Origin of the sequence: Arthrobacter sp. lap29 (assembly GCF_032458965.1) — a bacterium.
GTDB classification, from domain to species: Bacteria; Actinomycetota; Actinomycetes; order Actinomycetales; family Micrococcaceae; genus Specibacter; species Specibacter psychrochitiniphilus.
In genome coordinates this window covers 113374-170842 of sequence record NZ_JAUCEK010000009.1, presented here as the reverse complement: position 1 = coordinate 170842, position 57469 = coordinate 113374, and the positions used below count along the sequence as shown (strand labels likewise).

Below are 57469 nucleotides of genomic sequence, written 5' to 3'. Positions count from 1 at the left end.
GTGCCAAAGGCGTCGAGCACAAAGCCGGCCAGCCGGGGTGAAAATACTGCGTCACCGCCAGCCACGCGCCGCACCGCATCAGAAATTTCGGCGCCGGAAATTGATTTCGTAACATAACCGCGCGCACCGGACCTGATGACGGAAACCACGTCTTCGGCCGAATCCGAGACGCTCAGCGCCAGGAACTTGGTGCCGGCCAGCAGCGACGTGCAGCCAGCAATGACTTCCCGCCCGCCCTGGCCCCGTCCACCCGGCAGGTGCACATCGAGCAGGACCACATCCGGCTGGTGGTGGGTCACTGCTGCAATCGCCTCCTCGACTGTGGCGGCCTCAGCCAAAATGAGGATGTCCCGGTCCAGATCGGCCTTCAATCCGGAGCGAAAAATGGCGTGATCATCCACAATCACGACCGTAATGGGTGTTGCCGGCATAGTCATTTGGCTTCCTCCGTGGCAGTTGCTTCATAGGGCAGGTGCAACCGTACTTCGGTGCCTTCCACCGAGCTAATGATCTCAGCCGTCCCACCGTTGCGTTGCATGCGCCCGACGACGGACTCCCGGACTCCCAGCCTGTCTGCGGCAACCGTCCGCACATCAAAGCCCGCCCCTCTGTCCTTCACAAACACATCAACGCCCTTTGCCGTTGCTTCCACATACACAGACACTGCCGTCCCGCCGTGCCGGACACCGTTCAAAACGGCTTCTCGAACCGCCTGCACCAGTGCGTTACCACGCTCCGTCAGCTCGGTGTCTCCCACGGCCACCACTTCCACTGCCTGCCCGTAAATATCCTCAGCCTCAGCACAGACCGACTTGATGCGCTCCACCAAGGCCCCGGACTTATGGGTGCTGTCCTGATAAATCCACTCTCGCAGTTCGCGCTCTTGGGCACGGGCCAGCCGTGTCACATCAGTCGGCGAGTGGGCACTTTTCTGGATCAGGGCCAACGTTTGCAGCACTGAGTCGTGCAGGTGGGCCGCAATTTCGGCCCGCGCGCTCTCCTTGATGTGCCCGGCCCTTTCGCTCTGGAATTCACGCCAGAACTTCAAGGCCCACGGAGCCAGGACGAGCCCCACTCCTGCAAGGACAGCCAAAGAGGCCACCACGGAGGACCACAGCAACGTCCATGAGCCGGACCCGGCAACAATGACGAGCAGCCCGGTAATAACAAGGGCCAGCCCCCCACCGAGACGCAGCATGGCAATGGGCGTGTTCATTTTAGTTGCGCTGAGCAATCCCACCCGGCGGGTGTCATCCAATTGCATCCACGCCAACACTGCGCCCAAAACAATGACCAGGAGCGGGATCAAAGTGCCCAGACGCAAATCCCAGCCTTGTTGCTGCCCGAAGATGATGAATGCCGCAATGACCAGTGCTCCCCCGATTGCCACCTCCCTAAACCCCAAGGGAACCGGTTTGCGGGCCGGGTTGCTGTTGCCAGAGTTATCCTTCTCAAACGCTTCGGGCGCGGGACGGAACAACGCCAGCCGTGGGTTACCGTCAGCGTCCAATAGCCTGCCGCCTTGCTCTGGGGCGTCGCCTTCCAAAGGAACCAGTAACCACAACCACCCATAGAAGACAATCCCGGCGCCAAAGAAGAAACTGGCACCGATCATGATGCCCCGCACCATCCGTACATTCCAGCCAAGGTGCACGGCCAGGCCGCCACAAACTCCGGCAACTACACGGGCCTGTGTGCGGTACATCTTTACGCTCATGCAGCAATCCAAGCACGGCCCGGGGACTGCCGCAGTGTTTCTCGGGGATACCTCAGGGTTCTTTCAGGGTGACACCTCATGTTGCCGCGACCCCGCAGAGGGCAGGATTGAAGCATGAATACTTCCCAGGACAGTCCGGAGCACTCCCCAGAGCAGCCATCTGGCCACGCTGCCCCTCCCCCGCTGCCTCACCCCGATTCGGCCAGATTCTTCCAATGGATCCGCGGCCTGGGCATCCGGCGCGGGCCCAACCGCTGGATGGGCGGTGTGTGCAGCGGGCTAGCCGACAAGTGGGGCATCGACCCCGTGATCGTGCGTGGCCTTGCCATTGTGCTGACCCTGTTCTTCGGCATCGGGCTGCTCGCCTACGGTGTGGCGTGGGCGTTGTTGCCCGAACCGGACGGCCGCATCCATGTTCAGGAGGTGGGCCGAGGCCACTGGTCGGCCGGAATGACAGGAGCCGCCGCAGCCACACTATTGGGGCTGGGAGGATCCGGAGGCGGCACGTTCCAAGACAGCAACAGCGGCTGGTTCTTCTGGCCGATCATTTGGATCGGCGGCATCGTGTGGGCCATCTACTGGTTTTCCTACCGTGGCAGGGACGAGCGGGGCAGCAATGCCAGCCAACCCTGGTACGGGCACACGTGGCAAAGCTCTGCGACGCCCCAAACCCAGCCCCAACCCACAGATGTTTATGCCCGCACGTTCACCCCGCGCGCCGACGAGTACGTGAAGCGCCAAGGCCAACAGACAACCAAGCCCCCTACCAAGAAGACGCCCCGGCTCGGCTTTGCCAGCAGCTTGCTGGTGCTGGGCCTTGCCGCGGTGGTGGTGGCTGCACTCCTGCTGTTGAACGCGAGCAACGTCATCGATTTGGGGACGCACCCCCGCGCCATCATCGTGGCTGCAGCAGCCATTGTGGCGGGCGTGGGCATTGTGGTGGCTGGGATTGCCGGCCGCACTGCGGGCGGACTCGGCACGTTCGCTGTCATTGCTTTGGTAGTGGCCGGGGCGTTGAGTTTGCCACAGCCAAACATCGCCTCATTCAGCAATGCCGACTGGTCTCCCGCCACCATCAGTGCCGCGCAAACTGGCCGCACTGTCCTGATGGGCAACGGCACCATTGACCTGACCGGGATTGTCTCGGCCGGGAAGGGAGCGGCCGGGAATAGAGCGGCCGGGAATGGAGCGGCCAAGCCCGGCGGTGACTCACCCCTGACGGAGAATGTCCGGATACCCCTGAGTTTGGTGGCATCCAACGTCACCATCCTGGTGCCGGAGAATATCCCCGTCAGTGTGAAGAGTGAACTGGCTGCAGCGGCTGTGACCGTGGACGGCAAAACAACTGGCAGTGGCTTGGTGAAAGACACCACGAGCAACATCAACCTGGACGCTACAGGCTACGGGCTCGCAATCACGTTGGAAGGCGTAGCCTCCAACATTGAGATCCACGTGGTTCCAACACCATGAATCACCCGGACAGAAACCAGCAGAACCTCACACAGGGTCCCTTGAGAGAAATCGCGGAGAACACCATGTCCCATCCCATAGAACCGCCCCAGAGCCCCGAGGGCACAGCCAACACCGTCTCACCGCCCCCTGCCGGGTACTTCTCCACGCCACTGCCCCTATCAGAACAGGCCCCCGCCCGTGCACACGCAAGCAGTACCGAACCGAAGAACAGCTCAAAAACCGCTGCCACAGCTGACTTGCCCACCGTCCCACAAGCCGGGCGGCACCCGGCCCGCGTGGGAACGATCGTGTTTGGCGCCGTCGTACTTGTCCTTGGGATTTTGCTGATTCTCAGCACCCAACTGCACCTGAATTTGGACCCGGGACTTACGGCCATGTGGCTGCTGCTGGGTGCCGGCGTGGCCATGGTGGCCGGCGGCGCAATCAATTTGTTCACCAGGATGAAGAAGCAGCGTGGCCTCCACTGATTGGGCCTGAAGTTGCCGGGATCACATGAGCGTCTAGAATGATCTACAGAGGAGCTCAATGGTGCGCTCAAAAACCCCATTGAATCCATCCCTCAAAGGACTTTATTACTCATGAAGATTGGAATTCTCACCAGCGGCGGAGACTGCCCTGGCCTGAATGCTGTGATCCGCGGAATCGTGCTCAAGGGCATCAAGAGCTACGGACATGAATTTGTTGGTTTCCGTGATGGCTGGCGCGGAGTGGTTGAAGGCGACGTCATGGACCTTCCCCGTCAGATGGTGCGCGGCATATCCAAGCAGGGCGGTACCATTTTGGGCACCTCCCGCACCAACCCTTTTGAAGGCAACGGTGGCCCCGAAGTCATCAAAGCCCACATGGAACGTCTCGGTGTTGACGCACTCATCGCCATTGGTGGCGAAGGTACGCTTGCTGCCGCCCGCCGGTTGACCGATGCTGGGCTCAAGATCGTCGGTGTACCTAAGACTGTTGATAATGACCTGGACGCCACGGACTACACCTTTGGTTTCGATACTGCCGTGCAGATTGCCACGGAGGCCATTGACCGCCTGCGCACCACGGGCGAATCCCACCACCGCTGCATGATCGCAGAGGTCATGGGCCGCCACGTTGGCTGGATCGCCCTTCATGCCGGCATGGCCACGGGAGCGCACGCTGTGCTGATCCCGGAGCAGAACACCAGCATGGACCAGATTGTTGAATGGGTGAAAGAAGCGCACGAACGTGGCCGTGCACCCTTGGTAGTGGTGGCGGAAGGGTTTGTTCCGGACCATCAGGACTCCGCCCACTCCGAGCGGGGCTTGGACACCTTTGGCCGTCCCCGCCTGGGCGGCATCAGTGAACAGCTCGCCCCCGAGATCGAAGCCCGCACGGGGATTGAAACTCGCGCCACTATCTTGGGCCACATTCAACGTGGCGGCGTTCCTTCTAGCTTTGACCGCGTTCTGGCTACCCGGTTGGGCATGGCTGCCGTGGACTCTGTTGTGGAAGCCCGCTGGGGCACCATGGTGGCGCTCAAGGGCACCGAGATTGAGCACGTACCCTTCGAGGCCGCGTTGGGGAACCTGAAGACGGTTCCGCAGCACCGCTATGACGAGGCGGCCATCCTCTTCGGCTGACCGATCCTAGTGTGGAACCAAAAATGTGCCGCAGCTGAACTGCGCCCCAAAGTAAGGAACTGAATTGTTCAGTACAACTTTCGGGGAGCAGTTCACTCCCCCAGAGAGTTGATAGTAGGCACATTGTGCACAGCTATCGCAGGGAGATCACGCTCCCTAAAACGCGAGTGGTAAACACCCTACTTTCCGGCTCAGTTGCGCATGGCTCCACCCTAAAACCGCGCGTCTTGTGAGTTGGGCCACACTCGAGTGTTAGCCAGCCCGCAGCATTCGCTCTACATTCACTCTCGCGGGGCGTTAACGTTGAACCATGACCTTCGATTTAAGTTCAGCGCCCATAGTTTTCCTTGCCTGGGAACGGGGCCTCGGGCTGCCTGTCGATTCGCTCTTGTCGGAGCGCAGGGACGGCAGGCTCACCCGCGCCGTCGACGGGCCCGAACTAACATTCCTGCGGCTCTGGGACCAGTCAGTCCTCAGGGGTCCTGCGCATTTGTTGGCCGCTGCGGCCGCCTACAGTGACGATGAGCTCAGCGATCACTCCACCATGCTGCGGCTGACCAGACATAGCGGCGGCCGGGGTCTGGGCACGCAGGCCCTCTATTACGCGGATGAGCTGGAGTTACACCAGCCTGCACACACCGTCCACGTTTCCACCGGGGAGCTTGAATCTGCGGCGCTTGAATCACTGTGCCCGCCAGATGACGTCAACGATGTGGCGCTCTCCAGCAGAGAGCACAAGTTCACGGTCATGGAGTCAGGAACGCCCGACGCCGGCCCTCTCGCCTGTAGCGCCTACACCGAGTATCAAGGGCTGCTGGCTCAGCTGGGCACACTGGTGGCCCCGGACTCCCGCCGCCAGGGACTGGGACACCTGGCCACTAGCATTGCCGCCCACGAAGCGCTCTCTGCTGGATTGATAGTGCAGTGGCGGGCAGATATCAACAACGCTGCGGCGCATTCCCTGGCCGTGGCCGTGGGTTTTAGTGTGGCTGGTCTACTGACCCGGATTTCTCTTGAGAGTGGTCAAACTCGGCATAAATAGCCGAAACTTCACGGGGTTTGGCGAAGAAGATGACCACGGCCGCACCTAGCAGTACAGCGGCCGCCGGCAGCAGAGTTGATTGGGCCATGGCGGCGGAGAACCCAGCTTGCAAAGATTCCGGCAACGGTCCTGATTCCCCCGCCATTCCCCCACCCGCACCGGCGGGCATTTCAACCGCCAGACGGGCCGAGATCAATGCTGCAATGGCCGCGCTTCCCAACACGGAGCCGATCTGCCGCGTGGTGTTGTACACCCCAGCCCCAGCCCCAGCCTCACGGGGCCCCAGGTTGCGAGTGGCCGTGGTGGATAACGGAGCCCAAATGCCGGAGCTGGCAATGCCCAACAACCCGCTTGGCAGCAGGAACAGCCAGATAGGCGTGTTCGGGGTCATCAGGGACGCCGTCCAGGCCAGCGAGATAGACATCAGAATGAAACCGGCGAAGGCCACATAGCGTGGGTTGACGGTGTCTATAAGCTTGCCCACAAACGGGGCCAAGATACCCGAGAGCAAAGCCATGGGCACCATCATGAGTGCGGACTGCGTTGGGCTCATGCCCCGGACCAGCTGGTAATAAAAGAACAACGGCAGACTCATGGCCGTCACACTGAAGCCCATGGAGGTGATGGCAATGTTAGCGAGAGAGAAATTACGTACCTTGAACAAGTGCAGCGGAACCAGTGACTCACCCTTATTGATGGCCTGCCAGCAGACAAAAGCAATCAGGAAGACGATCCCTGCGATGATAAGGCTCCAGACACTGAGCGGGCCCTTGATGGTGCCCCAGTTGTAAGTGGCTCCTTCCTGGATGCCAAAGACCAGCAGGAGCAGACCAACTGAGCTCAGCAGCACGCCCAGCATGTCAAAAGTGTGGTCATGGGTTTGCAGCTTAGGCACCAAGCGCCAGGCCATTGCGAACGCAATGATACCCACAGGGACGTTAACGAAGAAGATCCATTCCCAGCCAAACCCATCAACAAGAACGCCACCCAGGATGGGGCCCACCAGCATAGCGACTCCGGCTGTAGCACCCCACAGCCCCATGGCGGCACCGCGTTTGTCAGGGGGGAAGATGCGGGTGATGACAGCCATGGTCTGCGGGGTCATCATCGCTGCACCGAGGCCCTGGACCACACGGGCCAGGATCAATGTGCCAATGTCTCCGGAAAGTCCGCACCACAGTGAGGCGAGCGTAAAGACCGTCAGACCCACGAGGTAGAGGTTTTTGGGACCATATTTATCTCCCAATCGCCCTGTTACCAGGAGCGGTACCGCGTACGCCAGAAGGTAGGCGCTGGTGACCCAGATGACTGAGTTGATGTCAGTGTTCAAGCCCTCCATGATCCTGGGGTTGGCCACCGAGACGATGGTTGAATCCACCAGGATCATGAAGAATCCCAGAACGAGCGCCCATAACGCGGGCCACGGTTTTGCCACGGTTTCCATGGGTTGTTCCTTAAGTATCGAAATTTGTTTCAAAGCACTGGCGTCCGTTGGGGCCCAGCTGGCTAATTATTGATGCTTCGCGGCGCTGATGAATAAGGTCTTTACCCTGTGCCCGGCCACGAGAGGTCGGCCTGCTTCAACCGTGCGATGAACCCGTGCACCCAATCCAGTTCGGCCCGCACCATATGTTCTTGGTAGCGGATATCGATCCAATACGCCGGGTCAACCCCGCGGGACTTGGCCAACTCCCTATCCGCACCCAACATGGCCAATTTTTCATCCAGAACTGGCAGGCGCTGCTCCAGCAGGTCAATAACGAGATGAGCCGGCAGGTTATGTGCTTCTGACAGTGCCTGAGGAAACCGCGGATACTCCTCGGCGGGTTGCGCGAGGTCCTCGCACAACACCTCGCTCAGCCTGCGCCGCCCTGCCGGCAACAACGCGTATGTGGTGCGTTCGGGGCGTTTACCGTCCCGGGCGGTCCCCAAAGCTTCCACCATGTGCGCATCCGCCAGCCGGCCCACTGCGTGATACAGCGTTCCTGGTCGAATTTTCAGCAGACGCTCTTCATGCCTGTCAATCAACAACTGGTACATCTCATAGGGGTGCATGGGACGCTCTGCAAGTAACCCCAGAGCCGCCATGGCCAAAGGAGTCAAGTGTTTTAGCTCAGCCATGCCCACCCGCCTCTTCCGTTAGTGCCGCGGCCTTCCCCAGCATTGTTCCAGCTCAACTATTCCACATGGAATAGCAACGTGTCACTAGCGCCCGAAGGGATCTTGTGATGAAAGTTTTTGCGGCCGGGACTTCAGCTGGCACAGAAAGCCAGCGCCTCCCGGTCTAACGAGGAGCCCGGTTTAGCGAGGAGCCCTCAGGAATCCTGTTTGACGGCCCAACACCTGTCCGGCGTCAGTGGCAACAATGATTTCCTGATTGGCCGGGTACTGTTCGCCGTCGTCATTGACAATCAGGACGGCCTCCGGGTCCACGGAACGCTTGATCAGAGCCAGGGCGATGGGCCCCATCTCGTAGTGCTGCGCCGAGGAGGTCACGGTGCCAACCACACGCTCGTCCACTAAGACTTCGCTGCCCACCGCGGGCAGGGTGTGCAGCGAACCATCTAACTGCAAGAACACCAATCGGCGCGGAGGCCGCCCCAGGTTGTGCACGCGCGCAACCGTCTCCTGCCCCTTGTAACAGCCCTTATTCAGGTGCACTGCCGTCCGGATCAAGTCCAACTCGTGGGGAATGGTTTTCTCGTCAGTTTCCGCGCCCCTCCGGGGTCGCCACGCAGCCACACGGAGTGCATCTGCAGCCCACGCTCCTGCCAGCGGGCGCTGACCCACCGCCGCCACCAGTTCCGCGGCTGGGATCAGGTATTCAAACCAAGAACGTTCCAGGCCGGGATGCTCCGTCTCAGGCACAGCCGCATAGCTGTAGCCACCGGCAGATATATGGGGCCAAGGATCCTGCCACACCGTACGGTCAGACCATTCAGGAACCTCGGCTACCGAACCAACCACGGCCCAGTCTGGCGAAACATCGGCAATCTCCACCCGCAGCATGAATTTCATGGAGGTGAGCCACTGGGCCAGCGGAGCGGCTTCGGCAGTCTCCACAATCAGCCAGGTGGTTTCGCCATCGTCAAGCACCCGCGCGTCGTACTCGATGCGTCCTTGGACGGTCAGTATCAGCAACTCGGTGCTGACCCTGGGAGATAGGTTTTTCAGTTCCTGGGAGGAGAGGGTATTGAGCCAGCTGAGCCTGTCTGGACCGCTGACAGTCACCACTCCGCGGTGAGATAGATCCACGACGGCGCTGGGCGGCTTCCCCAGGTATCCGGCCAGAAGCCGTTGCTCACGGTTCGGATCTCCATAGTGGGCGGCAACGCCGGCATCAAGGCCGCCTGCTGCCACGGCGCCGGAACGGTTCAACAAAGGACTCAAATAGCTCATACCGGTTGCAACGCCTTCTCTTGGGAGCCTATTCCAGCGAGCACCCTGGGCGGAGGGCAGGTACCTAGGGTTGGGTGGAAACTTTATGGAGCACCGCGGAAGCGTGCACGTCCAACGACCTACCTTGTGCAGCCACGTCCCAGCGCCAGTAAAGGTCACCGTTGACAAGGCCAAAGATGCGGGTAGCGGCGGTGTAGGACTTGGCGCCAGCACCGCGCATGACTGCATCGGTGGAAAGCTGAATTTTCGGTCCCTTGATGGCGCCGTAATACAGCTCCGAGATGCCGCCGGGGTGAACAATGTTCACCATGATGTCGAATCCACCGTCAGCATTGCGCAAGGCTTCGACGTCGTCCGCCGTACGCAGAGCCGGGACAATGTCCGCCGGGACCATTCCCGGGCCACCGTCGGATTCGTTCAAGGCGCGGTCAAGTTGCCAGAAGCCAGTTTCCACGGAGAGGGGACGCAAAGTGGCGCCGTTCTCATCCGTTAGCCAAGACTGGGCCGTGTACTGCAAGTAGGGCAGCCCATTGGAACTGAAGGTCACCGTCTGGGTGAAGTGTTCCGAATCCTCTTCGCCGGCACCGAGCCGCCCGGCACCTTCCCAAGTGCCCAGCAGCCACGAAAGTGGCACCAGTTCCGGAGTGAGGTCCGTGGGGATTTCAATGGCCATGGCGAATTACTGCTGGCCCTTGAACAAGCGCCACACCACCAGTCCGGCAAACCAGGCCATGGCCACTCCGGCCACAACCAACAGGCAGATGAAGAAAATTTCCAAGGCAAGTACGCTCATAATGCCATCCTACAATGATCTGCGCAGCGTTCCTGACTCATTCGCAGGCACCGCGTCTAGAAGGCCGTTTAGCTGGTAGGGGTTCGCTCACTTATGACAGCAGGATTTTCTCCACGAAGTACACGACTGAGCCGATGGACACAATGGGCGCCAAGGCAGCGGCTACCTCACCAAAAATGCGCCCTGGGGTTAGTGCGGGTGCCTCACGGGGTGCCTGAGCTGGAGATTCCACTGGTGTTTCAGAGGGACTTTGGGCTGCTGCTTCGGCAGGCGCTTCAGTTGCTGTCTCGGCAGGCGTTTCGGCGGCACTTATGTGGACGCTGACTTCACCGATCAACTCATCGGCGGCTCGGGCGTCTCGCATGGCATCCCCGGCCAGCTGTGTGCCCAGAGTCCGCAGCCGCCTAAATGCAGCAATGATGGAGGCCACCACAATAGCCAGGACGGCGGCCGGCACAATCCGGACATCGGAGAACACTAGCGCCGCCAAAGGTCCCGCCAGCACCGCCAAGATTATGGCCAGCGGGGCCGCGACCCTATCCGGCCAGGGGAGCATCCCGGCAAGAAGCGCAACAGCGGCACTGATGGCAACAATGGCCGTCATCCCCGGCTCGCCCAGGAATCTAAAGGACGCCACCCAGCCACAGGCAAACCCGGCCATGGCCACACCGGCACCGGCACCTAAGGTGGACTCCAAACGGCGCTTTTGACCCGTGCCGCGGATCAGCTGCACCACCATGATGGCGCCGAAACCGAGCGCAATGTAGATGGCTGTCCACGAAAGGTAGTCCTTGCCCGCGCTCAGTCCAGCGGTCAAGGCCGCCAAAGCACCCGTCAAGGCGATCACGGTGCCCAACGTTTTCTTGGCCGGGATGGCCAGATAATGCGGCCATCCGTAACCAAACGTCACGGCCAGAGCCATGCTCACCCCCACAGCGTATTCAAGGCCCAGGGAGTGCCCGGCAACCAGCAGTGCCAAAGCGATGATTCCAATAAGTCCGGCTATAGATGACTTCACACATCAATCCTGCCCTATTCTGCCGGTACACTGTGGAACAAACCTGTGGCGGAGCGTTTTAGTTTTTTACGCTCATGCCAGGCAGGCTTTGCAACTGGTTCGAGGCCCAAAGATGCGCATTAAATGAGCACTTTGTTTAGGAAGAGATGTCGCAGATATTATTGCTGACCAACATCCACGGAACTTCCGTGGATGTTTTGCCTGCGCTTGAACTACTCAGCCACGAGATTCATATTCTGCCAGCCGTTCCCACAGCGCTCCTTGATGCCCGCCCCACCGAGCTCATCATGGTTGATGCCCGCACCGATCTGGCCGGGTCCCGGTCCCTGTGCCAATTACTCCGAGCCACTGGCATCAGCGTCCCTCTGCTGCTTATCCTTACCGAAGGCGGCATGGCTATTGTGAGCGCAACGTGGGCTGCTGACGACGTCATTCTTGACACGGCCAAGCCGGCGGAGGTGGAGGCTCGGATTCGTTTGGCTCTGACCCGAGCAACCATCGCCGAAGAAGAAACCCATCAGGAAATTCAGGCCGCCGGAATCGTCATCGATGAGGACAGCTACACAGCCCGGGTACATGGAAGCGTGCTGAATCTTACCTACAAGGAATTCGAGCTGCTCAAGTACCTGGCCCAGCATCCGGGGCGCGTCTTCACAAGGGCGCAGCTCCTGAACGAAGTCTGGGGCTACGACTATTACGGAGGTACCCGCACTGTGGATGTTCATGTGCGGCGGCTGCGGGCAAAATTGGGCAGTGAGAACGAGAACCTCATCAGCACCGTCCGCAACGTGGGTTACCGGCTCAGTGTTTCCCGCCAGTCTGAGAGCTCCATGACGGACGCCTGAAGCGCAGATACATTTCATCGCCAGAGTGCATGAACCCATTTTTAGAAGCCATCCCCTTTGCACAAGGAACCATTCCGCCATGACACAGCTTCCCACTGCCTTAATCCTCATGAGTGCAGATACCTTCGCCACACAATTTGATGTGTCTCGGCTTGACCGGCTTCGCTCGCTGGCCTCGCTCTGTGGAACTTTTTGGGCGGATTCATTGGACCACCCGGAGATTCAAGACCAACTCCCCGAAGTAGAGGTCCTCATCACCAGCTGGGGAGTTCCTTTGCTGGATGCACCAGCTTTGGAACGCCTCCCCGCCTTGAAAGCCGTCTTCCACTGCGCCGGGTCTGTACGCACCTTTGCCACACCCGCCCTGTGGGAACGTGGGATCACGGTGTGCAATGGCGCGGATTCCAATGCCATCCCCGTTGCAGAGTTCACCTTTGCAAGCATCATTCTCGCGGGAAAACGGGCGCAGGTGCTCTCTAACGACAGCCGCAATCACCGCGGCGAGCTTTCTTTCGCCGCGTCCCGCGGGAAATTGGGGAATCTTGGCCGCACCATTGGAATTGTGGGCTATTCCCGGATAGGCCGCCGTGTGGTGGACCTGCTGCGCCAGCTAGAGGACGTCACCATCTTGCTGGCTGATCCTTATGCTGACCCGGCTGAAGTCACTGCCGCTGGTGCCACGCTCCTGCCTTTAGAGGATCTACTTGGCCAAGTGGATGTGCTCTCCATCCATGCGCCATCACTGCCCAGCACCCATCACATGATTGGGGCGCGCGAGCTCGCTGCCTTGGCCGATCACACCACCATCATCAATACGGCGCGTGGGGACCTCATTGACACTGACGCGTTACTTGCCGAATGCCGCACAGGACGGTTGACGGCCATCTTGGATGTGACGGATCCGGAGCCACTGCCGGCCGATAACGAACTGTATGACCTGCCCAATGTGATCCTGACACCGCATGTGGCCGGCTCCTTGGGCGCAGAAACCCGCCGCATGGTGGATGAGGCATTGGCCGATCTTGGCCGGTACACCGAAGGAAAACCTCTAGTGGCCCAGATCCACGCCGCAGACATGGCGCACCACGCCTGAGTCGGCACTGGCCGGCTGGAACTAGTGGGCCCAAATTTTGGCCGCTAATCCCCAAAAAAGTAAGGCCCGTTTCCGCGAAATGGAAACGGGCCTTACTGGTTGAGTGGAGGACATACGGATCGAACGTATCGAGGACACCCCACTGGTGCATCCCCCCAGACGTGCAGGTAAAACAAGCAAGTGACGCACTGTGTGTGAGCCTTACTGCTCTCAAACTCTATGCCAGCTTCGCACCGCCTTGCAAACTCGCGGCCACGCCAAGCAGCATTTCGACACGTTACCTGGCAGCGATTCTCGCAATAGCACAGCCCGGCACACTAGGCTGTGAGCATGAGCCCCGCAAAGACTGACAGCTGGCCGGTAACAGTAGTTCCAGGTGCCCCCGGACCCGAACTTCTGCAAGAAATCCAGACAGTGATTGCTGCTGCCGAAGATGCCGACGGGAACCCGCCGTTCTCTGAGCAGACACTCGTGGAGCTGAAATCCGCCCACGCTAGCCCCCAAAGTGTCCTGACCTTGCTCACCTATGCCCCGGAGGACGCGTCCCCCACCGTTGGCGAAGACCTGGCTGGAGTTGCCGTGGTGGTGCTCAACGGCAACGAGGGCGTGCTGGAAATTGTGGTTCACCCCGCCTACCGAAATGATGGGGTTGGCGCCATTCTCGCCGATAAATTGGTGGAGGTACGCGGGCTGCACGGCATCAAGGCATGGTCCCACGGAGACCATGAAGCAGCTGCCGATCTAGCGGCCAGCTACGGCTTCCGGGCCATTCGCGAACTCTGGCGCATGCGCCTGGTCCGGCAGGCGCCCTCATCCGCTGAACCCCAGCCCACCCTGGAGTACCCTGCGCCCGACGGCGTGAGCCTGCGGACATTTGTCCCTGACCAGGATGAGGGCGCCTGGGTTGCAGCCAACGCGAGCGCCTTTGCCCACCACCCCGAGCAAGGCGCGCTGACGCTGGCTGATTTGCAGGCGCGCATGGCCGAGCCTTGGTTTGATCCTGCTGGTTTTTTTCTGGCCGTGAATGCTTCGCAGGAAATTTTGGGGTTTCATTGGACCAAGCTTCATCCGGCCCGGGCAGGTCAGGCCGCTATGGGAGAGGTCTATGTAGTGGGCGTCATCCCGGATGCGCAGGGGCTCGGCCTGGGCAAGATCCTGACCAAGCAGGGTATAGACCACCTGCAAAATGCCGGGCTCCGGGCCATTATGCTGTACGTAGATGCAGACAATGAGGCGGCAGTGTCGCTGTACCGCAAACTAGGTTTCACCAAGTGGGACTCCGACGTCATGTACGGCCCGCTCTCCCCCTAACCGGCGGGTGCCTGCAGCGAAGCTTGTACCGTTTAGACCAAAAGTACCGACCCCGAGGACTTATCGATGAAGCGCGAATTCAAGGGCTCTCTGAACACTGCGACAGCAAATGGCAGGGAGCGCTTTCTAGCTGGCGAAGTACCCTCGGCCAGAGCCACCCAGGACCGGATTGAAATTCCTGAATTTGAGCCCATACTGGCACCCGAGGGTGATGTCAGCCCCGACCGCTTCCTAGACCGGGAGTTGAGTTGGCTGGCTTTCAATTCCAGGGTCCTGGAACTGGCTGAAGACCCCGACGTGCATTTGCTGGAGCGCGTGAATTTCTTGTCCATTTTTGCCTCCAACCTGGATGAGTTCTTCATGGTTCGTGTGGCTGGGCTCAAACGGCGCATTGCAACGGGGCTAGCTGTACCATCACCTGCCGGGCTCAGTCCCATGGAAGTACTTGAACAGATCAGCGAAGCCGCCCATGAGTTGCAGGCACGCCACGCCCACGTATTTGCCAATCAGATCCGCCCAGCGTTGGCGTACGAACACATCCATCTGGTCCATTGGGATGAACTTGATGATCCGTCCAAAGTGCAACTGGCCAAGATGTTCGCCGAGAAGATCTTCCCCATCCTGACCCCCTTGGCCGTGGACCCGGCACACCCGTTCCCCTACATTTCCGGTTTGTCATTGAACTTGGCAGTGGTGGTGCGTAACCCTGTCAGCGACAAGGAACTGTTTGCACGCGTGAAGGTCCCTGACCTGTTGCCACGGCTCGTTTCCTTGGATGGCGTCCGCGCGGGGACAGTCCCCGGACGGGTGGCCCGCTTCATTCCTCTGGAAGAAGTCATTGCAGAGCACCTTGATCAGTTGTTCCCGGGCATGGAGATTGTGGAGCACCATACCTTCCGGGTCACCCGTAACGAAGACCTCGAAGTAGAAGAAGACGACGCCGAGAACCTTCTGCAGGCTCTCGAGAAGGAGCTGTTGCGGCGCAAGTTCGGCCCGCCCGTGCGCCTTGAGGTGGCCACCGATATCAACCCCAGCATCCTGGCGCTGTTGGTTCGCGAGCTTGATGTGGATGAAACGGAGGTGTACTCACTGCCCGCACCGCTTGACCTGCGCGGACTCTCCATGATCGGCAGCATTGACCGGCCAGATCTGCGTTACCCCAAGCATGTGGCCCACACGTCCCGTGATTTGAATGCCTCAGAGACCTCGAAGGCGGCCAACGTATTTGCTGCCATGCGCCGTCGTGACATCTTGTTGCACCACCCCTACGATTCGTTTTCCACCTCGGTCCAGGCCTTCCTGGAACAGGCAGCGACTGATCCCAAGGTGCGCGCCATCAAACAGACCCTGTACCGCACCTCCGGCGACTCCCCCATTGTTGATGCCCTGGTGGATGCCGCAGAGGCCGGCAAACAGGTTTTGGCGCTCGTGGAGATCAAGGCCCGTTTTGATGAACAAGCCAACATTTCTTGGGCCCGGAAACTGGAGCAGGCCGGTGTGCACGTTGTGTACGGCATTGTTGGGCTCAAGACCCACTGCAAGCTCTCCCTGGTGGTGCGCCAGGAACAGGATGGGCTGCGCCGCTACTGCCACATTGGCACGGGAAACTACCATCCACGTACGGCCAGGTACTACGAGGACCTGGGTCTGCTGACGGCTGATAATCAGGTGGGAGAAGACCTCTCCAAGCTCTTCAACCAACTCTCCGGATACGCACCCAAGACCTCCTTTGACAGGCTTCTGGTGGCCCCCCGTTCAGTGCGAAGCGGGCTCATTGACCTCATTGATGCCGAGATTGCCAATAAGAAGGCCGGCCTGCCGGCGCAGGTACGTATCAAGGTCAACTCCATGGTGGATGAAGCCATCATCGATTCCTTGTACCGGGCCTCGCAAGCCGGTGTGGAGGTAGGTGTGATTGTTCGCGGTATTTGTTCATTGCGCCCTGGCGTGCCCGGACTTAGCGAGAACATCACCGTGCGATCAGTGCTGGGCCGCTTCCTGGAACACTCCCGCGTGTTTACTTTTGCCAATGGGGGCGGCGAGAACAACATTGTGTACATTGGTTCTGCCGACATGATGCACCGGAACCTGGATCGCCGTGTTGAGGCTCTGGTGAGACTGTCCAACCGTGAAGACATTGCGGATGTAACCTCCCTTTTGAGCCGCTACCTCGATTCCGGAACAGCCAGCTGGCATCTGGATAATGACGGCGAATGGAAACGCCACCACCTTGATGACGAAGGAAACCCCTTGCTCGATGTTCAGTCATGGCTGCTCGCCAGCCGGTCACGTTCGCGATCTGCACTGCACCGTTAATGCGCAACGCTGAACATCTCGATGGCCCGATTACCGAGGACATAGCTGTCTCAATCTATGCAGCCGGCGCTCTGTGCTGGCGAGTCAAGAAAAAAAAGCTTGAAGTTCTTTTGATCCACAGGCAACGCTACGATGACTGGTCCTGGCCCAAAGGCAAACTAGATAAGGGCGAGACCCTGGCCGAGTGCGCTGTCCGGGAAGTGTATGAAGAAGTAGGCCTGCCCATCACCCTGGGCAGGCCCCTGCCATCGATCAGCTACACCGTGAAGCCCGGCCGCAAGGAAGTGCATTATTGGGCGGCAGCTGTTGATGACCTGCCTCCCACCCCCGATGGCAAGGAAGTGGACGCCGTCATTTGGTGCAGCCCCAACAAGGCCCGCGGGCTGCTCTCCAATCCCTCAGATTTACAACCCTTGGAGGCCTTGGTGGACGCGTACGAATCCTCCACCTTGAACACATGGCCGCTGCTGATTCTCCGCCATGCAAAGGCGAAGCCCCGTTCGGCCTGGACGCGGGCTGAGGGTGACCGTCCCTTGGCTGCCACTGGTAAACGGCAGGCTATGTTCCTGCAACGGCTGCTCATGGCCTGGCACCCCGGCCGCATTTACACGAGCGATTGGCTGCGCTGCATTTCCACGATCTCCCCCTACGCCCAGGCCACGAAGGCCAAGGTGAAGGTGGTGCCGTGGCTGACTGAGGCGGACCACTTGCGAAACCCGGCCAAGGTCACGGCAGTCATGGAAAAGACACTGACGCGGTCTTCGGCCACCGTTGTGTGCACACACCGCCCGGTGCTGCCCACCGTTCTGGCTGTGCTGGCAACGCATATGTCCCAGGAGTTGGGGGCTTCCTTGCCGCTTCTTGACCCGCACCTTGCTCCCGGGGAAGTCCTTGTAGCCCACATCTCGCTGGATGAGCCCGGCACCATCGTGGCTCTCGAGCAGCATAAACCCTACGAGGACTGATCCCGGCGTCATAGTCTTCCCCCGGACAATCTTTGTACCGTACACTCGGTACAAAGATTGTCGAGTCATGGGGGAATCATGAATCCGAATCCACTCGCACCTACGTTTATGGAGGGGCTGGTGTCATTCGGCCTGCCCCTTGCAGTGCTCTGCGTTGTTATTTACTCCGTCTTGCGCTTCGCCGTTTGGTCACCCCGCAACGGCCCATCCTTGGACCATGTGCGCAACCACGCCTATTGGACTGGCGTCATTGCGTGGGCCTTGAGCAGCCTGGGCAGCGCCGGCCGTACCGGACTGTACAACTTCGCCCAACCGAACGCCCACAACAGCCCCTGGTCCGTAATTCCCTGGCCGTCACTTCTGGGACCCGTACTGGCCATCATTGCCGTCCACGCCATCGGGCAGGCTACGTGGCCGGCGCCAAAGTCCGCCAAGCGGGTGGCCACTTTGGAATTCCGCCGCGTCCGCGACTACGTGCCGACGGCGCTCGGCTGGACCACGCTAGCCATCTTCCTCGCCACAGCCGCCGTGATTCCCTTCGTGGCCAGGGCCGGTGGATTCGAGGCCGTCAACGCCCCGGTCCCCGGTGCAGTCGGGGCGTGGACCACGGGAAGGATCGACGGCGGACCCCTCGCGTTGGCATTGTCCCTCACCCTGGCTGCGCTGGGCACCGGGACACTTCTTGTTATGCGCCTTGTTGCCTCACGGCGATCCCTGGCCAACTTGTCGGCCGAGCAAAACAAGACGTTGCGGATCATCGGTATGAACAGGTTGCTGCGGGTCGCGGCAACGGTTGCCTCAGGACTGGCTGCAGTGGCCGGCAACTACCTGATCCAACCGATTCCCGGCTCGGACATCGACTCGTTTGTGAACTGGCTGGGCCTTGTCAACATGGCTGTTCTGGTCATCATGTTCTTTTGGAAACCGCCCGCACTGGAACCAGCGCCGAATGATCCCGATTACCGGGGCCTCTTCGGGCTCAGCCGCACTGCTGAATCAGGTCTGGGCAAGGGACTGGCCGCATCAAGGTTCAGCGGAACCACGTACGTGCTGTTGGCCCCCACGGCTGTTGTCGGTGCGCTCTTGGGATATGCCTTACGTTTTTGGCTCGGCAGTATGGGCCCGTTCCTGACACCTTTTGCGCTGATGCCGTTGGCGTATCTCTGGCTGGAGGTGGTGATGCGGCGAAACTACACCACGGCGGCAACACCACGAACACCACTGCGCCACGCGATCCCCTGGCCCCTGTATGCCGCTTTTGCCATTAGCGCCGTCGGCTTGCTGCTGGCGGTTCTGCACGCACGCCACGTCAGCATCACCGGCGGGCGGAACACTTGGGATGGGCTCGACACACCGGCAGCCATGTACCTCATCCCGTGCGCCATGGCGCTGGCCATTTTGCTGTCCGGCGGCGCCGCACTGAAGTTTGCGCTCTCCCGCCCACCCCTGACAGACGCACCGCGGGTCCTGGATGAGGCCCTTCGCCGCCGGTCCCTGTTCAGGATTGCCAGAACCATCACCGGTGGCTGGTACGCCACTCTCGGCATGGTGCTGATCATGATGCCGCTGGCACCTATCCCTTCGGCAGCAAGTTTCGAGATGCGCACTTGGGGCACCCTGTGCCTAGTGGTTGGCGTGCTGCTTGCCATCTACCCCATCCGCAAACTCACTACTGCAGACTTCGGCCTGGACGCCGCCGAACTTGCCCCCCATGGCGCCAGTCCGGGCCAGCAGTAGCCTCATGGACGCCCGCATAGTTATTGATCTGGAGACGGCAACTCCGCCGTATGAACAAATCCAGAGGCAGATTTCCTCGCTCATTGCTGTAGGCCACTTGGCGCCCGGCACCCGGCTGCCCACTGTCCGCAGCCTCGCCGCAGACCTCGGCTTAGCTGCGGGAACCGTGGCCCGGGCGTATAAGGAACTCGAGGGCACGGGACTCGTCGCCACGAACCGGCGCCAGGGAACAGTGGTGGCGGAGCCTCGGCACGAGGAACCGGATGCGAGCGGCCAACACCGGAGCCCGCCACAGGAGCAACCGCCGCCAGGGGCGGTCGAAGTGATGGCCGCCGTAGACCATCTCATCAACGAAGGCACACGGGCCGGGCTGGAGGGGAAGATGCTCATCACACTGCTCCAGGGTCGCCTCAGCCAGCGATCCAAGTAGACTGGTGCGCGTGACTATTGAGACGCCCTACGAAGACATGCTCCGCGACGTGATGGCCAATGGCACCGTGAAGTCGGACCGCACAGGCACCGGCACCCGTAGTGTTTTTGGCCGCCAGCTGCGGTTCGACCTGAGTGAGAGTTTTCCGCTGATCACTACCAAGCGGGTGCATTTCAAGTCGGTCGCCATGGAGTTGCTGTGGTTCCTGCGCGGCGATTCCAACGTGCGCTGGCTGCAGGAAAACGGTGTGAAGATTTGGAATGAATGGGCGGACGATTCCGGTGAGCTGGGTCCCGTCTATGGCGTCCAGTGGCGCTCATGGCCCACACCAGACGGTGAACACATTGACCAAATTGCCACTGTCATGGAGTCGCTGCGTCAGAACCCAGACTCACGCCGGCACATTGTCTCGGCCTGGAACGTGGGCGAGCTCAAAAACATGGCGCTGCCGCCGTGCCACGCCTTCTTCCAGTTCTATGTTGCCCCCACGGAGGATGGCCGCGGCAAACTCTCCTGCCAGCTCTACCAGCGCTCGGCAGACACATTCTTGGGCGTTCCCTTCAACATTGCCTCGTATGCACTTTTGACCTTAATGGTGGCCCAACAGCTGGACATGGACCCGGGCGAATTCATCTGGTCTGGCGGCGACGTGCACGTGTACGACGACCATGTGGAGCAGGTGGCCCAGCAGCTTTCCCGTGAGCCGTTCCCGTACCCAAAACTGCGCCTCACCCGGAAACCTGATTCCATCTTTGACTACGACTTTGCAGACTTTGAACTGGTTGACTACCAGCACCACCCCGCGATTAAGGCACCGATAGCCGTATGAGAGAACTACCCGCCACCTACCGTTTCACCCAGCCCATTGTTGGCATGATCTGGGCCCAAACCAACACCGGTGTGATTGGTGCCGACGGCGGCATGCCGTGGCACTTGCCCGAGGATCTGGCTCACTTCAAGCGGGTCACGTTGGGCCACCCCGTGGTCATGGGCCGCAAAACGTGGGAGTCATTCCCGGATAAGTTCCGCCCTTTGCCGGATCGCACTAACATTGTGGTGACCCGCCGGCAGGGGTGGGCGGGAACACCTGAGGCGAGCGGCGCCGTCGTGCTTGACTCGGTAGAGGAGGCCCTGGTTGAGGCTCAGTTTTCCCCCGGCGGCAATGAGGTGTGGGTCATTGGTGGCGGCCAGATCTTTGAACAGACCTCCGAACATTGCAATGTGGCTGTGGTGACCGTCATCAACACCGGCGTCACCGGAGACACGCAGGCGCCCGTATTGGGCAGCGAGTGGGCGTTCCGCGGCGCAACCCCGGCGGAAGGCTGGCACACCTCGAAGAACGGCACTGAATACCGGATCACCCTGTGGGCTAAGGGTGAAACTGAGTTCGAAGCCCCGGAATAGCCTTCAGGAGGCCGCCACAGTGGTATTGCGCACGATCAAGTTCTGGTTTCGCAAAGAAACCCTCGATCAGCAGTTGCGAGACATCGCTGCCATGGATCAGTATGCGAAAGCTCTCGCCGCCGGCGAAAAAAGGATTTTAGCGCAAGGCGCTAATGGCGAGCTCTATAGCTATCTGCCGGAAGAATAAGGCGCTAGCAGGGCCGGCCGCATTCCTCTGACTTCAGTGCTTGGCCACGTACTCTGGACAGGAATGTGAGCCCTAGCATTTACTGCCTTGAGCTGGGCTATGATTGCAGGCTCAGCGCATGCCGGGGTGAAGCCTTCTAGCGGATCTGACTGGATTGGCGTGGTGTTGTTGTTGCTACTGCTGGGGGGCCTAGGCCTCTTCTTTGTTCTTGGCCTGCGGGAGCTGATCAAGGAAGCAAAAGCAGCGCGCCTTCGCAATCAGCGCGGTCTCCCCCGGCCCACTGAGTAATGCGCGGTTCCGGTACTGGTGAGATTTTTCAGTGGGCCTTAGAGATATCCCAATGTGTCAATCGTTGACGTTTTTGCCATTTCCATGATGGCCAGCGCAGCGCCACCCCGGGCACCTGTTGCTGCACCGGGAGGCAAAGCAGCCTGTACCACGGCGACGTGAGAACTTGTCAGCGGGAGTGTATGAGTTTTCAGGGCTGCTATGAGCGGAGCCATGAACGGTTCCCCCGCCTGCGCAAGCTCGCCGCCAATGATCATTAGCTCTGGATCGAGCAAATTGGCAATCCCCGCCAAGAACCGGCCCGCCACGGCGCCAACTTCGTCCAGGACTGCCAGACAGCTGGGATTAGACCTTGTGGTCTCCTCCAGCACGTGCGCCCAGTCCGCATTCTCTCCCAAGACAGGACTCAACAATGACAGCACATGGGCCGTTCCTGTGCGCAGCACCAAGCACCCACGGTTGCCGCAGGGGCAGGTTGCGCCGTTGATGTCTGTGGACATGTGTCCAATTTCCCCGGCCGCGCCAATACTTCCTCGAAAGAGCTGATCTTCCGCGAACAACGCCATGCCCACTCCGCTGGAAAAACTCAAGTACAAGACATTCGCACTGTGCTGGCCGGCACCCCACCGTTTTTCAGCGAAGCCTTCCAAGCGTGAATTGTTTTCCACAAAAATCTGGTAGGGCAGATGGTGGGCCAAAATACTGCGTACATCTAGCTTTGACCATGGCTGTCCCGGGAGGGAAACGCCAACCATATCGGTGCGTCTGTCAATTTGTCCCGGAACACCTACACCGACCCCCACGATCTTGGTGCCGTCAATACCTGCCTCATCCAATAACGTTTCCAGCGCAGAAGCAGCAGCCACAACCCGTGATTCGGCAGTGCTCTGCGCATCCACCGCGAAGATAGTTTCTGACACCGTATTTCCGGAGAGGTCAGAGGCGCTAATGGCTACCTGATCAAGAGTGAAATCAATGCCAAGACTAAACCCTGCCAACGGGTTGATAGCTACTAGTTCGTGCCCCCCGCGAGTCGCTTTTTGCTCAGGTTTGAGGTTCAGCACCACGTTTCTCTCCAACAACTCATTGGTGATGTTGGTGATGGTTGTTCGCGATGTGCGTATACGCCGAGCCAACTCGGCCCGGTGGAGCGGGCCGTCAATCAATAACAACTCCACCATTTGACGGGTGTTAGTGGCTCGAAGCCCTTTCAGAGAGCCCCCTTCAGTGACCATTATTGCTATCCGTTGAAAGAGTTTCAGGCATGTCAGCCCTTTCGCGCATCAGCTCCGCAAGCTGTCCAAGTTGTTGTGGATCTTCCAATGCGGATCCTACTGCAATAACCCGGGCTCCTGCGAGCAGGAAGCTACGGGCATTGTGGGCGTCCATACCGCCGGTGGAAACAATCTTAATGCCGGGGAAGGGCCCTCCCATGGCTTTTAGCCAGTCCACTCCCAACACACTAGCGGGAAAGGCTTTGACCCATTCCAGGCCCTGACTCATGGCCGCTTGGATCTCGCTGGGGGTAGCCACTCCGGGCAAGTGAGCCAAACCAGCATCGGCGCATGCCTGGATCACATCCACGTTCACGCCAGGACTGACGGTGAATGCCGCACCAGCGTCCTTAGCTTGTTCTACGTGGGTGCGGTTGAGTACCGTTCCTGCGCCCACCACCAGTCCGCGATCTTCAGCGGCCAAGGCCAGCGCTTTCAGCGCTTTGAGGTCTTCAGTAGTTTGGATGGGTATCTCCACCGAGGTCACGCCAACATTCCACGCCATAGTGGCTACTTCCAGGGTTCGCTGTGTTCCTAAGCCTCGCAAAATTGCCATGACGGGGGTGCTGGCGAACATCTGGTCAAAGAACTGATTACTCACTACTTACTGCCTTCTTTACTCGAGGGTTGAAAGTCAAGGGTACTGGCGAGCGCCCGCGCCGCGAATTGATGTCCTCTTTGCAACCGCTCGAGGGCCTGTCCATTTTCGAGTACGGCAGAAAGGTAACCCGCCGCAAACGCATCACCAGCACCCACTGCCTCGACCACCTGAACAAGCGGCGCCGGGACGAAGGTGGAGCCTTGGCTGTTAAACTCAGTAGCTCCTAGGGCTCCATCTTTGATAATCAGCGTCCCCGCATTTGGAATCAGTTCGCGCACATCGTCCGCGGATCCGAGTCCTGGCCACAGTACCTGTGCTTCATCCAATCCAACGAAGGTGTAATCAGCTTGCCGTGCATAGTTCAGTAGAACCGCCTGTGCGTCCTGGACACCCCAAAGCCCCGGCCGGTAATTGACATCGAAGGACACCGGTACGCGCTCTCGCTTGGCCCGGTCAAAGAGCATCTGGACCAAGGCCGCGCACGAGCTTGACAGCGCGGGGGTGATGCCGGTGAGGTGTAGGAGACGAAACGATCCCCACGGCAGAGATTCCACCGTGCCAGCGCCCATGAGTGCAGCAGCAGAATTCTTACGGTAATAGTGCACGGTGGTTGAGTTTATTCCGGGGTCTTTGAACATCACACCGGTGGGTGCCTGCGGATCCACGCTTACATAGGTGGTGTTAACGCCATGATTTTTCAGCGTCCGCACTATTCTCCGACCCAGCGGGTCATTGCCAACCCGGCTGACCCAGGCAGCGCTGTGCCCCCAATCTGCAAGCCACTGGGCAAGGTTCGATTCTGCCCCAGCGGTCTCCACTGAAAAGCCGGAGGCCATTTCCAGTGGCTCAGCCAAGGTCGGGGTAACCACAGCCATGGTTTCGCCCACAGCTACTACATCAATCATCTTTTCTTTTCTTGATCGTTCTGGAGGGAGATTTTCAGGGGGCCACGGTAAGGCCGTGCTGAGGGCCCGGAGACAGCAACGTTGACACCGAACAGCTTCCCGGCATCAGGGCTCTCTTGCTCCCAGCCTTCATCAAGCCAGCCGCTACAACTGGTGATAACCAACAGATTCCCTACAAGCGCTACCGCTGTTGGGCGGGCTGCCGGGACCTGGACTACGTCCAAAAGCTCACCCTTGGGCGAATACCTGTGCACCGCCCACCCATCCCACAGCGCCACCCAAATGCAGCCATCGTTATCCACCACCAGCCCGTCTGGGTCTCCTGTTTCTGGAGCGAACGAAACAAGGGTAGTACTACCTTGGATCCCCGTGCGCGGGTCAATGTCGAAGTGGCGTAGGGTCCGTGCACTGGTGTCGACGTAGTAGGCGCTGCGACCATCCGCGGTGAAGTCCAGCCCGTTGGAGATCCCGATCCCGCCCAGCGCCACTGTGCCATGTCCGCTGGAGTCAAAGCGCCACAGCCTTCCCTGTCCCGCGGCACCGTTTCTGCTCATGGAACCGACCCACAGGTTGCCTTCTGTGTCAGCTACGCCGTCATTGAAGGCTGTTGGGCGGTTGGCTTCCGGCTCGGCGAGTACTGACCTTGTGCCGTCTTGGGCGAGGTGAACGAGTTCGCTCTCACGCGCCATCACCCAGCCGGCACCCTCCCCCGGCAGGGGTGTAACCGGGCCGGCCATGCCTTCCACGGCTAGGGTGCGCTCTAACTCAAAACTGTCTCCGACTACCCCACCCACATGGACAAATCCGCCAGTAATATCCGTCCAGAGGAGTTTACCCGTGCGTGAATCAACCCTAGGCGTTTCACCCAGTTCCGCTCGAGGACCACCTAAGCAGACCGCTGTTAGTTCACGAGGCATGGCTTACCACTCAAGGAAAGAGTTGTCATTTTGGCGCCAGATGGAGTTGCGCCAGCGATGCGGGTTCAACGCGGCATGCCGGACTTTTTCTTCATCAATTCCGATACCCAGCCCGGGGGCTACTGGCCGAGCAATGTAACCGGTTCCCATATTGAAGACCTCTGGCTCCTCTAGGTAGTCAAAAAGGTCCGGGCCTTCCTGATACCCGGAACCCCTGCTCTGCTCTTGAAGCAGGAAATTCGGGCTGGCAATGTCAACCTGCAGGCTCGCGGCAAGCGCAATGGGGCCCAACGGGCAGTGCGGCGCCAATTGAACACCGTATGCTTCCGCCATGGCTGCAATCCTGCGCACTTCAGAGATACCGCCAGCGTGGCTCAAATCTGGCTGGACCACACTGACACCTTTACCCAAAACGGTTTTGAAGTCCCAGCGGGAGTAGAGGCGTTCGCCAACCGCCAACGGTATGGATGTACCTTGAGCAATAAGGGACAAATCACCTGAGAGTTCCGGAACCAGCACTTCCTCGGCGAAAATGGGCAAATATTCTTCCATGAGGGGCAGCACCCGGCGGGACATGGCCGGGCTGAACCTGCCGTGGAAATCCAAAGCGATGTCAAGTTCCTCGCCACCTGCTTCGCGCACAGCGGCCAGTGATTTCACCATTTTGCGAATGCTCGCTGCCGTATCAAGAGGGGCCAGCTTGCCAGCCGGGCAGAATTTCACTGCTGTGAAACCCTCAGCCATGGCTTCACGGGTGGAATTGGCCAGTTCCTCCGGACTGGCACCTTGAATCCAGGTATACATGCGTACCTTCTCTCGCACGGGACCACCCAGCAATTCATAGATAGGGACGTCTAAGGCTTTGCCCTTGATATCCCACAGTGCCTGATCAATCCCCGCCACCGCACTGGAAAGAACAGGCCCACCCCTGTAGAAGCCACCCTTAGTCAGGACCTGCCAATGGTCTTCGATAGTGGAGGCGTCCTCGCCAATGAGGTAGTCAGACATCTCAGCCACTGCCGCCGCAACTGTTTCGGCGCGCCCTTCAACAATGGGTTCACCCCACCCCACCAATCCGCTCTCAGTCTCCATCCTGAGAAACAACCAGCGTGGGGGAACTTGAAAGGTCTCTATCTTAGTAATCTTCACGCATATTCCCTTAGTCAGAAGAGCTTCTGTCCTGCCCGCGCGGACAGTTCGCACGGCCAGTTTGTGCGGCCAGTCCTCACTGGCGGGCACAGAATGTGGCATTCTGGGCTCACCAGATCAAGAATTGTCAAAAGAATTGACACTTACATGGTGATTGTAACCGCCTCGGGAGATGTTATCCATACAAGAGGATTCACTTTTGTAACTGTGTAATTATATTTGACAACTTACTGTATCTTGTGACTATACTCACAGCACAAGCCGAGCGATGTTGCAGAGGCTGACTCACACAACTACTTTGAAGGACACTCCATGACTCAGATTAAGCCTTGGCTTAAACTCGCCACCGGCGCCCTCTTGGCAACTTCAGTCGCTTTCACGGCTTCCGGATGCACCACCACCGACGCTGTAAGCAGTGGCGACGGCGAGAAGTCAATGACCTACTGGTCCATGTGGACAGAGACCGAGCCTCAGGCTGAGGTCCTGAAGACCTCCCTAGATGCTTTCCAGAAGGACACTGGGATCAAGGTCAACGTTCAGTGGCAAGGGCGCAAGGTTTTGGACAAAGTCACTGCCGGCCTGCTCTCCAACGATGTCCCAGACCTTGTTGACCAGGCTTACGACGGCCTCGGCCCGACCCTGGCAAAGACAAACCAGCTTGAAGATCTTGCCCCGGTACTCAAAGAGTCCGTCCCCGGCGAAGACGGCAAAACCGTTGGCGACGTCATTCCGGCCAAGTACTTCGATGTTCTGCCCACCTATGGTGGCGATGTGAAAACCTACATGGTGCCGTACACCATTTCTAACGTGTCAGTCTTTTACAACAAGGCCAACAAGGTTGCTCCCGACGCGCCCAAGACTTGGGACGAATTGCTGGATAACTGCAAGAAAGCACTAGCCGCTGACATTGCCTGCATCGCTTCAGATGGTGACGCAACCTGGGCCAACAGCTACTGGTTTGATTACCTGATGAACCGCAATGCAGGTGACGGTTCCTTCGCCAAGCTGGTTGAAGACAAGACCGGTGCATCCTTTGATGATCCCGCAGTGCTGAAAACTGCAAAGCAAATCGAAGAACTCATCAAGAGTGGCTACATCATCAAGGGTTACGACGCTTCCAAATACCCTGAACAGCAGAACGCATGGGCTTCCAACAAGGCCCTCTACTACCTGATGGGTAGCTGGGCTCCGGCAGAAACCGGAAAGTACGCCGCAGAAGGCTTTGAGTACGGCGCGTTCAACTTCCCCACCACTACGGCAACGTCCTCTACAGCTAACGACTCCATCGCCTTCGGCTTTGCAGTGCCGAAGAAGGCCAAGAACACCGATGCAGCAAAGCAGTTCATTGCCTACTTCGCTAACAAGGACCGCATGGGCCAGATCTCCTCGGTAGCGAACAACCTCTCTGCTCGCCCCGATGTCGAAGCTCCCGCCACTTTGAAGGACGTTGCCACCATCCTGGCTGAGAACCCCACCAGGCTCCCCAACGATGGAGTCTCCGGTGACATCACTGACAAGGGCTTCAACGCAAGCTTCGAGAAGCTCTTCTTGGGCAAGCTCACAGCAGAGCAGTATGTCAAGGAAGCAAAGTCCGCGATGGTGGCCTACTGGAACGCCAAGGGCTAACTGATGGCTACCCCTGTTCTTCCGCTGGCACGTGGGCGCAACACTGCACGCCCACGTGCCGGCATGTCCGCAATTGAACGCAGCCGGCGACGGCTGTTCTGGCCAATGTTGGCACCAGCACTGATCCTCATGATCTTGTTTTACCTCGTTCCTATCATTTTTGCTGGCTGGTTGAGCCTTAATGAATGGGATGGGATTAACGAGCTCAAGTGGGTAGGCCTGGATAACTACATCCGGCTATCTAAGGATCCGGTCTTCATTGGATCCATCATTAACACCTTGAAGATTCTCTTCATTGTTGGAATCGTGACGTTTGTCTTCGCTTTTGGCCTAACCATGATCCTGCGGGACATGATGGGCAAGAAGTTTGTTCGCAGCGTTTTGTTCTTTCCTACGTTGATCAATGCCATGGTCTTCGGTATTTTTGCCGGTTTCCTCTTCAGCCCTTCTGGCCCTGTCAACAAACTCTTGTTGCTGGTAGGCGTTCAGGATCCGCCCAAGTGGCTGGCTCAAGACAATCTATTCAACATGATCATGATCGTGATGATCTGGAGTGCCACCGGCTACTTCACCACCATCATCATGTCCGCTGTGGACCAAATCCCGGCCTATTACTATGAGGCAGCCGGACTGGACGGCGCTGGTCCTTGGACCAAGTTCCGTCACGTGACGCTTCCGCTTGCTTGGGATGTTATTTCTGTGTGTGCCGTCTTGTGGACCATGAGTTCAGTGAAAGTCTTTGAGCTGATTTTGGTCTTCGGCGGTTCCACAGCAAAACCACCGCCCACGAGCACCTGGTCAACAGCCCTGTACGTCTTCCAGGCGGCGTTTGGCAGCGGTGGCGATCGTGAGTTTGGTATTTCTGCCGCATCAGCAATTGTCAGCCTGGTTCTCGTCACTGTTCTCACCATCGGGCTGCGCCGCATGTTGCGTCGCGACGCCGTTGAAATCTAGGAAGCAAGGTTGAATTCGTGAACCAAGTCATAACTCAGCCCCCGCTTCGAACTGAAACGGCGAAGGCCTCCCACACTCCAAAGACACCCACACGGCGCAGGTCCTCACGGAAGGACCGAATTAGCCTCGGCGGCTACGTGGGCAGGGCAGTGGTGTGGCTGCTGGTAGCTTTCAATATCTTCCTTCTGGTCTGGATGGTACTCACTTCCATACGTGACACGCGGGATATTGCTCGGGACCCGCTGGGTATACCAGCGGTCCCGTTCTGGGAAAACTACAGCACTGCATGGAATACCGGGGGGTTTGGCACAGCCGCCATTAACTCGGTCATTGCCACCTTAATTTCTTCGCTCCTGGTGGTTGCCATTGCCGCACCCGCGGCATATGTATTGGCCAAGTCAACCCGTAAACTCTCCTCCACATTCACCCTGCTGTTTGTGCTGGGTCTGGGAGTTCCCGGTCAGGTTCTGCTGGTCCCTGTCTATATCATGATGGCCAAGTTTCAGGACATCTCCCATCTGAAGATGATCAACAGTATTCAAGGGCTAATTCTAGTGATGGTGGGGCTCGGTATTCCTTTTACCGTGTTCCTGCTGGCTGGGTTCTTCCGTTCGTTGCCAGTAGAAATAGAGGAGGCCGCTGCTATTGACGGCTCCTCCGGAATACGCACCTTTATCCAGATCGTGCTTCCTTTGGCTCGTTCTGGTTTGGTCACCGCGTTTATGCTGGCTGTCATCAGCGGCTGGAACGAAACCTTGTTCTCGCTGGTACTACTGACCACGTCAGAAAACCGGACACTGCCGATCGCCCTGTTGGCCTTCCTTGATCAGGCACAATTCAATGGCGCCGATTGGGGCGGGCTCTTCGCTGGCATTGTCATGGTAGTCACCCCCGTTCTGGCCCTGTTCATTTGGTTGGGCCGGCGCATTGTTGAAGGAATGACAGTGGGTATTAGCAAGTAATCGAAAGGAAGCCTTAGCGTTGAAACCTCTTCTTCTCCTCACTGGAGGAAATGGCACGGTGGGACGTCTACTGCTAGAGCAATTGCGCCGTAGCTACCGGATCAGAATCACCACCAGAACCGTTCTCGATCCGTACCCGGCCATTTTTGAGACAGAAGACGAGGTAGTGGTCGGTGATCTCGCCGATCAAAACTTCGCCCGGTCTGCGGTGGAGGGTTGCCACGCAATCCTCCACCTGGCTGCCAACGCCTCCCCTGCCGCCTCGGTGGGGGAGGCGTTTGGCAACGTCTCAATGATGAGCCATCTGTTCAGCGCGGCACGAGAATTTGCTGTACGGAAGCTGGTGATTGCGAGTTCCATTCATGCCACCGGTTTGGACTACCGGGACGGAGTTCACCACATTGATCCGGCCCATGCACCACGTCCCTGTTGCTCCTATGGTGCAAGCAAAATCGCCGTGGAGGCTTTGGCCCGCCTTCATCAAGACGCACAAGGTGACGCAGTTTCCTGCCTCAGACTTGGTTTGACCGGCTGGCCTTTGATAGAGCGGCAGTACGCTCACACGTGGCTCTCCACCGGAGATCTTTTGACACTGATCGACGCAGCACTGAACCGATCCCCGGGCTTTGGTATTTACCACGGCGTCTCTCTTGATTCCACGGAGCGTTGGAACACCAAAAACGCACTTGAAGATCTTGGTTGGGAGGCACGGGATCGCTGGGAAGTAGACACGACCCAACTGCCACTGGCCGCCTCCACTGCATGCCAACTTTTCTCCACTACCTAACAGATATCTCCGTTGCGAAAGCGATGCGATTCCCTTAGCTGGTGCTCCAGTGACTCTTGGTTCAATCGGCGTGGTTCACCTGAAATATAACAGATAGGAAGATTATGAAACGTCCCTTTTTGAAGGCGGCTGGAGCACTGACAGCCGTCCTGATATCGTGCTCGTTCATGCAGGCTGCTGTAGCCGTCCCATCGACGCTGGCTGACTCAACAGCTCCCCCCGCAACAGCCACCATGTCTGCACTAACTCCAGAACGCGATGAGACAAGCGTCCTGCGCAACCCGGGTATGGGCTGGATGGCGTACGCCGAAGAGTTTGACCACGCATTGGCAGACGCCAACGCATTTTGGGGCGAGGTTGGACCAAACTCTGCTGCGTCTTCCGTGGTATATCTGCGCATCCCGTGGTCACGTCTAGAACCCGCGGAAGGGAAATACGCTTGGGATGTAGACGAGAACTTCAAATCCTTCATTAAGCAGGCCAAAGACCACGGCCAACGCCTCGCTTTCCGAGTTTTTGTGGATAGCCAGGATACCCACCAACAGGCAACACCCCAGTTCGTTTTCGATGCGGGAGCCACAGGCTACGGCGCCCCCTCAAATTCATCGTTCAAAACCCCGCATGCGAACAATGCAATCTTCCGGGCCAAGTTCGAGAACTTCATGGCTGCCTTCGGTGCACGCTTTGATAATCCCGAAGAGGTCGATTTTGTCGATACGAACACCATTGGGCATTGGGGAGAAATGCACAACTACCAAGCTGGACCCACGGCTGGCGCCGAACCGGTCCTGCAATGGTTGGGTAACCTCTACCGCAAATCCTTCTCGCATGTTCTACTGGCGCTGAACTTCGCTCCGGCCTTCAGCTACACAGAATTGGATCAGCAGATCGCCAAGGGATCCATCATGCGCCGCGATAGCTTGGGCAGCACCCTGTGGTTCCCTCAGGATCAAAAAAATGCTATTTCTTCACGCTTCCCGAACACCATTTTGGTGGGGGAAAACTGCTACCAGAACTTCACTATCAGGGAGACTTCCTGCGATGATAGCTTCAAGGTCCCCGGAGCCAAGCCCTACCGCCCCATGCTGGAGCGAGTTGTAGCCGACGCCAAGCAACTGCACGCCAACTACTTGGATCTGCGCCACGAGCCTGACGTGAAAACTTGGGTAGTTGACAACCCTGACTTGGTGCAGGACTTCGCCATCAACGGCGGCTACCGTCTAGCACCTGGCACCGTAAACATGCCTTCAGTTCTTCCCTTTGGCGCACGCCAGGCCACAGTCTCCTCAAGTTGGACCAATACGGCTTGGGGCCGGATGCCTAACGACAACCCACAGTGGAATAACAAGTACCAGGTTTCCTACGCGCTGCTGAATAAAGTCACTGGCGAACCTGTCTACCAGATACAGTCTGACGTTAATCCTGGCTCTTGGATCAAGGGAACTAGTTACCCAACCAGCACGGTTTTTGCACCCACCGACGTCCCCGCTGGGAGCTATGACTTCGCCATTGCAATTGTGGACAAAACTCGCAACAATGCTCCCGGTATCAAATTAGCGTTGACTGGCGCTCCCAGCACCACCGGCTGGAATAAGCTCGGCACCACAGTGTTAGAAGCCGCCCCGGACACAACTCCCACAGAGACTGCCAGCCCAAGCGCGACTGCTACACCGAGTGCTTCGGCAAGCGCTACTGCTACTGCTACTGCTACTGCTACTGGGAGTGTAACGGCTTCGGTTAGCCCCACCGCTAGCCAGAGTCCGTCTCAGGAACCGGCAACTCCGGGGATTGATCTCAGTGCCGATTCTGTTGCCGCCGGTGGTGGGCTTGTCATTACCGGTGAGAACTTCTTGCCCGGTAGTAGTGCAACGTTCACGCTGCATTCGGAGCCGTTGATATTGGGCACGGCTACTGCTGATGCTCAGGGTGTTGTGCGGCTGAGCGTGCAGTTGCCGGCGAATGTTCCTGTAGGAAGTCACCGGATCATCATTGACGGTAAGGGTTTTGATGGTGAGCTGCAGCAGGTTAGTGCACCGTTGATTATCACAGCGGCCACAGTGACTACTCCTGCAACGGATGTCACCACGGCGGCCAGTACTACGGCGCCCGCCACGGGTGGCGATGATCTGGCTAGCACTGGTGCTAAGAACGTGGGGATCGGTGGCTTGGCAGCTCTGTTGCTGGCAGCCGGTGCCACACTGTTCATGCTCAACCGCCGCAGGAGCTCAAGCCACTAATGTGTAGCTACTCCTAGTCAACAGGGTGCGGGGGCTCAGAACAATTGTTCTGAGCCCCCGCACCCACTGTTTAAAACCCCAGCGCCAAACACCAGCCGTATTTAAGACACATGCTGTTGGCAGGGTGGAACGCAGCCCTGAACGTGTTCACGTGGTGACACCGACTTCACCCGATTTGCCCCTCCCGCCTAAACTGGGAGGCATGACCAATAACAACGTTTCTTCTGCCAGCAATCCGTCCGTCGGACTGGTTGGCTGGCGCGGCATGGTCGGTTCCGTTCTGTTGCAGCGCATGCAGGACGAAGGCGACTTCGGCGATATCAACCCTGTCTTCTTCTCCACCTCTAATGCTGGCGGCTCGGCCCCCACCATTACCGGTGCCGGTGATTCCGGCAATCTAGAAGACGCCTTTGATATTGATACGTTGGCCAAACTTCCTATTATTGTCACCGCCCAGGGCGGGGACTACACCTCCCGCGTACACTCCGAACTGCGCAACCGCGGCTGGGACGGGCTCTGGATGGATGCAGCGTCCACCCTGCGCATGAACAACGATTCGATCATTGTGCTGGATCCCATCAACCGTGACGTCATCGATGCGGGGTTGGCCTCTGGAGTGAAGGACTACGTGGGCGGCAACTGCACCGTCTCCTGCATGCTCATGGGGCTCGGTGGGCTCTTCAAGAACAACCTGGTGGAATGGGGCACCTCCATGACCTACCAGGCTGCCTCCGGCGGCGGCGCACGCCACATGCGCGAGCTCTTGAATCAGTTCGGCACGCTCAACTCTGAGGTTGCCAGCGAGTTGGACAACCCGGCCTCGGCCATTTTGGAAATTGACCGTAAGGTTCTGGCTCATCAGCGCGAGGGCGTGGATTCCTCGCAGTTCGGTGTCCCTCTGGCCGGCTCGCTGATTCCCTGGATTGACGCTGATTTGGGCAATGGCCAGTCCAAGGAAGAATGGAAGGCCGGGGTTGAGACCAACAAGATCCTGGGCACCACTGCCGAGAACAAGGTCATCATGGACGGCCTGTGCGTAAGGATCGGCGCCATGCGCTCTCACTCGCAGGCTCTCACTCTGAAGCTTCGCGAGGACCTCTCAGTGGCTGAAATTGAATCCTTGTTAGGCAACGACAACGAGTGGGCCAAGGTGGTTCCGAATACCAAGGACGCTTCCATGGCTGATCTGACCCCTGTTGCCGCCTCCGGCACGCTGGATATTCCGGTAGGCCGTATCCGCAAGATGGAGATGGGCCCCGAGTACATCAGCGCGTTCACCGTGGGCGACCAGCTCCTCTGGGGTGCCGCCGAGCCGCTGCGCCGCATGCTGAAGATCGCCGTCGGCACGCTCTAACTCCTGCTTGCTGGGCCTCCCCGCCGTGATTCACGCAGGGGAGGCTCAGGGCTTTAACCACCGGGCATACGCCGCAGCTGACGTCGCCAGCGCCCTGTGCTGGTTTGGTGTCAACTCTCCAAAAAGCTCCGGCAGCACGACGCCGGCCAGTTGCCTTTGTTTCTCGGGGGCACTTTGCGCTTTGCGCCAGGTTCCGGCGACCTGCCCTCCGGCCACCACCGTAGCCTTGAACATCCCGTTGTTGCCCGGCACAGTTAGCGGCGCATGGTGCGGGGCCACGGCTGCACTGCGGTCCGTGTAACCGATCAGGTACTCGTCAAAGCCGGGAAGCAGCAGCACTGAGCGCGCCCCCGGAACGCTCCCCCGCAGCCCCTTACCGCCCAGCAGCTCCGCAGTTTCCGGCGCCAGCCAATAGCGTGTGCCGTTGCATTCGATCGTGACCAGCTGATCCTTGAGCTGCTCCAGAGCGGTGTTGATGTCCTTGAGTGTCAGCTTCGCCCACCACTGAAAATCCCTCATAGTTGCCGGGCCATGGCCGCGGAAATATCGCAGGGCCAGCTCCGCAAGTGCCGCCTCGCGTGGCAGTACCCGCGGGTTCCTAATCCATTGCTTTGCGCTGACAAAGTACTGTCCGTTGCCATTGCCGCCCAGGTTGATGGGCCCTTGGACAAGGGTTCCGTCAAGGCAGAGCACGAACAGGAAGTGATAGCCGCGTTGGGCCTTGGTATATTGCCCTGCCTGTTCAAACGCGGCTAGGAGTTGTTCGCGCGGGGCCTTTCCGCCTGAGCGTTCCAGCAGCGCCAGGGCAAGCTCGCGCACGTGGGCGATGTCCGAGGCAGTAATGTCCAGCTGGCGGTGGCGGGTGGCAAGGCTCTTGTACATGCGTTCTGCCGTCAGGGAGAGGATCCAGCCAAGGTCCTCGGCGGCGCTCACATGCAAGGTGCCGCGCATCGGCCAGGACCTAACAAGTTGGCCGCTGTTGAACGCGGCCTCCACACTGGCGCGGGTACTTGCGGGTGAGCGCAGGCCAATGGACCACAGGGCTCCTTGGAAGTCTTGACCTTGGAGCGCTGTCAGGGAACGCACAACGTCCACCGGCCCCGGACTGGGGCTGGTGGACGTTGTGAAAATTCCTTGGGCGGCGAGCCGCAGCCGAGCGATCTGTGCGGGTGTGACGTTCGAGGCCATTCACCCACTCTACGGCTTGGGCCCACAGCCGCGAGGGACCCGCCGTGAGCTTGCGAGGGGTGGGAGCGCTTGGGCCCACAGCCGCGAGGGACCCGCCGTGAGCTTGCGAGGGGTGGGAGCGGCTGGGGACTAGCGGGAGGTGCGCATGTTCGCTGTGATGGGGCATTCGAAGGGGTCACGCTGGCCCAGACCCACACGGTTCAGATAGCGCATCACGATCATGTACGACTGGCTCAAGGTGGTTTCGGTGTACGTGATGTTTCGCTCGGCGCAGTAGGCACGGACCATGGGCTGGACTGCCTTCAAGTTCCTGGAGGACATGGTGGGGAAAAGGTGGTGTTCGATCTGGTAATTCAAACCGCCCATTCCGGCATCAACCCACCAGCCGCCTGAAATGTTGCGGCTCATCAGGGTCTGGCGGCGCATGAAGTCAATCTTCACGTCTTTGGGAACCAGCGGCATGCCCTTGTGATTGGGGGCGAAGGAGGCACCCATGTAGAAGCCCAGAGTCATGACATGCACTGCAACGAAGGCCAAGCCGATTCCCCAACCGAGGAAGGCAATGGTGAGAGCAGGCAGGATGACCAAGCGGATAGCCAGCAAGCCGATCTCCGCCTTGCGCTGCGGGACAATCTCGCTGCGGTCAAGCACGCGCTTGATGGAGGCAACGTGCAGATCCAGGGCAACGAGTGTCAGCAGCGGGAAGAGGAAGTACCCTTGACGGGCGGCAAACCACTTGGCGAAGCCGGTGCGCTTGGCTGCGTTTTCGGGATCAAACACCACAACCCCGGGGTCAATGTCTCCGTCAACACCGATCTTGTTGGGGTTCAAGTGATGCTTGCCGTGCTTGTTCATCCACCAGCCGTAGCTCATGCCCACAAAGAGGTTCCCGGCAATACGGGCCAGCCAGGCATTGCTCTTAGCCGAGGCGAAGACCTGGCGGTGTGCGGCATCGTGAGAGATGAAGGCAGTGTGTGTGCACATGAAGCCCAACAGCACGGCTGTGAGAATCTGCCACCAGCTCTGACCCAATGTCAGGAACAGTGCCAGGACCATCAGGTAGCCAATACCTTGACGGATGAAGCGGGTCACATACCAAGTGACATCGCGGGCCATGAGGCCGGTAGCACGCACCTCTTCAGTGAGCTTGATGAAGTCCGTGGTGTGGCGGTCACGCACAGGCCGCTTTCTGGCAACCTTCACTGTGGAGGGTCCGTCCAGTACTTCCGGGCTATCAAGTGTTGCCGACGTCATGAGGCTCCTTACACTGGCCTACCCGAAGGAACACCGTGTCAATAGAAAAAGCTGAATCTTTCCATTAACACTAGGAAAATATGCCGCAGTCCACATCACACCAGGGAGCCGTCTTAACCCCCTACTGGGGTATGGGGTGGGCGCACGAATGGGCTGGCTCGCCCACGCAGGGCGCTAAAGCGAGCAGCCCACCAGCACCGGTTCGGGAACTAAAGTGATACCAAATTTACGCACGACGCCGTCCCGCACCGTCCGCGCAATCATCAAAATGTCCTCGGCGCGAGCCCCGCCACGGTTCGTAATGGCGAGCGTGTGCTTACTGGAGAGGGAAGCACGAGGCGGGGTCCCGGCGTCGTACCTCCCGTCAGCGAGGTTCAGCTCACCGGCAAGGCCGTAGCCCTTGGAGAACCCAGCCTGTTCGATCAGCCAGGCCGCGCTGAGCTTTACCAGCTCCCCGGCCGGCCAGCGAGGGGCGTCGGCGGGCAGGGCGGCAGCCAGCTCCGGCGCGACCTGGGGGTTGGTGAAGAAGGAACCGGTGGAGTAGGTATCACGGTCGGCCGCGTCCAGGACCATGCCCTTGGAAGCGCGCAGGGTCAGCACGGTCCGGCGAACCTCGAGGGAGTTGGCGCGCTTGCCAGGCTCCACCTCAAGGCGCTTGGCCAGTTCGGCATACTTGATGGGCGCACTCATCCGGCCCAAAAGCAGCTGAAATTCCACTGTGAGGACCACAAAGCGAGGAGAACCGTTAAGGGTGGCGGACTTCAAGAGCGAGTTCCGGTAGCTGAAGTTGAGTTCATGATTGGTGAAGGTCCGCACGGCGTTGTTCTCCCGGTCCCAGGTGCGCACGGCGGCTATGGTTTGGGCCACCTCACATCCGTAGGCTCCCACATTCTGAACAGGAGTGGCACCAGTGCTACCAGGAATTCCAGAGAGCGCCTCAAGACCGCTCCATGCGTGCAAAACGGTTTGATGCACAAAATCATCCCAGTTGTGCCCGGCCTGAACAACCACCGAGGCGCCGCCGCAGGAATCCTCTGAATCAGCCACATAACCTTCGCTGGCGATCTTCACCACCGTGCCTTCGAACCCCTCATCCGCCACCACCAAGTTGGAACCGCCGCCAATAATGAGCAGCGGCTCACCAGCGTGATCCGCGGCTTGGACGGCGTCAATAATTTGCGCTTCAGTGGTGGCCACAACAAAGGTGCGGGCGGGGCCGCCCACGTCAAGGGTGGTCAGGGAGCTGAGGGTCTTTTGCGCATTCACCATTCCACACTATCTCCCTGCGGGGAGCTTGACCTCGTCCAGGTACTTGGGCCGGCGCACCACGGGGGTGAGGAAGAACGCAACCACCAGCATCACCAGCACGGCCAGCAGCGAATGCAGAACACCCACGTGCTCTGCCAGCAGACCCAACAACGGCGGGCCGCCGAGGAAGGCGCCGTAGCCCACAGTGGAAACCACTGACACCCGGGCTGCGGCGTGGGCTGGATCGTCTGAGGCAGCAGACATCGCTACCGGGAAGCCCAACGCGGAGCCAAGACCCCACAGCACCAGGGCGCCCAGCGCAATCTCGGCGGTTGGCGCAAAGACAAATAACCCCAACCCAATAACAGCCAATGCCGCGCCAACTCGGAGCACAATCACCCGGCCGTACTTGTCCAAAACCACTGTTCCGGCAAAGCGACCAACCGTCATAGCTGACACAAAGATGCCATAACCAACAGCACCAATCGCGGCCGTTGACCCGTAGCCGTCAACCATGGCCAGGGCCACCCAGTCCCCCGCAGCACCTTCGGCCAGGCCAAGGCCCAGCACAAGGGCGCCCAGCATCAAGGTGCGTGGGTCACGCCAGGCCGCGGCGATTTTCGCCTTGCCAGCCATTTTCGCCTCGGCTGCTTTTTTTGCCTGGTCTGCTGTGGCGGCACTGCCTGTTGTGGCAGTTCCAGATGTTCCTGCTCCAGTGGTTCCGGCGGTGATGACGGGAAGGGGCCCGGTGCCGGGAACTGCTCCTGAGCTGTCCAATTCAACCAGCGTGCCGGAGGAGGAATTCAGCCTGTCCGCTTGGTAGTGGCTGGTGCCGATCAAAACTGCAATGCACACGGCAATGGAGATCACTGACAGGTGAAGGCCCACGGGAACGTGCATGGACGCGGCCAGCGCACCCAGCCCTGCTCCCACCACGGTGCCGATGCTGAAGGAGCCGTGCAGCCGCGGCATGATGTGCCGGCCCAGGGCCCGCTCAACAGCTGCACCTTCAATGTTGGAGGACGTGTTCCAGCTGCCCGTTCCCAGGCCCACGAACACCAGCCCAATCCCCACCACGAGTGTTTCTGAAAAAACCGTGGCACCGAGACCCATGACAATGACACCAAAGGTTTGGATAATACTGCCAACACGTGAAGTTAGTTTTGAGCCCAGGCGCAGCACCACCAGGCCAGATACCGCCACTGAGACAAAGGATCCCAGCGACATGCACAGCAGCATCAGCCCGATCTCCCCGGGGGTCAGCCCAAGGTCGTCGCGGATGGCGGGAATGCGTGAAACCCAGCTGGCGAAGACCAACCCGGAACCGGCGTAGGCGGTGATGACACCGTTGCGCCAAGCGGAAACCTGACTCACGCCACCCGAACCACTGCTTGGGCTTTGACGAGAACTTTCTGGCCATCCAAGGTGACAGTGAGATCAATGCGTGCGGTCCCGGCGTCGGAATCCAGAGCGCCCACCACACCAACAATTTCCACCTGAGCTCCTGGCGCACCATCGAGGTCCGCAACGGGAACAGGCTTGGTGAAACGCGTCCCATAAGAGAGAACGGCGCCCGGGTCACCGATCCAGTCGGTCACCAACTGCACGGCCGCACCCATAGTGAACATGCCGTGGGCAATGACACCTGGCAGCTCTACCGCACGGGCAAAGCGTTCGTTCCAGTGAATAGGGTTGAAGTCACCCGAGGCGCCGGCGTACTTGACCAAGTCTGCACGGCTGATCTCAAGGGAGCGTGCGCCGATCTGGGCGCCCACGGCAAGATCTGCAAAGTTTACTGTTGCGCTCATTACTGCTCCTCCCCGCGAACCAGGATTGCTGAAACGGTGGTGGCAACGGATTCGCCGTCCGCCGTCGAAATTTCTGCACGGGTGGTGATCATGGCTCCTCCACCCATAGCACGGACGCCGTCAACATGCAGTTCCGCCAGCAATTCATCTCCTGCCACAATGGGGCGGTGATGCGTGAAACGCTGTTCGGCGTGGACCACGCGGGAGAAATCAATCCCTGAATCGGGATCGTTGATCAACAGCGCATCGGCACGTTGGGCCACAATAATGGCGTAGGTGGGAGGAGCAACCAGATCCGCGTAGCCCAGGGTGTGGGCTTCGGACACGAAAAAATGGGCTGAATTGGTGGCTTTGACGGCCCTGGCGAAGTCCCGAATGGACTCCCTGCCAACGCTGTACGGTTCACCGAGTGAATAGCTGCGGCCCTGCAGCTCTGGGTTGATGGTCATGATCTTAAGGGTATAGCCCGCAGGGCGCTGGACGCACACTAAGACCGGGCATCGGAGCGCATCTTGGCGACGATTGACAACAAGGAATCAAGATCAACGTTTTCCTGCCCATGATCCTGTTTTTGAACACCGGAGGGGAAATTTTTCACACCAGCTGGGAAGCCAAACAACGCTGCGTTGTAGTAGAGGCCATCGCCGAGCAACATGATGGCCCTGGCCACCGCCGGGTCACCAATATCGCGGAGAATCAACTCAAACCAGCGGGCGTGCAGGTCAACAAAGGCCTGCTGGACGCTGTCCTCGTCGCTTTGGATCAGTCTTTGGGCCGCAACAATGCACCGGTCAAAAACAGTGCCACCAAAGACGCTGGTGCGAACATAGTAGCTAGCGCACCCTTCGGGATCTATGTCCATGGCCGCAAAGTCCTGCTCGGCGTATTCTCGAAGCTGAGCAAGGAGACCTTCAACGAGCGCTTCTTTGCTTTTGAAGTGGTACAGCAACCCGCCCTTGGAGACACCGGCGGAAGCGGCGACGGCGTCAAGTGTGGCAGCCTGTGGACCGTCACTTATCAGGAGGTCAACATAGGCAGCCAGGACCCGTTCCCGCGCCGAAGTTTGTTTAGTCATGTGACCACCTTACAAGAAGTGACACAAAATACCGTCCAGACGGTACAGTGAACCGTCCGGACGGTATACAATAGGAGGTATGGCTTTGACTTCCACACCACCAAAAACCGGTTCTTCCTCGAGCATTCCACGCGCTGGCATCCGCGCTTGGATAGCTCTAGCTGTGCTCATGCTCCCGGTGCTCTTGGTTTCCGTGGACAACACTGTCCTGAGCTTTGCCATCCCTTCCATCTCCCTTGCCTTGACCCCATCAGCGTCCGAGCTGTTGTGGATCATTGATGTTTACCCCCTGATCCTGGCTGCGCTGCTGGTTCCTATGGGCAGCATGACTGATCGGTTTGGCAGACGGAAGCTTTTGCTGATCGGCAGCACCGGCTTTGCTGTGGTCTCGGCTTTTGCAGCCTTTGCCCCCAGCGCAGGGGCCTTGATTGGCTACCGCGCCTTGTTGGGTCTTTTTGGTGCCATGCTGATGCCAGCAACCCTGTCTCTGATTCGCAATGTGTTCTTACACCCGGCCCAGCGACGCACAGCCATAGCCATTTGGGCAGCCGGCTTCTCCGGCGGTGCGGCGTTGGGGCCGATTGTGGGCGGCTTCATCCTGGAGCATTTCTGGTGGGGTGCGGTGTTCCTCATGAGCGTTCCCGTGCTAATCCCCTTACTGATTCTGGCCCCCATCTTTGTGCCCGAATCCAAGGACCCGAACCCAGGCACTATTGATGTGTGGAGTATTCTGCTCTCTTTCGGCACCATGGTTCCAACTATCTTCGGCATCAAGGAAATTGCCCAATCAGGCTTGTCCGTGATCAACGTGGCACTGATTGTGGTGGGGCTTGGCTTAGGTGTGGTCTTTGTCCGGCGCCAAATGCGCCGCGCGAATCCCATGATGGATGTAAGTCTGTTCAAGAATCCCGTATTTAGCGGTAGTGTGAGCGCCAACTTGCTCAGCATCTTTGCACTGGTGGGCTTCTTGTATTTCATCACCCAGCATCTGCAGCTGGTTTTGGGGCTCTCACCCACCCATGCCGCTTACATGCTGGTTCCTGGCCTTGCCATCACCGTCATCTTCGGCTTGCTCTCAGCGAAACTAGCCAATTACGTCCGCCCTTCATGGCTGGTAGTGACCGGGTTGGCGCTGAACGCCGTAGCGTTTTTGATTGTGTGGTTGAACACCGATGGCTCAGTTCTTGGCATCATGATCGCCTTCGCCGTTCTCGGAGCTGGCGTAGGAACCGCGGAAACTATCTCCAACGATCTCATCCTCTCTGCTGCGCCTCCCGCCAAGGCTGGTGCGGCCTCGGCCATCTCAGAGACTGCTTATGAGGTTGGTTCTGTTTTGGGGACCGCCATTTTGGGCAGCATCCTTGCCGCTTCCTACCGGATGAACGTTCTCATTCCGGACGGCGTTTCCGTTGCCGACTCCAACACTGCTTCGCAGACCCTGGGCGGGGCCATCGATGTTGCTGGCACGTTGCCAGCCCCACAGGGACAAGCCTTACTGGAGTCCGCCAAACATGCCTTCGATTCCGGCTCAGGCACGGTGGCTATGGTGAGCGTGGTGCTCATGGTCTGCGCGGCTGTTATGTGTGCGTGGACTCTGCGCAGTGCTGTGAGCGCCCCGGAGTCTGTGGAACACTAGGCTCTGACTGCCGCCAGCCGTGAGTTGAAATTCATCCGTGAGATAAGGTCGCTTTGGGTGTTCAAAGCGACCTTATCTCACGGATGAATCTACTTGGCTGCCGGATTACTTCTTCTTGTTACGGTTCTGAGCTTCTCTGGCGGCTTCGCGCTTTTCCCCGGCTTTGAGCTCCTTGCGGATGTTGCGTCCTCGCAGTCCCAGCGACGCCATGTGAGCTAGCAGTCCCACGCCAATGAAGGGCAGCGCAATGTAGGTCATAGATGCGGTGGATGTAATGGCACCGAGAATGATGATGACAATGCCGATGAACGTCAGCCCCATGCCAGCAAAAACAGCGTATTTGTAAGCGGGCGGAGCAGTTTCCCAAAAGTCGTTTAGCACAGGGCTAAGTCTACAGTTCAGGAACCCGAGTGGGCCCACGGCTGCGAGGGGCCCGCCACGAGCTTGCGAGCGGTGGGAGCGGCCAGCGATTAGAAGAGCGATTCCTGCAGCGCCGGTAGCGTGCTCTTATACTCACCGAAGCGAATCTTGCGGCCCTTCAGGGCGCCCAGATCCAGCAGGAACTCCCCGTCCACATCATCGACTCCAACTAGGGCCGTGAGACCCAGCATGGAGTCCAGCCTGATGCCGTGTGCGCCGGAATCCAGAGGTTGCGGGTAGGCTGCGCGCCGGCTCGGCCCCGCCACAGCATCCGAAAATACGCTCCGCTCCCACTGCTCGTCAACAGTATGAAAGCCCTCCAGTGCCAGCCCGCCAACGTAATCACGCACCACGCTGGCCATGGCCTTATTGGTCTGTTCCAGGTGCAGGGGTGGCCGGGGGTGCAAGAGCGCCGCGAACTTGGCCGCTCCACGCACAAATTGGGTAGGTGGCAGGTTCGTGGAGACGCTGTCTTCTAGATGCCGCACCACGGACCCGTCCCGGGCCAGCGCCACGTAGCGGGCCACAAGTGCACCTTGTTCGGCCAGCCGGCGCCACTTGCTAGGTTCGGACGCCGTCCCTACTTTGGTGGTGCCGTCCGCGAAGGTGGCAATGTAGAGCCAATGCCTCTGCGCCAGATACGTCTTCAGCCCGGGCGGGGCAATGCCACTGCGGTGAAAGTCATGCATGTACCGCATTTCATCTTTCCCGAAACAGGCACCGCACTGAAAACCTCGCTCTGCAGGCTGGCCTGTGGGGCACGGGACATGATGAGGCTGTCCAGAAACATTCACCAAGGCGAACCCCAAGCAATGCCGGGCCGGGACGCCATCACCACGGAGCACCTCAAACTTCAGCCACTGCCCCGGCACCAAGGGCAGCTGCGCATCGCCGTCGTCCGTGGTGAGGGACAGTGAGGGCCCCTCCGCCGACCAGGACACGCCGCGCACCAAGGCAGCGCCCTGGTGCTGGACAAGCTTGACCAGCAGCGGCGGGGCTTGCTCGCTCACCGGCGGTGTCAGACTGCGGGCTGGACGCCGTATGCGATGGCCAGCTTCATGATCTTCTCGGCGCGGCCCAGGCGGGGGAGGTCGGAGCCGTCACGAATGACGCCGCCGCGGGCCTCGAAATCGTTCATGAAGTCGGTGGCCCAGGCAACATCGGTGGGTGTGGGGCTGATGACTTCGTTGATAATGGTGGTCTGATCGATGGCCAGGCAGAGTTTGCCGGTCATGCCCATGGAGACGGTGATGGCCGACTGCTCGCGCAGGATCGGGTGGCTGGTACCGACGGTGGGGCCGTCAATGGGGCCGGGCAGATTGCCAACACGGCTGGCAACCACGAGCTTGGCGCGCGGGTAAGCCATGGCTTCGCGGTCTGCGGCCATGCCGGTGTCGCGGCGGAAGTCGCCGGAGCCGAATGCCAGCCGGAAGGCGCCTTCGGCGCGGGCAATGTTATTGGCTTCTTCGATGCCCAGGGCGGACTCCACCAGTGCCAGCACGCGGGTCTTGCCGTCGAGGCGGTGGTAGGTTTCCTTGACCTGCTCGGCATGCTCGGTCTTAGCCAGCATGACACCCAGCAGTCCGGGGACGTTGCGCAGGCCTGCGACGTCATCAGCCCAGAATTTGGAGTGGACATCATTGATGCGTACCCATGCCCGGCCGCCGTTACGCAGCCAGTTCACCACATCGTTACGGGCGCCGTCCTTGAGCTTCGGGTCAACGGCATCCTCAATATCCAGTACCACGGCGTCGGCGCGAGAGTTAGCGGACTCGTCAAAGATTTCCGGGCGCGTTGCTGGGACGAGCAACCAGGAACGGGCGATCTCAGCGGGGATGTTGCGGGTGCGGACAGGTGCGGGAGCGGCTTCATTGCCAACGGAGCTAGACATACCTCTAGGGTATCTCGCAAAGCCAAACGATTCTGTGTGCCACCCTACAAAGCCTTGCGGAGAACACTGGCGGAATGCACCAGCTAACAGCCGCTCAGCTCTCCGGGGTGATCATGGTGCGCAAATCCAACTGCCGCAGCACCCTGTCCACAACCTCCGGATCGGCGTCGCTTTCGTTGCGGGCGTTGAGCACTTCCGTGCGGGCAGCGTCTAGGGCAATTGTTTGGACGGTGATGGCAAGTTCCCGGCCACGACGGCGGCGCTCCTGCATGCTTTCATCCTTGAGAGAGCCATCAAGAAGTTCCGCGTGCAGCCGTCTCATCTTTTCCTTCACCACAGCCACTTTCTCGGGTGGGAGGGAACGGATTAGCTCGTGGTCACGCAAGGCCGCCACAGCTGCTTCCTGGGCGCGCAGGGCCAGGAGTTTGGCCGCCTCACGTTCCTCGGCGCCGTCATCCGTTGCCTTCAACATGCGCATGAGCCCGGGAAGGGTCAGGCCCGGCAGCACCAGGGTGGTCAGCAGGACGGCACACGCCACGACGATGATCTCGTGCCGGGCCGGGAAATCTGCTCCGCCGGGCAGCGTCACCGGCAGCGCAAGGGCCAGGGCCAGGGTTGCCAGCCCGCGCATGCCGCACCAAGTGAGGATCACGACGTCCTTGAGGCTGGTTGGCGGCAGGTCACCCTCGTTCTTCCTGGAGAGCAGGGCCAGCAGCGCAAACCAAGAGAAGCGAATCAGAATGGTCAAAAGGCTGATCCCGATGGCTAGGGGAAGCATGCCCCAGATGGCCTGGCCTTCAACCTTGATGACTTCGCGTACTTCCAGCCCCACCAGCCCAAACGCCAGACCCGTCACCAGCAGTTCCACCACATCCCAGAACGCTGCCCGGGTGATGCGTTCGGTGGCGTCCTCGGCCCGGGCATGGCGCTTGATTTCCAGGGCAGTGACGACGACGGCTATGACACCTGAGGCGTGTACCTCCTCGGCCAGGATGTAGGCCGCGAAGGGCACCACTAGGGTTACCGCACTGCGAGCCACGGACGAGCTGATGAGCCTACTGATGACACGCGTCAACCAGCCCATGAGCATGCCCACCACAATGGCAATGACAGCGCCTAGCAGGAAGCGGCCCACCACACCCAGCCCAAACGGCTGCCCGTCTGTGGCACTGGCCACTGCCGTCTGAAAGATCACGATGGCGGCGGCATCGTTGAACAGCCCCTCGCTTTGCAGCACCGTGATGAGCCGGCGCGGCATGTGGACCCGCCCGGCAATGGATTCCACGGCCACAGGATCCGGCGGGGCACACATGGCACCAAGTGCAATGGCGGCGGGAATGCCGATGCTGGGGATGAGTAGCCACGCCGCGCCAGCCACCGCGGCAGTGGTGACTACTACCAGTGCCACCGCCAACAAGAAGATGGTCCGCCAACGGATCCGGAACACCGCCCAGGAACTCTTTTGGGCTGTGGCAAAGAGCAGCGGTGGAAGGAAAATCGGCAGGATCAACTCCGGCTCAATCCGCAGGTCGGGGAACCCCGGGATGAAAGTCAGCGCTCCGGCCATGATCATCATCAGCACCGGATAAGGCAGTTTGAGCCGGTCCCCCAAGCCCACGGCAACGACTGTGGCAAAAAGGAGCCCGACGATCAGTATTAGCTGTTCCACACCAGCTACTTTACGGGGCTATTGCCTGCGCTATGGGCACTTGGCCGTCACTGAATTCGATGGTGCGCAGGATGGTTTCTGCGTCCTGCAGTGCTGCTGCCACCACCAATGCCGTATTGGCGCGGGAGGTCCCGCTGGAGCCGCCCGGTGCGCGGCGTGCCGCCGGTGTGGGATCGATCAATCCTGTGGGCGCATCCAAGGTGAGGGTTCCGGGCGCGAGGATGGTCCAGCCGAGGGTACTGGCCCGCAGGTGCGCGTCGGCGGCCGCCTTGGCTTGCGCGTACGCGTAGAAGCTGTTCTCCGGCGGCACACCGTGATCCGGCCCAGCACCAAGGTAAGAGACCATCAGGAACCGTGGGACGTTGGCGGCCTCAGCCGCATCTATAGAGGCAATGGCGGCGTCTCGGTCCACCGCGTAGGTGCGTTCAGCACTGCCTCCGCCAGCCCCGGCTGCCCAGATCACGGCGTCATATCCGGTGAAGAGCTCACTCAGTTCCTCCACCGAGGAGGTGACGAGGTCTGCTAAGACGGGGGTTGCCCCGCACTGCGCTACCTCATCAATGTGAGCGGGGTTGCGAATCACCGAAGTAACCTCCACGCCAGCTTCCTTCAATAACGGGGCTAGCAATAGCGCCACTTTCCCGTGCCCGCCAATAATTAGAACCTTCACCATGATTTCTCCTTCACTCGTGCCTGGACTGCTGGTGGCAGCCTACTCCACGCAGCAGAGGACAGTGCCCCACGCAGTTTTCGCTGCACTTGGACTGGGTGCAGCAAAAAACCCGCAGCTTCGGGCTGAACTAGCCTGAAACTACGGGTTTTCTTTGGTAGCGGCACCGAGACTCGATCTCGGGACCTCACGATTATGAGTCGTGCGCTCTAACCAACTGAGCTATGCCGCCCCAAATAAGAATAGCCCGTGCCGCCCCGGACAAAACCGTCTCGACACGAGCTTTCTCATTTGCGAGCCCCCCACCGGAATCGATCCGGTGACCTCGTTCTTACCAAGAACGCGCTCTACCACTGAGCTAGGGGGGCAACGAGAAAATACTTTACCAGTGCTTTCCGGAGATGTGAAATCGGCACTTGTCTCAGGGGGTCTCTGCGAGTGAAACAGGGGCTCTTTCGCCCCTGCAAGGCGCTACCATGACTGCAAAAAATCCCTAGAATTCAAGGCCAAAGAGGCCAATCGGGGAAGCGAAATGAGTTGCGTCACATGAGTGAACATTCCGGCATCTACAAACCAAAAAGGCCGGCCACCCCTGAGGGTGACCGGCCTTATTTAGTGCCTTAGAGCGTGGTTATTACCACTTGCCCTTGCTGTTGAAGCTCTGTCCACCTTCGTGGCGGGGACGGCGGTCGCCGCCACCGTGGCCCGTGTGGCCCTGGCCGCCACGATCCGAGCTGAAGCCGCGGTCGTTGCCACGGTCCGCTCCGCGATCGGCACCACGGAAGCCGCCACGGTCGCCGTCGAACTTCTTCTTGAAACCGCCCTGGCCGCGATCGGTGCGCTCTTCACGAGCCTTGTACGGGGCTCCGGCGCCTCCGCCGGAGGGGCGGCGGCCGTTGTCCAGTTCGAGGTTGATGAGCTCGCCGCTGATGCGGGTGCGGCTCAGTGCCTTCCACTGATCCTTGGACAGGTCTGCAGGCAGTTCAACCAAGGTGTGATCGGAGCGGATGTCAATGCCACCGATCTGTGAGGAGGAGAGGCCACCTTCGTTGGCAATGGCGCCAACAATGGATCCGGGCATGACGCGCTGGCGGCGGCCTACCGAGATGCGGTAGGTGGCGTTGCCCTCGGTCAGGGTGCGGGTGGGGCCACGTGAGCCGAACCCGTCCTTGGAGCGGTCCTTCTTCTGGTATTCCGGGGCTGCCGGCAGATCGTTGACGAGCAACGGCTGGTTTCCCTGAGCCAGGACGGCCAAGGCAGCGGCAATCTCTGAGGCCGGAACGTCATGCTCCTGCTCGTAGGAGGCAATCAAGTCGCGGAACTTGGCAACGTCTTGGCTGGCCAGAGTCTCGGTGATCTTCTCAGCGAACTTGCCCAAACGCAGGGAGTTGATGGTTTCCGCGGACGGCAGGTGCATCTGGTCCACGGGCTGGCGGGTAGCCTTTTCGATGGCGCGCAGCAGGTACTTCTCGCGCGGGGTCATGAACAGAATCGCGTCACCTGAACGGCCTGCACGGCCCGTACGGCCAATGCGGTGCACGTAGGACTCGGTGTCGTGCGGGATGTCGTAGTTGATGACGTGCGTGATGCGCTCAACGTCAAGGCCACGGGCCGCAACGTCGGTAGCTACCAGGATGTCGATTTTTCCGCTGCGGAGGGCTTCGATGGTGCGCTCACGCTGCTGCTGGGGGATGTCACCGTTGATGGCGGCAGCCTGGAAGCCGCGTGCCTTGAGCTTGTCAGCCAGGTCTTCGGTGGCCATCTTGGTGCGCACAAACGCGATGACGCCTTCGAACTCTTCAACCTCGAGCACGCGGGTTAGCGCGTCAAGCTTGTGCGGGCCCATGACCTGCAGGTAGCGCTGGCGTGTGTTGGCGCCAGTGGTGGTCTTGGACTTGACCGTGACCTCGGCCGGGTTATTCAGGTACTGCTTGGAGATACGGCGGATCGCACCGGGCATGGTGGCGGAGAAGAGGGCAACCTGCTTCTCCTTCGGGGTCTCGGCCAGGATCTTCTCGACGTCCTCGGCGAAGCCCATGCGGAGCATTTCGTCGGCTTCATCCAGAACCAAGTACTGCAGCCTGGACAGGTCCAAGGAGCCCTTGGAGAGGTGGTCGATGACGCGGCCCGGGGTACCAACAACAACCTGTGCACCGCGGCGCAGGCCAGCGAGCTGGGGGCCGTAAGCTGAGCCACCGTAAACGGGGAGAACTGAGAAGTTCTCCATGTGCTTGGCGTAGGAGGTGAAGGCCTCTGCAACCTGCAGGGCCAATTCACGGGTCGGAGCCAGCACCAGAATCTGGGTGTCCTTGGTGGGTCCGTTGAGGTCCATCAGCTCGGCCATGCGGGACAGGGCGGGAACGGCGAATGCTGCCGTCTTACCGGTACCGGTCTGAGCCAGGCCTACAACGTCGCGGCCTTCGAGCAGCAACGGAATGGTTGCTGCCTGGATGGGGGACGGCTTCTCGTAGCCAACATCGCTTAGGGCAGCCAGCACGCGGCCGTCAATGCCCATATCGGCGAAAGTAATTTCATTTTCTTCCTCCACGGCGGGGGAAGTTTCAGTCAAGTTTTCGGGCATAGTCAAGAAGTCCTCATTCATAGGGCCGAGCGGCGAGGAACGCCGCACTAGAAGAAATCCAGCCACTACAGGGCATCCCGGGCAGGATCTCGCGCCAAATGCACGCCGTAGGTACGGCCGCCAATGCTAAAAATCAGCACTGTTTGACGTTTCTTTGCCGGCAATCCCCTATGAACACTACTTGCCCGCTCAAAAACTTGCGGGCCCCATACACTTCAGGCTCCTGCCTCAAAAATTGGGCAGAAAATAAAAGGAGATACCGGAGTGGGGGATGTTTAAATTGTAGGGCATACCCTGGCGCCAGGGTAGCCTAAACGCCCAGAAGCCCCCGTGAGGTTCAGCACACGCAGGTTTCTGACCCTTACGGACCCTGCGGAGGCGCATACGTTAACGCCCGTCAGCCAGCTGCCCCGGCAGCCAGAATCTTAGGGAACCGGGCGTAAAAGTGCTTAGAGAGTGTGAGTTCGCCGAGGACTTCCAGTTCCTGCAGGGTCCGGACGTCCTGGGCGGTGGGGTTGCTAAAGAACTTGCCCACTGTGATGCCGTGGGAGGGGACATGCTCAAGCACAATCTCATCCCCAGCCTGCGCTTTTCCGTGGTCAAGCACCCGCAGGTATGTGCCAATAAGCCCGGCCTGGGTGAACCTCTTGACCCACTGCGGCTCCCCCATGTGTTCGGCGAACGTTGCGCAAGGAACACGCGGACTGGTGACCTCCAACAGTGCTGTGCCAATTCGCCACCGCGTGCCAATCACGGCCTGCGTGGTTTCAACTCCCCGGGTGCGCAGATTTTCGCCAAAGAGCCCGGCCGGGATAGGCCTGCCCAGTTCAGCGCACCAATAATCGGCATCTTCTTGCGAATACGCGTAAATAGCCTGGTCAGGCCCACCGTGATGTTCAGTGTCTCCCACAGCATCGCCAAAGACGCCAAAACGCTTGAACTTCATTGGCCCCTCTGCGGGACGTTTGTCAATGGCTGTCACACCAAAGCCGGTCTTCGTGCTGATCAGCTGGTGGACGCGGCAAATGGCGAGCAGGGACCCGGTACGGGGAGGCAGTGACGTCATGGATTAACCGTAAGCCCACTGCCTAACAAAGCCGCAGTCCAGGCTCCGCGACCACCAGGCTCCGCCAGCACCAGCGCAAGCCGGGACCCCGCCTCGTTCACTAGACGTCAACCAGCGTTGATTCTTCCAGAGCATCCGACTCTGAGGCCCACCGCGGTAGGAACGACGCCGCAATGGCAGCAAGAACCATGCCGCCGGCCATGATCCACATGGTGGAGGTGAAGCCGTCAATGAAGACGCCCGACTGGCTGTGGGCCGAGCTGGCATCAAGCGCATCGAAGAAGATGGTGCCGATGATGGCAACACCTAGGGCGCCAGCGAGCTGGCTGGTGGTGTTGAACAGGCCCGAGGCGCTGCCGGCAAACTTGGTGGGGACCTCGGAGAGCACGAAGATGCCCACGGGCGCCACCACCATACCGAATCCGGCGCCACTGAGAGCAAGGCCGGCAATGAGGTGCCAGGGTGTGACGGTTCCGCCCACGGACTGGACAGTGAAGATGAGCACCACAAAGCCGATGGCCACTACCAGCGGACCCAGCTGCAGCACCACTCGGCCAATCTTCTTGGCGAGAATGGCCGCGGAAATTCCGGCCAACACCGGAACCATGATGGAGAACGGGATCATGGTGAGCCCGGCTTTCAAAATGGGGTATTCAAGACCCAGCTGCAGGAAGAGGGTTTGGATCAGGAAGAAGCCGTTCATGGGGATGAAGAACAAGAACATCATGGCGATGCCAGCGGCGAACGGCCGGCTCTTGAACAGTGAGACGGCCACCAGCGGCTCTCCCCCACGCTTTTCCTCACGGCGCTGCAGCAGCACAAAGCCGGCCAGTACCAGCACGCCAAACACCATCATCAGGAACGTCCACAGCGGCCACCCCTCCTCGCGCCCCATGGTCAGGGGATAGAGAATGGCCAGCATGCCCACCGCCAAAATTACGACGCCGGACAGGTCGAGTTTGTGCCGCACGGGCGCCTTTGACTCGGGGACGAACTTGATTGCACAAATGACAGCGAAGATGCCCACGGGGATGTTCACGAAGAAGATGGTGCGCCAGCCCCAGCCAAAGAGGTCGGCGTCGGTCAGGATGGCTCCGAGGATGGGACCCGATACGGCGGCTACACCGGCAAGGGCAGAAAATCCTGCCATGGCGCCTGCACGCTCCGAGGGTTTGTACATGACCTGCAGGCTGGAGAGCACCTGAGGAATCATGGCCGCCGAGGCGAATCCCTGCAGCGCCCGGGAGGCGATGAGCATCTCCGGGTTCATGGCGGCCCCGCACAGCACGGAGGCCACAGTGAACGCAACCAGACCAATGATGAAGATCTTCTTGCGCCCGTAAATGTCACCCAAGCGCGAGCCCGTGATCAGGCCGATGGCCAGGGCCAGTGTGTAGGAGGCAACCATCCACTGCAGCTCGGAATTTTGGGCGCCCAGGGCGCGCTCAATGTCCGGCAGTGCAACGTTGACAATGGTGGCGTCAAGGAGTTCCATGAACGATGCCATGAAGAGTGAGACTAGGGCGATGGTACGCGCCTTGCCGATGGGAGGAGCAGCGGATTTCATAAGTGTTTCCTTCTGGTGCGTGGTGCAAAGTGTGACGGCGCCGGGTTGACGGCTGGGTTAACGGCTGGGTGGTTACAGGCTGTGTTCGTTGGCATGCGAGAGTGCGGCCAGGGATTCCCGGCTCCAGCTCATGGTGCCCAAATCCAGGCTGCTCAGGACGTCCTCAAGGAAGTGAAGTTCCGTTGCGCGGGTGCGGACAATGAGCTCGGCATCCAGCAGGACCACACGGGGCAGGAAGGCTGAGACGGCGCTCAGCTCTGCTTGGAGTTCGGATGCCTCGACGGCGACGGCGTCCCGGCGAGTGCGCAACAGCCCGGCGAGCTCCTCGGGCTCTAGCACCGGTGCATGAGCCAGCGCCGCATGGAATTCCGGAAAGCCGCGCTTAGGCACGGAGAGCATGTCCGTGAGCCAGTTGCGGGCGGTGGCGCGTCCGGCGTCGGATATTTCATAGACGGAGCGTTCGGGGCGGGAGCCATCACGCTCCACCTCGGCGACCCGGATCAGACCGTCGCGGGTGAGCCGTTCAATGGTGCTGTAAAGGCTGGCGCGTTGGCTGACGTTAACAACCTTGTCCTTGCCACGCAAGGTGATGAGTTGCTGCATGCGGTATGGGTGCATGGGCATTTCCATCAACAGGGCAAGCACGGCAAGTGCCAGGGGCGAACGTTTCGTCATAGTCATAATCTTACTAATGCGATTATGACCATGAGCTACCAAACGGCACATATTTTACTGTGAAGCGCCCCACTCGCGCAGGCTTGCCGGGACTTGTCAGGTAGCTACGGCGCGAATCGGTACCCCATCCCGGCCTCCGTCAACAGATGCACAGGATTGGCGGGGTCGCGCTCTAGCTTGCGCCGCAGCTGCGCCATGTAGACACGCAGGTAGTGGGTTTCCTTGGCATACGCCGGCCCCCACACCTCGGTCAGGATTTGCTGTTGGCTGACCAGCCGCCCGGGATTACGCACCAACAGCTCCAGGACACTCCATTCGGTGGGCGTCATCCGCACCGGCGCACCCCCGCGCTGCACCAGCTTGTTGGCCAGGTCAACAGTGAACTCCGCCGTCTCTACGAGTGGTTCGGCCGCCTGCGGACCTGCCCGGCGGGTGGCCGCGCGCAGCCTCGCCAGCAGTTCATCAAGCCCAAACGGCTTCGTGACGTAATCGTCGGCTCCGGCGTCGAGCGCCTCGACCTTATCGTGCGAACCGTGCCTGGCAGAGAGCACAATAATGGGCACCTCGGTCCAGCCGCGTAGTCCGGCAATCACATCCAGCCCGTCCATGTCGGGAAGCCCCAAATCAAGGACGACGACGTCAATCGCCTGGGTTTGTGCCGCCGCCAATGCAGCGGTTCCGTTAGAGGCCGGAACCACCGTATACCCGTGGGCATGCAGATTGATCTGGAGGGCGCGCAGGATCTGGGGTTCGTCATCGACGATCAAGACTGTGCTCACGGCTGGGCCCTCACTCTTCCGGTGGACAGTGGCATGCGGATGATCATGGTCAATCCGCCGCCGGGAGTTTGTTCGGCTTCTAGGATGCCACCCATGATCTCGGTGAAACCTTTCGCAACGGCCAGCCCCAGCCCCACACCGGTGCCGCCCTGCGGACCGTAAGAGACGTCATCGAGGCGTTGGAAGGGTTTGAACATGGCCATGACATCGGCTGCCGGGACACCCTTGCCATGGTCCACTATGCGCAATTCGCTGGCGGGGTGGCCGTTGATGGTGGCGCTGCCACTGCCGCCAATGGAGCCAAGGACCGTGATGGAAGAGTCCGGAGCATATTTGATGGCGTTTTCAACGATGTTGGCGATCACGCGTTCCAGTAGGCCCGGATCAGCCTCGATGGGTGGCATATTCGCGGGTAGTTCGCTATGGATTCGTTCTTGCGGGAGTCCGTGCAGCGCCGCTGGAAGCACCTCTGTCCAGGTCACGGGTCCACTCACGGGACTGACCATCTCAGCGCTGAGCCGGGACATATCCAACAAGTTTCCAACGAGGGCGTCCATTTTGTCCGTGTAGTGTTCAATGGTTGCCAACAGTTCGGCCTCGTCTGCATCCGAGAACTCCACTTCGGTTTGCCGCAGGCTACTTACGGATAACTTGATGCCGGCCAGCGGGGTGCGCAGATCGTGGGAGACAGCCCGCAGCACGGAGGTGCGGATCTTATTGTCTTGGGATAGTTGGATATTTTCCCGCTGTGTCAGGGTCAACGCTTCCCGTTGCTCCAGCGCCATCAAGTGGGCACCAAAGGCACTGAGCAGCCTGCGGTCACTCGCCGGCAACACCCTCCCGCTGAGCCCCAGCAACCACCGCTCCGAAATTTCTTCAACATTCTCGGCCTCGTTCGGGGTGGCCGGCGGGCTCTCCCCTACTGAGGCCTCCGCCCGCCATGTGGATAAGTCGCTGCCGTTGCCACTAAAGAGCACCACAGATGTCATGGCGAAGTGGTCACGGACCTGCTCCAAGAACACCTGAACGGTGTCTTGAGAGGCCAAGATTCCGCGGGCCAATTCACTCAACGTTGCGGCCTCAGCACCGGCTCGCGTGGCTTCCCGCGAACGCCTGGCTGACTGGTCCACGGCGAGCGCCACGGCCACCGCCACCAGCAAGAAGATAACTAGTGCCAGCAGGTTCTCGGGGTCATTGATGGTCAAGGTTCTCACCGGTGGGGCGGAAAAATAGTTCAACAAGAGCGTGCCCCAAACCGCTGCCACAATGGCTGGCCACAGCCCACCCACAAGCGCCACTGCAATGGTGGCTGCCAGTTGGATGACCATGGTGGTTTGCAGGCTCAGTGGCCCCGTGCCCACTTGCACGGCAATAGGCAGTACAGCGGCCAAAACGAAGCCCAAGACCACCCGTTTTTTGTTAATCTCGCTACGGTTGCGCATGCGCTTGGTGGTGGCGCCCAAGGGGTGCGGGACCATATGGACGTCAATATCGCCGGCGTTACGCACCACCATTGCCCCAATGCCGGGCCGTGCCAAAACGCCCAGCAGTGGCTTGCGCCGGGAGGTTCCAATGACAATTTGGGTTGCGCCCACGTTACGGGCGAATTCGAGCAGGGCTTGTCCGGGGTCATCGCCTCCTACGGAGTGGTAGGTCCCGCCAAGATCGGTGACGAGTTGGCGTTGGGTCTCCAAGGCGGTCGGGGTACTGCCGCTCACTCCGTCCGAGCGGGGCACGTGCACAGCCAGAAGTTGCCCTCCACTGACCCGGCTCAAGATCCGGGCCGCACGGCGCAACAGGACTTCCCCTTCAACACCACCGGTCAAGCCAACAACCACCCGCTCCCTGATGGGCCAGCTGGTCTCAATGCCGTGGCTCTGGCGGTATTGTGCAACACCTTCCTCCACACGGTCCGCCAGCCACAGCAGGGCCAGTTCACGCAGCGCCGTCAGGTTTCCCAGCCGGAAGTAGTTAGCCAGTGCGGCATCGACTTTGTCGCTGGCATAGATTTTTCCCACACTCAGGCGTTGGCGCAGCAGCTCCGGGGCAATATCCACCAGCTCGATCTGTTCGGCCCGGCGCACAATGTCATCGGGGACGGTTTCTTGCTGCCGCACACCGGTGATGGTCTCCACCACGTCCCCCAAGGAGGCAAGGTGCTGAACATTCAGGGTGGAGTAGACATCTATCCCGGCTGCCAGTAACTGTTCAACATCCTGCCAGCGTTTGGAGTTGGCAGATCCTGGCACATTGCTGTGCGCATACTCATCCACCAGCGCCAAGGCTGGACGCCGCGCAAGGAGGGCCGCGACGTCGAGCTCTTGGAAGTCTGCGTCCCGGTAGGGGATGCACACGGTGGGCAACACTTCTAGGTTTCCCACCTGAGCACGTGTTTGGGCCCGGCCGTGGTCCAAAATGATGCCCGCCACCACATCTATCCCTGCCGCGGCTTGGGCGCGGCCTTCCTCCAGCATGGTGTAGGTTTTGCCCACACCGGGTGCCGCGCCCAAGAAAATCCGTAATATGCCCCGTGCCATAGCGCTTATTCTCGCAGTACCTTAGGGATTAGTCCGCGCTTGAAGAAGTGCGGCGTTCAACGTGGTGGTGTTGACCGAGGGCTGGCCTAAGAAACCAAGCAAGGCATTGTTGGTGTTTGCCCTGATAAGTTCACTTACCGTGGACTCCCCTAGCCCTGTTGCTCTAGCCACCCGTGGGCCCTGCAGCTGCGCATAGGCTACGGAAATCTGCGGATCCAATCCGGAGCCGCTGGCCGTCAGTGCATCAAGGGGAATGGTGCCGGGTGTCACTTTTTCCCGGGCAGCCACCTCGGCCCTGTTCGTCTCGATGGCCTCCATCAACGCTGGTTGGTTCGGTCCTAAGTTACTGGCTGAGGAACTCCCCGCATCCCACGCCACAGCGGAGGGCCTGGGGTAGAAGAATTCCTCTCCCGTGACGGGCTGGGCAAGCAGCGAAGACCCGGCAGCTTTCCCATCAACGGAGACGATAGAACCATTGGCTTGGGCCGGGGCAATGAGCTGGCCCAGCCCGAAGACCAGTGCCGGGTAGAGCAAACCCAGGATGACTGTGGTGCATAACAGGAAGCGCAAGGCGGTAAATAGTTGACGTCCGTAGGCGTTCATAGTGCTAACCAATCGTCGAGAAGGCCGAAAGAACAAGGTCAATGAGCTTGATACCGATGAACGGGGCAATCATGCCGCCCAGCCCGTATACCAGTAAGTTCCGAGATAGCGCCTGAGCTGCGGACACCGCCCGGTACTTCACCCCGCGCAGCGCCAGCGGCACCAGCACCACAATGATCAAGGCGTTGAAAATCACGGCGGAGAGAATGGCATTCTGCGGGGAGGACAGTCCCATAATGTTCAGCAGCCCCAGTCCTGGGAACGTGGCCGCGAACAGGGCAGGGACAATGGCGAAGTACTTTGCCACGTCGTTGGCCACCGAGAACGTGGTCAGCGAACCTCGGGTGATAAGCAACGCCTTGCCAATGCCCACAATGTCGATCAGCTTGGTGGGATCGGAATCCAGGTCCACCA

General features: G+C 59.7%; 55 protein-coding genes and 2 tRNA genes (2 of these 57 running past the window's edge). 23 read left to right on the top strand and 34 right to left on the bottom strand.

Going from position 1 to position 57469, the window contains the following annotated elements; genetic code table 11:
* Positions 1-437, bottom strand: partial view of a response regulator transcription factor gene (locus RY113_RS15445; RefSeq protein WP_110105537.1) — the 5' portion only. It extends 220 nt beyond the left edge of the window; the window shows 437 of its 657 coding nt (coding positions 1-437); its start codon is at positions 435-437; the stop codon falls past the left edge of the window.
* Positions 434-1717: a PspC domain-containing protein gene (locus tag RY113_RS15440; protein WP_315915280.1), complete on the bottom strand. Its 1284-nt coding sequence runs from the start codon at positions 1715-1717 to the stop codon at positions 434-436. Before RY113_RS15440 ends, RY113_RS15445 begins: the two co-directional genes overlap by 4 nt.
* Positions 1718-1831: 114 nt before the next feature.
* Here RY113_RS15440 and RY113_RS15435 point away from each other — a divergent pair, with 114 nt between their 5' ends.
* From RY113_RS15435 to RY113_RS15420, 4 genes are all read left to right on the top strand, one after another.
* Positions 1832-3187, top strand: coding sequence for a PspC domain-containing protein (locus RY113_RS15435; RefSeq protein WP_315915279.1), 1356 nt, complete (start codon positions 1832-1834; stop codon positions 3185-3187).
* Between the two features lie 65 nt (positions 3188-3252).
* The gene (locus RY113_RS15430; RefSeq protein ID WP_315915277.1) at positions 3253-3657 is read left to right on the top strand and encodes a hypothetical protein; all 405 of its coding nucleotides are present in this window, start codon (positions 3253-3255) and stop codon (positions 3655-3657) included.
* Between the two features lie 111 nt (positions 3658-3768).
* Complete coding sequence (locus tag RY113_RS15425) at positions 3769-4794, top strand: 6-phosphofructokinase (protein WP_110105533.1); 1026 nt, start codon at positions 3769-3771, stop codon at positions 4792-4794.
* Between the two features lie 310 nt (positions 4795-5104).
* On the top strand, positions 5105-5836 hold the full coding sequence (locus tag RY113_RS15420) for a GNAT family N-acetyltransferase (RefSeq protein ID WP_315915276.1): 732 nt from the start codon (positions 5105-5107) through the stop codon (positions 5834-5836).
* On the opposite strand, the gene RY113_RS15415 is transcribed toward RY113_RS15420, so the two are convergent.
* The 5 genes from RY113_RS15415 to RY113_RS15395 form a co-directional block, all read right to left on the bottom strand.
* Positions 5775-7280: an MFS transporter gene (locus RY113_RS15415; protein ID WP_315915274.1), complete on the bottom strand. Its 1506-nt coding sequence runs from the start codon at positions 7278-7280 to the stop codon at positions 5775-5777. The genes RY113_RS15420 and RY113_RS15415 overlap by 62 nt on opposite strands.
* Before the next feature lie 101 nt (positions 7281-7381).
* Positions 7382-7957 (bottom strand): PadR family transcriptional regulator, encoded by a 576-nt coding sequence (locus RY113_RS15410; protein WP_110105666.1) that lies wholly within the window; start codon positions 7955-7957, stop codon positions 7382-7384.
* Between the two features lie 180 nt (positions 7958-8137).
* Complete coding sequence (locus RY113_RS15405; RefSeq protein WP_315915272.1) at positions 8138-9235, bottom strand: glycine cleavage T C-terminal barrel domain-containing protein; 1098 nt, start codon at positions 9233-9235, stop codon at positions 8138-8140.
* A 64-nt stretch (positions 9236-9299) separates the two neighbouring features.
* Positions 9300-9908: an FABP family protein gene (locus RY113_RS15400; RefSeq protein WP_315915270.1), complete on the bottom strand. Its 609-nt coding sequence runs from the start codon at positions 9906-9908 to the stop codon at positions 9300-9302.
* Between the two features lie 211 nt (positions 9909-10119).
* Complete coding sequence (locus tag RY113_RS15395; RefSeq protein ID WP_315915268.1) at positions 10120-11046, bottom strand: permease; 927 nt, start codon at positions 11044-11046, stop codon at positions 10120-10122.
* A 146-nt stretch (positions 11047-11192) separates the two neighbouring features.
* Between RY113_RS15395 and RY113_RS15390 the strand changes: the two genes are divergently transcribed.
* The 11 genes from RY113_RS15390 (at position 11193) to RY113_RS15340 (ending at position 21622) form a co-directional block, all read left to right on the top strand.
* On the top strand, positions 11193-11891 hold the full coding sequence (locus RY113_RS15390) for a response regulator transcription factor (protein WP_315915266.1): 699 nt from the start codon (positions 11193-11195) through the stop codon (positions 11889-11891).
* Between the two features lie 79 nt (positions 11892-11970).
* Positions 11971-12984 (top strand): hydroxyacid dehydrogenase, encoded by a 1014-nt coding sequence (locus RY113_RS15385; RefSeq protein ID WP_315915265.1) that lies wholly within the window; start codon positions 11971-11973, stop codon positions 12982-12984.
* Positions 12985-13314: 330 nt separating this feature from the next.
* Complete coding sequence (gene mshD, locus RY113_RS15380) at positions 13315-14295, top strand: mycothiol synthase (protein WP_110105525.1); 981 nt, start codon at positions 13315-13317, stop codon at positions 14293-14295.
* 66 nt (positions 14296-14361) lie between these two features.
* A complete protein-coding gene (locus tag RY113_RS15375) occupies positions 14362-16611 on the top strand; it encodes an RNA degradosome polyphosphate kinase (RefSeq protein WP_110105524.1) in 2250 nt (749 codons plus the stop codon).
* The gene (locus RY113_RS15370; RefSeq protein ID WP_110105523.1) at positions 16611-17576 is read left to right on the top strand and encodes an NUDIX hydrolase; all 966 of its coding nucleotides are present in this window, start codon (positions 16611-16613) and stop codon (positions 17574-17576) included. Before RY113_RS15375 ends, RY113_RS15370 begins: the two co-directional genes overlap by 1 nt.
* A gap of 78 nt (positions 17577-17654) precedes the next feature.
* On the top strand, positions 17655-19313 hold the full coding sequence (locus tag RY113_RS15365) for a hypothetical protein (RefSeq protein ID WP_315915263.1): 1659 nt from the start codon (positions 17655-17657) through the stop codon (positions 19311-19313).
* A 4-nt stretch (positions 19314-19317) separates the two neighbouring features.
* The gene (locus tag RY113_RS15360) at positions 19318-19743 is read left to right on the top strand and encodes a GntR family transcriptional regulator (RefSeq protein WP_315915262.1); all 426 of its coding nucleotides are present in this window, start codon (positions 19318-19320) and stop codon (positions 19741-19743) included.
* Positions 19744-19753: 10 nt separating this feature from the next.
* On the top strand, positions 19754-20572 hold the full coding sequence (locus RY113_RS15355) for a thymidylate synthase (RefSeq protein ID WP_315915261.1): 819 nt from the start codon (positions 19754-19756) through the stop codon (positions 20570-20572).
* On the top strand, positions 20569-21147 hold the full coding sequence (locus RY113_RS15350) for a dihydrofolate reductase (protein WP_315915258.1): 579 nt from the start codon (positions 20569-20571) through the stop codon (positions 21145-21147). Before RY113_RS15355 ends, RY113_RS15350 begins: the two co-directional genes overlap by 4 nt.
* 19 nt (positions 21148-21166) lie before the next feature.
* Positions 21167-21334, top strand: a complete 168-nt coding sequence (locus tag RY113_RS15345; protein ID WP_170120917.1) for a hypothetical protein — start codon at positions 21167-21169, stop codon at positions 21332-21334.
* 99 nt (positions 21335-21433) lie between these two features.
* Positions 21434-21622 (top strand): hypothetical protein, encoded by a 189-nt coding sequence (locus RY113_RS15340; RefSeq protein ID WP_110105520.1) that lies wholly within the window; start codon positions 21434-21436, stop codon positions 21620-21622.
* Positions 21623-21660: 38 nt separating this feature from the next.
* On the opposite strand, the gene RY113_RS15335 is transcribed toward RY113_RS15340, so the two are convergent.
* Genes RY113_RS15335 through dgoD form a run of 5 tightly spaced genes read right to left on the bottom strand, consistent with a single transcriptional unit; the run spans position 21661 to position 26468 of the window.
* Positions 21661-22803 carry an ROK family protein gene (locus tag RY113_RS15335; RefSeq protein ID WP_315915256.1) on the bottom strand — a complete coding sequence of 381 codons (1143 nt, stop codon included), beginning with the start codon at positions 22801-22803 and terminating at the stop codon, positions 21661-21663.
* A gap of 43 nt (positions 22804-22846) precedes the next feature.
* On the bottom strand, positions 22847-23497 hold the full coding sequence (locus RY113_RS15330; protein ID WP_315915255.1) for a bifunctional 4-hydroxy-2-oxoglutarate aldolase/2-dehydro-3-deoxy-phosphogluconate aldolase: 651 nt from the start codon (positions 23495-23497) through the stop codon (positions 22847-22849).
* Positions 23497-24402, bottom strand: coding sequence for a sugar kinase (locus RY113_RS15325; protein ID WP_110105517.1), 906 nt, complete (start codon positions 24400-24402; stop codon positions 23497-23499). The genes RY113_RS15330 and RY113_RS15325 overlap by 1 nt, the downstream gene beginning before the upstream one ends.
* Complete coding sequence (locus RY113_RS15320; protein ID WP_110105516.1) at positions 24399-25319, bottom strand: SMP-30/gluconolactonase/LRE family protein; 921 nt, start codon at positions 25317-25319, stop codon at positions 24399-24401. The genes RY113_RS15325 and RY113_RS15320 overlap by 4 nt, the downstream gene beginning before the upstream one ends.
* Positions 25320-25322: 3 nt before the next feature.
* Positions 25323-26468, bottom strand: a complete 1146-nt coding sequence (dgoD, locus tag RY113_RS15315) for a galactonate dehydratase (RefSeq protein WP_110105515.1) — start codon at positions 26466-26468, stop codon at positions 25323-25325.
* Between the two features lie 312 nt (positions 26469-26780).
* Between dgoD and RY113_RS15310 the strand changes: the two genes are divergently transcribed.
* The 6 genes from RY113_RS15310 (at position 26781) to asd (ending at position 34388) form a co-directional block, all read left to right on the top strand.
* On the top strand, positions 26781-28094 hold the full coding sequence (locus RY113_RS15310; RefSeq protein WP_110105514.1) for an ABC transporter substrate-binding protein: 1314 nt from the start codon (positions 26781-26783) through the stop codon (positions 28092-28094).
* 3 nt (positions 28095-28097) lie between these two features.
* Positions 28098-29048, top strand: coding sequence for a carbohydrate ABC transporter permease (locus RY113_RS15305; protein WP_110105513.1), 951 nt, complete (start codon positions 28098-28100; stop codon positions 29046-29048).
* 17 nt (positions 29049-29065) lie between these two features.
* Positions 29066-30010 carry a carbohydrate ABC transporter permease gene (locus RY113_RS15300; RefSeq protein ID WP_211315096.1) on the top strand — a complete coding sequence of 315 codons (945 nt, stop codon included), beginning with the start codon at positions 29066-29068 and terminating at the stop codon, positions 30008-30010.
* Between the two features lie 19 nt (positions 30011-30029).
* Positions 30030-30797 carry an NAD(P)-dependent oxidoreductase gene (locus tag RY113_RS15295; protein WP_110105512.1) on the top strand — a complete coding sequence of 256 codons (768 nt, stop codon included), beginning with the start codon at positions 30030-30032 and terminating at the stop codon, positions 30795-30797.
* Positions 30798-30901: 104 nt separating this feature from the next.
* Positions 30902-33034 (top strand): DUF4832 domain-containing protein, encoded by a 2133-nt coding sequence (locus tag RY113_RS15290; protein WP_315915252.1) that lies wholly within the window; start codon positions 30902-30904, stop codon positions 33032-33034.
* Between the two features lie 202 nt (positions 33035-33236).
* On the top strand, positions 33237-34388 hold the full coding sequence (gene asd, locus RY113_RS15285; protein ID WP_315915251.1) for an aspartate-semialdehyde dehydrogenase: 1152 nt from the start codon (positions 33237-33239) through the stop codon (positions 34386-34388).
* A 45-nt stretch (positions 34389-34433) separates the two neighbouring features.
* Here the strand turns inward: asd and RY113_RS15280 are convergent, their stop codons facing one another.
* The 7 genes from RY113_RS15280 to RY113_RS15250 all read right to left on the bottom strand — a co-directional run bounded on the left by RY113_RS15280 (position 34434) and on the right by RY113_RS15250 (position 40961).
* On the bottom strand, positions 34434-35576 hold the full coding sequence (locus RY113_RS15280) for a winged helix DNA-binding domain-containing protein (protein WP_315915249.1): 1143 nt from the start codon (positions 35574-35576) through the stop codon (positions 34434-34436).
* A gap of 129 nt (positions 35577-35705) precedes the next feature.
* The gene (locus RY113_RS15275; RefSeq protein ID WP_110105508.1) at positions 35706-36830 is read right to left on the bottom strand and encodes an acyl-CoA desaturase; all 1125 of its coding nucleotides are present in this window, start codon (positions 36828-36830) and stop codon (positions 35706-35708) included.
* 174 nt (positions 36831-37004) lie between these two features.
* Positions 37005-38099 carry a UDP-N-acetylmuramate dehydrogenase gene (locus RY113_RS15270; RefSeq protein WP_315915248.1) on the bottom strand — a complete coding sequence of 365 codons (1095 nt, stop codon included), beginning with the start codon at positions 38097-38099 and terminating at the stop codon, positions 37005-37007.
* Between the two features lie 6 nt (positions 38100-38105).
* Complete coding sequence (locus tag RY113_RS15265) at positions 38106-39452, bottom strand: MFS transporter (RefSeq protein ID WP_315915247.1); 1347 nt, start codon at positions 39450-39452, stop codon at positions 38106-38108.
* Entirely contained in the window at positions 39449-39886 is a 438-nt protein-coding gene (locus RY113_RS15260) for a MaoC family dehydratase (RefSeq protein WP_110105505.1), read from the bottom strand. The genes RY113_RS15265 and RY113_RS15260 overlap by 4 nt, the downstream gene beginning before the upstream one ends.
* On the bottom strand, positions 39886-40335 hold the full coding sequence (locus RY113_RS15255; protein WP_110105504.1) for a MaoC family dehydratase N-terminal domain-containing protein: 450 nt from the start codon (positions 40333-40335) through the stop codon (positions 39886-39888). The genes RY113_RS15260 and RY113_RS15255 overlap by 1 nt, the downstream gene beginning before the upstream one ends.
* 38 nt (positions 40336-40373) lie before the next feature.
* Positions 40374-40961 (bottom strand): TetR/AcrR family transcriptional regulator, encoded by a 588-nt coding sequence (locus RY113_RS15250; protein ID WP_110105503.1) that lies wholly within the window; start codon positions 40959-40961, stop codon positions 40374-40376.
* Between the two features lie 79 nt (positions 40962-41040).
* On the opposite strand from RY113_RS15250, the gene RY113_RS15245 reads away from it, so the two are divergent.
* Complete coding sequence (locus RY113_RS15245) at positions 41041-42597, top strand: MFS transporter (protein WP_315915245.1); 1557 nt, start codon at positions 41041-41043, stop codon at positions 42595-42597.
* Between the two features lie 105 nt (positions 42598-42702).
* Here RY113_RS15245 and RY113_RS15240 read toward each other — a convergent pair whose 3' ends face one another.
* The 5 genes from RY113_RS15240 to RY113_RS15220 all read right to left on the bottom strand — a co-directional run bounded on the left by RY113_RS15240 (position 42703) and on the right by RY113_RS15220 (position 47250).
* Positions 42703-42978, bottom strand: coding sequence for a DUF3188 domain-containing protein (locus RY113_RS15240; protein WP_110105501.1), 276 nt, complete (start codon positions 42976-42978; stop codon positions 42703-42705).
* Positions 42979-43067: 89 nt separating this feature from the next.
* The gene (locus tag RY113_RS15235) at positions 43068-44027 is read right to left on the bottom strand and encodes a DUF2797 domain-containing protein (protein ID WP_315915244.1); all 960 of its coding nucleotides are present in this window, start codon (positions 44025-44027) and stop codon (positions 43068-43070) included.
* Between the two features lie 8 nt (positions 44028-44035).
* Positions 44036-44908: a CoA ester lyase gene (locus RY113_RS15230; RefSeq protein ID WP_110105500.1), complete on the bottom strand. Its 873-nt coding sequence runs from the start codon at positions 44906-44908 to the stop codon at positions 44036-44038.
* Between the two features lie 94 nt (positions 44909-45002).
* Complete coding sequence (locus tag RY113_RS15225; RefSeq protein WP_315915242.1) at positions 45003-46577, bottom strand: Na+/H+ antiporter; 1575 nt, start codon at positions 46575-46577, stop codon at positions 45003-45005.
* A 10-nt stretch (positions 46578-46587) separates the two neighbouring features.
* A complete protein-coding gene (locus RY113_RS15220; RefSeq protein ID WP_315915241.1) occupies positions 46588-47250 on the bottom strand; it encodes an NAD(P)H-binding protein in 663 nt (220 codons plus the stop codon).
* On the opposite strand from RY113_RS15220, the gene RY113_RS15215 reads away from it, so the two are divergent.
* Entirely contained in the window at positions 47249-47386 is a 138-nt protein-coding gene (locus RY113_RS15215) for a hypothetical protein (RefSeq protein ID WP_315915240.1), read from the top strand. The two genes, RY113_RS15220 and RY113_RS15215, sit on opposite strands and share 2 nt — an antisense overlap.
* A gap of 16 nt (positions 47387-47402) precedes the next feature.
* Here RY113_RS15215 and RY113_RS15210 read toward each other — a convergent pair.
* From RY113_RS15210 to kdpB, 10 genes are all read right to left on the bottom strand, one after another.
* Positions 47403-47479: transfer RNA gene (locus RY113_RS15210), tRNA-Met, on the bottom strand.
* A gap of 64 nt (positions 47480-47543) precedes the next feature.
* Positions 47544-47615: transfer RNA gene (locus RY113_RS15205), tRNA-Thr, on the bottom strand.
* A 266-nt stretch (positions 47616-47881) separates the two neighbouring features.
* Complete coding sequence (locus tag RY113_RS15200; protein WP_396334251.1) at positions 47882-49849, bottom strand: DEAD/DEAH box helicase; 1968 nt, start codon at positions 49847-49849, stop codon at positions 47882-47884.
* A 376-nt stretch (positions 49850-50225) separates the two neighbouring features.
* Positions 50226-50894: an MOSC domain-containing protein gene (locus RY113_RS15195; RefSeq protein WP_315915237.1), complete on the bottom strand. Its 669-nt coding sequence runs from the start codon at positions 50892-50894 to the stop codon at positions 50226-50228.
* Positions 50895-50994: 100 nt separating this feature from the next.
* Positions 50995-52461, bottom strand: a complete 1467-nt coding sequence (locus tag RY113_RS15190) for an MFS transporter (RefSeq protein ID WP_315915236.1) — start codon at positions 52459-52461, stop codon at positions 50995-50997.
* A 72-nt stretch (positions 52462-52533) separates the two neighbouring features.
* Positions 52534-53136 (bottom strand): PadR family transcriptional regulator, encoded by a 603-nt coding sequence (locus RY113_RS15185; RefSeq protein ID WP_315915235.1) that lies wholly within the window; start codon positions 53134-53136, stop codon positions 52534-52536.
* 104 nt (positions 53137-53240) lie between these two features.
* Positions 53241-53915 carry a response regulator gene (locus tag RY113_RS15180; protein ID WP_110105493.1) on the bottom strand — a complete coding sequence of 225 codons (675 nt, stop codon included), beginning with the start codon at positions 53913-53915 and terminating at the stop codon, positions 53241-53243.
* Positions 53912-56452 (bottom strand): DUF4118 domain-containing protein, encoded by a 2541-nt coding sequence (locus RY113_RS15175; RefSeq protein ID WP_315915233.1) that lies wholly within the window; start codon positions 56450-56452, stop codon positions 53912-53914. Before RY113_RS15175 ends, RY113_RS15180 begins: the two co-directional genes overlap by 4 nt.
* 21 nt (positions 56453-56473) lie before the next feature.
* Complete coding sequence (kdpC, locus tag RY113_RS15170; protein ID WP_315915232.1) at positions 56474-57055, bottom strand: potassium-transporting ATPase subunit KdpC; 582 nt, start codon at positions 57053-57055, stop codon at positions 56474-56476.
* Between the two features lie 4 nt (positions 57056-57059).
* Positions 57060-57469 carry the 3' portion of a potassium-transporting ATPase subunit KdpB gene (gene kdpB, locus RY113_RS15165; protein WP_315915231.1) on the bottom strand. The gene runs 1717 nt beyond the window's last position, so the window shows 410 of its 2127 coding nt (coding positions 1718-2127); its start codon lies off the right edge, out of view — the gene reads right to left on this strand; the stop codon is at positions 57060-57062.

Bases quoted from the DNA above. Each gene is read 5' to 3' on its own strand.
- RY113_RS15320 (WP_110105516.1), bottom strand. From the start codon at position 25,319: ATGCCTCGTGAACTAACAGCGGTCTGCTTAGGTGGTCCTCGAGCGGAA.
- RY113_RS15185 (WP_315915235.1), bottom strand. From the start codon at position 53,136: ATGACGAAACGTTCGCCCCTGGCACTTGCCGTGCTTGCCCTGTTGATG.
- RY113_RS15435 (WP_315915279.1), top strand. From the start codon at position 1,832: ATGAATACTTCCCAGGACAGTCCGGAGCACTCCCCAGAGCAGCCATCT.
- RY113_RS15375 (WP_110105524.1), top strand. From the start codon at position 14,362: ATGAAGCGCGAATTCAAGGGCTCTCTGAACACTGCGACAGCAAATGGC.
- RY113_RS15250 (WP_110105503.1), bottom strand. From the start codon at position 40,961: ATGACTAAACAAACTTCGGCGCGGGAACGGGTCCTGGCTGCCTATGTT.
- RY113_RS15415 (WP_315915274.1), bottom strand. From the start codon at position 7,280: ATGGAAACCGTGGCAAAACCGTGGCCCGCGTTATGGGCGCTCGTTCTG.
- RY113_RS15215 (WP_315915240.1), top strand. From the start codon at position 47,249: ATGATTTCTCCTTCACTCGTGCCTGGACTGCTGGTGGCAGCCTACTCC.
- RY113_RS15370 (WP_110105523.1), top strand. From the start codon at position 16,611: ATGCGCAACGCTGAACATCTCGATGGCCCGATTACCGAGGACATAGCT.
- RY113_RS15360 (WP_315915262.1), top strand. From the start codon at position 19,318: ATGGACGCCCGCATAGTTATTGATCTGGAGACGGCAACTCCGCCGTAT.
- RY113_RS15430 (WP_315915277.1), top strand. From the start codon at position 3,253: ATGTCCCATCCCATAGAACCGCCCCAGAGCCCCGAGGGCACAGCCAAC.
- RY113_RS15440 (WP_315915280.1), bottom strand. From the start codon at position 1,717: ATGAGCGTAAAGATGTACCGCACACAGGCCCGTGTAGTTGCCGGAGTT.
- RY113_RS15270 (WP_315915248.1), bottom strand. From the start codon at position 38,099: ATGGTGAATGCGCAAAAGACCCTCAGCTCCCTGACCACCCTTGACGTG.
- RY113_RS15365 (WP_315915263.1), top strand. From the start codon at position 17,655: ATGAATCCGAATCCACTCGCACCTACGTTTATGGAGGGGCTGGTGTCA.
- RY113_RS15325 (WP_110105517.1), bottom strand. From the start codon at position 24,402: ATGATTGATGTAGTAGCTGTGGGCGAAACCATGGCTGTGGTTACCCCG.
- RY113_RS15335 (WP_315915256.1), bottom strand. From the start codon at position 22,803: ATGGTGGAGTTGTTATTGATTGACGGCCCGCTCCACCGGGCCGAGTTG.
- RY113_RS15420 (WP_315915276.1), top strand. From the start codon at position 5,105: ATGACCTTCGATTTAAGTTCAGCGCCCATAGTTTTCCTTGCCTGGGAA.
- RY113_RS15410 (WP_110105666.1), bottom strand. From the start codon at position 7,957: ATGGCTGAGCTAAAACACTTGACTCCTTTGGCCATGGCGGCTCTGGGG.
- RY113_RS15280 (WP_315915249.1), bottom strand. From the start codon at position 35,576: ATGGCCTCGAACGTCACACCCGCACAGATCGCTCGGCTGCGGCTCGCC.
- RY113_RS15275 (WP_110105508.1), bottom strand. From the start codon at position 36,830: ATGACGTCGGCAACACTTGATAGCCCGGAAGTACTGGACGGACCCTCC.
- asd (WP_315915251.1), top strand. From the start codon at position 33,237: ATGACCAATAACAACGTTTCTTCTGCCAGCAATCCGTCCGTCGGACTG.
- RY113_RS15340 (WP_110105520.1), top strand. From the start codon at position 21,434: ATGATTGCAGGCTCAGCGCATGCCGGGGTGAAGCCTTCTAGCGGATCT.
- RY113_RS15200 (WP_396334251.1), bottom strand. From the start codon at position 49,849: ATGAATGAGGACTTCTTGACTATGCCCGAAAACTTGACTGAAACTTCC.
- RY113_RS15255 (WP_110105504.1), bottom strand. From the start codon at position 40,335: ATGACCATCAACCCAGAGCTGCAGGGCCGCAGCTATTCACTCGGTGAA.
- RY113_RS15290 (WP_315915252.1), top strand. From the start codon at position 30,902: ATGAAACGTCCCTTTTTGAAGGCGGCTGGAGCACTGACAGCCGTCCTG.
- RY113_RS15405 (WP_315915272.1), bottom strand. From the start codon at position 9,235: ATGAGCTATTTGAGTCCTTTGTTGAACCGTTCCGGCGCCGTGGCAGCA.
- mshD (WP_110105525.1), top strand. From the start codon at position 13,315: ATGAGCCCCGCAAAGACTGACAGCTGGCCGGTAACAGTAGTTCCAGGT.
- RY113_RS15310 (WP_110105514.1), top strand. From the start codon at position 26,781: ATGACTCAGATTAAGCCTTGGCTTAAACTCGCCACCGGCGCCCTCTTG.
- RY113_RS15245 (WP_315915245.1), top strand. From the start codon at position 41,041: ATGGCTTTGACTTCCACACCACCAAAAACCGGTTCTTCCTCGAGCATT.
- RY113_RS15385 (WP_315915265.1), top strand. From the start codon at position 11,971: ATGACACAGCTTCCCACTGCCTTAATCCTCATGAGTGCAGATACCTTC.
- RY113_RS15220 (WP_315915241.1), bottom strand. From the start codon at position 47,250: ATGGTGAAGGTTCTAATTATTGGCGGGCACGGGAAAGTGGCGCTATTG.
- kdpC (WP_315915232.1), bottom strand. From the start codon at position 57,055: ATGAACGCCTACGGACGTCAACTATTTACCGCCTTGCGCTTCCTGTTA.
- RY113_RS15260 (WP_110105505.1), bottom strand. From the start codon at position 39,886: ATGAGCGCAACAGTAAACTTTGCAGATCTTGCCGTGGGCGCCCAGATC.
- RY113_RS15390 (WP_315915266.1), top strand. From the start codon at position 11,193: ATGTCGCAGATATTATTGCTGACCAACATCCACGGAACTTCCGTGGAT.
- RY113_RS15190 (WP_315915236.1), bottom strand. From the start codon at position 52,461: ATGAAATCCGCTGCTCCTCCCATCGGCAAGGCGCGTACCATCGCCCTA.
- RY113_RS15305 (WP_110105513.1), top strand. From the start codon at position 28,098: ATGGCTACCCCTGTTCTTCCGCTGGCACGTGGGCGCAACACTGCACGC.
- RY113_RS15195 (WP_315915237.1), bottom strand. From the start codon at position 50,894: ATGACGTCACTGCCTCCCCGTACCGGGTCCCTGCTCGCCATTTGCCGC.
- RY113_RS15350 (WP_315915258.1), top strand. From the start codon at position 20,569: ATGAGAGAACTACCCGCCACCTACCGTTTCACCCAGCCCATTGTTGGC.
- RY113_RS15175 (WP_315915233.1), bottom strand. From the start codon at position 56,452: ATGGCACGGGGCATATTACGGATTTTCTTGGGCGCGGCACCCGGTGTG.
- RY113_RS15400 (WP_315915270.1), bottom strand. From the start codon at position 9,908: ATGGCCATTGAAATCCCCACGGACCTCACTCCGGAACTGGTGCCACTT.
- RY113_RS15425 (WP_110105533.1), top strand. From the start codon at position 3,769: ATGAAGATTGGAATTCTCACCAGCGGCGGAGACTGCCCTGGCCTGAAT.
- RY113_RS15230 (WP_110105500.1), bottom strand. From the start codon at position 44,908: ATGTCTAGCTCCGTTGGCAATGAAGCCGCTCCCGCACCTGTCCGCACC.